The organism is Flavobacterium anseongense (genome assembly GCF_021608185.1).
GTDB lineage: Bacteria > Bacteroidota > Bacteroidia > Flavobacteriales > Flavobacteriaceae > Flavobacterium > Flavobacterium anseongense.
Genome location: NZ_JAKIHN010000003.1, coordinates 1 through 55,966 on the forward strand (window position 1 = coordinate 1; position 55,966 = coordinate 55,966).

Here is a 55,966-nt window from a genome sequence, read left to right on the forward strand (position 1 = left end):
AAGGAAATGGTGTGCTTCGTCCAACGCACCATCTGGCTCCTTCACTAAAACAGTCCACCGGACTGTTTCTTTACGTTTCGGTCCTACTCAAATCGGATAGATTTTGACGGGGTGATTTTGGTAATAATAAAAGATGGAATGAGTAATACCAACAAACAGATTACTATCGTTCCTATGTTGAGTAACAAAATATAGAATAGGTTAATATCGACCGGCGCTACGTTGACGTAGTAACTTTCGGGGTTGAGTTTGATGATTCCGAAATATTTTTGGAGTAACAGCAATCCGATTCCGATTAGATTTCCCCATAGCAATCCACGACCAATTAAGTAGGCTGCGTTGTAGAGAAATATTTTTCGGACAGACCAATTGTTGGCTCCAAGAGATTTTAGAATTCCAATCATTTGTGTTCTTTCGAGAATTAGAACCAAAAGTGCGACTACCATATTAATAGTAGAAACGGCAATCATGACAATCAGGATGACGATGATATTAAAGTCGAAAAGTTTTAGCCATTCGAAGATATAATAGAACTTCTCTACAATGGTTTGCGAATCGAGTGTTGATGCTATTTCCTCGTAGACTTGTTCTCCTTTGTTCTCTATTTGGGTGAAATCATCAACAAAAACCTCGAAAGATCCTATTTCTTCTGTACTCCATTTATTGATTCTTTGCACATGACGAATATCGCCAATCACATAACTGGCATCGAACTCCTGAAAACCCGAATTGTAAATTCCGACTATTTTAAAATTGCGCAGGTTGTAGCCTTCGCTGTCTTCTTTCATAAAGTAGGTCACGAATTTGTCTCCGAGTTTTAACCCTAAACGATTACACAAATACTGTGAAATTAAAACTTCTTCATTGAGATTGGCTTTAAAATTGGGTAATCTGCCTTCAGTTAAGTATTCATTCAAATTATCGGTTTGGTAATCTTTACCGACGCCTTTGAAAATAATGCCTTCGAAAGCCGATTCGGTTCTGATGATTCCGGCTTTGCTGGCAACTGCCTGAACATGAGTTATACCTTCTACGTTTTTGAAGTTTGGATAAAAGTTTTGATGAATAGAAATCGGTTTTGTGCTGACATCTGAATTGTTGTCGTTATAGCCCGAAATAATAATGTGTCCGTTGAAAGCTGAAACCTTTTGGCGTATTTTTTGTTGCAGCCCAATTCCGGTTGCGATGGAAACAATCATCATAATCATTCCAAGTGCAATCGCAGTGATGGCAATTTTTATTATTGGCGCAGATATACTACTTTTATGGTCTTTAGCAGTAATAAGTCTTTTTGCTATAAAATATTCTAATTTCAATGGTATGATTTCAAATTTGGTGTTCAAAAATACAGTTTTATTCTCGGTTTTACTAATGCTTGCGTGCAGTAGTCAAAAGGGACAAGGGATAAGGGATAAGGCAGAAGTTGGAATGCAGAATAAAGAAAGTAGAACGCAGAATTCGGAAATAAAAACCGGCGCTGATAATTCTACCACTTATTTACCTTTATTGAAAGACAAAAAAGTTGGCATTGTGACCAATCAAACCGGAATCCTTTCTAATAAAACTCATGTTGTCGATTTCCTTTTAGACAAAAAAATAAACCTTATAAAAATCTTCGCTCCGGAACACGGCTTTCGTGGCACAGCCGATGCCGGTGAGCATGTAGTTGATGGAAAAGACTCCAAGACCGGGTTGCCGATTATTTCACTTTATGGCGATAACAAAAAACCGAAGCCTGAACAATTAGCCGGACTTGACGTTTTGCTTTTTGATTTGCAGGATGTTGGAGCGCGATTCTACACTTATATTTCGTCGCTTCATTATATCATGGAAGCCTGTGCCGAAAATAATATTCGGCTTATTGTTTTAGACCGACCAAATCCGAATGGCGGCATTGTTGACGGACCAATTTTGGAAAAAGAATTTATCAGTTTTGTGGGAATGCATCAAATTCCGTTATTGCACGGCTTGACGATTGGTGAATATGGCAAAATGATTAATGGAGAAAAATGGCTGAAAAACGGAGTGCAATGTAACTTAACTGTAATTCCGTGTTTGAACTACAAACGTGAAATGTTTTATGGCTTACCTGTAAAACCTTCGCCAAACTTACCAAATGACCAAGCTATTAATTTATATGCAAGCTTGTGTTTATTTGAAGGAACGAATGTAAGCGTTGGTCGTGGCACCGAAAAGCAATTCCAAATTTACGGTTCGCCGTTTCTGCCAAAAAGTGATTTTAGTTTTACGCCAATTCCCAATTTTGGGTCAAAAGAACCAATGCATAAAAACCAATTGTGTTACGGAGAAGATTTGACTCAAGCTCCAAAAGTGCATCAACTTGAATTGAAATGGTTAATCAAGGCTTATAATTCAACCTCAGATAAATCGAAATTCTTTATTCCGTTTTTTACCAAATTGGCCGGAACCAAAAAGCTACAACAGCAAATTGAAGCCGGAACATCGGAAACTGAAATTAGAAAATCCTGGGAAAAGGGATTAAAGGATTTTAAGGAAATGCGTAAAAAGTACCTTATCTATTAAGAAGACCTTTAACCGAAATAAACAACAAGTAAAACAAAAGGCTGATAACTGCTAAGATTCCAAACAAAAAAAGAGACAACATAAAAACCTCAAACATTTGATAGGCAAATGAGTTGATCGTAGTATCTGAATCAATCAAAAACCCAAAAACAGCCAATGCAAGAGCAACTATGTAAACGTATATTAAAAATCGAAAGTTCTTCATAATCTTCTTTTAGTAATAACGCAAAATAGAAAACTTTATTATACTTTGACTTCTATATCAGGGTTGATTGCAAGCAAATCATTGAGAAAGTTTTGCCTTTCTTTTGGCGAAATATAAATTTCATCAAACTTATTAAACTTAATCGCTATCCTATCTAAAGACAAGGCCGGAGAACTTAGAATAGAATTGGTTTTTTCTATTTTTCTGATTTTTGATATCTCGATTTTATCGTTTACAATAAACATGCATTTAACAATCAGTTGATTTTCTGCTATGATATATCGGGTAGATTTTGAGATAAAAACAATAAAAAGTGTACAAAGTATAATTCCAAGATAACCAATCCATTCTCCCTCAATAATACTCACTACACTTCTAAATATTGGATAAAGTAAAACTAATCCAAGCCACCAATCTATTTTTGATTTATATATTTTCATTATAACGGTAATTTTTTCTTCATTTCTTCTACAATATTATATGCTGCCGGACAAATAGCAACATTCTTCAAAGTCAAATCAGATATTTGTTGAAACTTCTTTCTGTCGGTATGTGGAAACTCGCGACAGGCTTTCGGACGCACATCATAAATCATGCAGTAATTTTCAGCATCCAAAAACGTACACGGAACACTTTGCAACACATAATCATTGTCTTCATCAATGCGAAGATATTGGTCGATGAATTGTTGTGGTTTTTGCTTTAAGTGTTTTGAAATCCGTTCAATATCAGCTGAAGTAAATAACGGACCAGTAGTTTTACAGCAATTCGCGCATTTCAAACAATCCGTTCGTTTGAACTCGGCATCGTGCAATTCCTGCATCACATAATCCAAATTTTTGGGTGTTTTCTTTTTAAGCTTATCAAAATATTTTTTGTTTTCGATATGCTTATCTTTGGCTAACTTTTGAATCTCGTTTAAGGAAGGTTTCAAACTCATGGTGCAAAATTACATAAAACGAATAACCGAATAACCAAATAACCGAATAAACTCATATGAAAGACCTTTTCGGCAAAGCCATACTCGATTTTCAAACTAACAATTCGCCCCAAGATTTGGTGACCGAAACCAACATTTCAGAAGCCGATGAAATGAGTGTAGATTATCTTTTCAGAAGTTATAACGAAATGCCAAAGCTCGAAAAGAAAGCATTGCAACTTTGCAAAGGAAAAATCCTCGATGTTGGCTGCGGTGCCGGAAGCCATAGTTTGTATTTGCAGGAAAAAGGATTTGAGGTAATTTCAATTGATATTTCGGCAAACGCTATCAAAGCTTGTGAGTTACGCGGATTGAAAAATGTCCGAGTTCAGAATGTATTAGACATTGATGAAAAGTTCGACACCATCTTATTGTTAATGAACGGTACCGGAATTTTCGGCACGCTTTCGGAAACTTCGAAATTTCTGCAAAAACTGAAATCGCTTTTAAATCCGAATGGTCAGATTTTAATTGACAGTTCTGACATCATTTATATGTTTGATGAAGCCGATGACGGAAGCTATTTAGTTCCGGCTGACGGTTATTATGGCGAACTGACTTTTACCATTAACTACAAAAACGAAACCGAAGAACCTTTTCCTTGGCTTTATATGGATTATAACACCTTACAAAATGCCGCTCATGCCAACGGTTTGCAATGCGAATTGGTTCAGGAAGGCAAACACTTTGATTATTTAGCAAAACTCACAATTTAGTTATGAAAAATATTGAACTCGAAAAACTGCGTTATCCGATTGGAATATTTGAAGCTCCAAAAGTATATACTTCCGAGCTATTGGCGAAAGCCATACAAACTATTGAAGCATTCCCTCAAAAATTAAAAGCCGAAGTTCAGCACTTATCAAAACAACAATTAGAAACTCCGTATCGACCTGAGGGTTGGACGATTCGCCAAGTCGTGCATCATTGCGCCGACAGCCATATGAATTGTTTTATCCGTCTAAAATGGACGATGACTGAAAACAATCCGACTATAAAATTCTATTATGAAAATCTTTGGGGAGAAGGCATTGACAACAAAACCATGCCGATTGAGCCAAGCCTGCTATTTTTAGAAGGATTGCATTATCGATTGGCATTTGTAATGAAAAGCCTGTCCGAATTAGATTTGGAAATGGCTTATATACACCCTGAACACAACAAGGAATTCCAGCTTCGTGAAATGATTTGTCTTTATGAATGGCATTGCAACCATCATTTGGCGCATATTACTGAACTTAAGAAAAGAAAAAACTGGAAGTAGAATAAGGAGCTATTTCCAGCTATCCGCTCTATCTTTTGTTTTGTGCTTCGACAAGCTCAGCATGACAAAACAAAAGGATGCCACTTCCATCTGGGCTAGGAATCTACACTTGAATCAAATCCGTTGTTTTAATGATATCTTCCAAAGCACGATACAAAATGTCTAAATCTTCCTGAGAATTATAAGCATTGATTGAAAATCGGATATAAATTTTATCATTCAAAGGCATCACCGGAACCTGGATTTTATATTTTGAAAACAATACTTCTTTTAGTTCCGTTGGCTTGTTAGTATTGACCGGAATGCTTGCCATTTGACCTAAAAATGCTGAAGTAATCGGAGCAAGCGGTTTGGTATTTAATAAATCACAAAAGCGTTGGTAGTTATTCAAAACAATTTCTTTACAGGATTTTGAGACTTCCTTCCAATTATTTTGCTCCAAAAATTCAACCACTTTTGGTGTACACAAAAAAGCCGATACATCACGAGTTCCCTGCAATTCGTGATAATCCAAGAATTGGCTTTCGCCCGGCGCCACACTTTCGTAACCCCAACTGACAACCAAAGGTTCTAAATCGTTTTGCAGCTCGGGTTTCACATATAAGAACGAACTCCCCTTAGGCGCCAACATCCATTTATGTAAAGTCCCGGTATAATAATCCGGATTTAATTCAGAAATATCTAAATCAATATGCGCCGGAACATGCGCTCCGTCAACAATCGTAATCAAACCCAATTCTTTAGCTCTGTCGCAAATCTCCTTTACCGGAAAAATCAAAGCCGTGGCACTCGACATTTGGTTCAGGAAAATTACTTTGGTGTTTTGATTATAGCCTTTCCAGAATTCTTCTATGACTTGTTCTTTGGACACAACCGGTAAGCTTATGTTTTGTCGAATGTACTTGACTCCTGATTTTTTGCAATAGAAATTCCACGTTCTGTCCATGGCGCCATATTCGTGATTGGTGGCTAAAATTTCATCTCCCGGATTTAGTTTTATGCTCCGCATAATAACATTAATCGCATACGTTGGATTGGAAGTAAAGAACAAATCTCCGGCTTGGCAGCCCACAAATTTGGCTAAACTTTCACGTGCAATTTTTAAATACTTAGGCTGCTTTTTGACTATAAACTCAACCGGATCAGATTCAATTTCTCTTTGAAAGCGTTGGTATTCATCAAAAATAGGTTTTGGGCAAGAACCAAAAGAGCCGTGATTTAAGAACGTGATATTTTGGTCTAATAGGAATTGTGATTGCATAGCATTTTTTGGTAAAAATAAAAAATCCCATCTCGTTCTAAAAAACGAGATGGGATTATGCTTTAAGGGATATTCAAATATTTATGAGTTTGTAGCGACACTCTCCACTTTGGATTGTTCATTACATAATCGACAATTAGCGGTGTCATTTCTTCTTTTTTACTCCATTCAGGCTGCAGGAAAAGAATAGCATTTGGGTTTACTTTGGCAGCTTGTTCTTCAGCAAAAATAAAATCGTGCTTGTTGTAAACTATCACTTTTAACTCATTGGCAATAGCATAAGCATCGGCAACGGGCAATTTATTTTTCTTTGGCGAAAGACAAAACCAATCCCAAGTTCCTGTTACAGGATAAGCTCCCGAAGTCTCGATATGCACTTTTAGATTCTTGTCTTTCAATTTTTGGGTAAGCAAAGTCATATCCCAAGTCAAAGGTTCTCCACCGGTTACTACAACCGTATCTGCATATTGCTTTGCATTGGTAACAATAATATCCGTTGCTGTTGGCGGATGCAGTTCGGCATTCCAACTTTCTTTTACATCACACCAATGACAGCCTACATCGCAACCACCAATTCGAATAAAATAGGCGGCTGTTCCCGTATGAAATCCTTCGCCCTGAATCGTATAAAACTCTTCCATAAGTGGAAGCATTTCTCCTTTTTCAACGGCCAATTGTGTTTCTTTTGATAACATTTTGTTTAATCTAGTGGGCAAAGATAAGTCCTTTTAAACAAAAAACCGCCCCGATTTTGTATCGAGACGGTTTTTAAAAATGCTATTCTTTTTTACTTTAATAATTTCATTGCTTCAAGCGCATACGAATTAGCTGGGTCAAGTGCTAAGGTTTTGTTTAGCATATCTTTTGCTTTTGTTTTATCAGTATTAGCTAAAGCTGATGCTATATTGTTGTATGACTCAATAAACTTAGCTTTATTTTTAGCAACTTCTTCTTCACCTTTTGCAGTTACTACGTCAATATATTGTTGGTAGTAAGTCGCCATCATTTCGTCATTTTCCAATAATCTATTAGCTCTTGCTCTGAAAAGATACGCATCTTGTGTTGTTGGAGAAGCTGTAATTACATTTCCAAAAGCAGCATCTGCCTTTTGCAACGCAATTGGATCCGGTTTTACAATGTCTTTTCTTGTATTGTCATAATAAATTGAGTTCCCAAGATAGAAATTGTCAATCAAATAATTTTTTGAATTTGGATTGGTAACCGCTAATTCAAATACTGCCGCAGCTGCACCGAATGCTTTTTGGTCGTATAGTTTTTTCCCAATTTCATTCAATTCATTTACTGCTAACGGCTCCATTTCAATTGCTTTTTTCAAATCTGCAATTCCGGATGCTAACTGTATTGGGTCTATTGTTTTTCCATCGGCACTTGCACCTTTTTTGATTTTGGCCTGACCTAAATACAAATAATCACGCGGAATTATTTTGTTAGTCGGATTAGCAGTATAATTTTGCAAAGCTTCGAGAGCCGAGTCAACATTTCCATTTTCATAGGCTGAATATCCTAAGTAACGTAAAATTCTTGGATTTACTCCATCCAACTTTTTCATCTCGTTTGCTTCCAATTCCAGCGCTTTATAATCTTTTGCCAAGATTAAAAAGTCAGCATGACGCATACGTGAAGTGATTGAATAGTCTGTTAAAGTCATGTATTTTTCATAAAAGCTTAATGCTTTTTGAATATTTTCTGTATAGGTTTTTGGAATATTGTTTCCCCATAAATAATGAGTTTCCGCTAATTCACGATAAACCGGACCATAATTTGGGTTGATAGCAATTACTTCGTTGTATGCTTTAACAGCTTCTGTGTATGCTTTAGCGCCTTTTAACAAAACACCCAATTGCATTTTGGCTCTAATCAATGTATTATCAAATTGATAAGCATTTCTATAGGCTACATAAGAATCATTTTGATTTTTATCTCCATAATACGCATCACCTAATGCTAATTGTACCTGAGCATCGTTTGGATTTGCTGTTGCAGCTTTTGTCAAAATGGCAATGGCACTTTTATAATCAGGTTTATCAGCATTCATAAAAGCACGGGCAATATAAACATATTCTTCAGTGTCTTTCTTTTTCAAATCTTTGATAACTAAATCAAATTTAGCTTGTGCTGCAGCTTTGTTATTGGCATCCAAATCTAATTGACCTAAACCAATATTATTTAATCTTGCACCTTCACTTGCTGCTAATCCTTTTTGAAAATAGATTGAAGCGGAATCGGAAATATTTTGTCTTAGGTAAATATTACCTAAAAGAAATGCGGCTCTACCGTTTGACGGTTTTGCTTGTATAACTGATTTTAACAACGATTTTGCTTTTTCAAATTGTTCAGCATCAATAGCTTTCTTCGCTGGCTCCAAATCTTGTGCTTTCGCAATGGTTGTTGCTACTAACGCTAAGCTGAAAATTTTAAACTTGTTCATCTTCTTGTATTTAATTTTTATCTTTTGTAATTGTGTTTCTAATTCTGATTTTTCTAGTTGGAATTTGCTCAGGAACTAGACCTGATTTTAAAATGATACGTTGTCCTCTTTCTCCTGTAAGGAAGGAACCAAATCCCATTCCAAGTCCGGAATATCCCTGACAGTTGACGATATACAAACGGCGTGCCAAAGGATATTTCCCTTGTGCCAGATTATCCTGCGTTGGAAAAAAATATTCCGATTCGTTTATCCCTTTAACGCCTAGCACATTTACATTATCTACGGTTTCCTGTAAATCTAATGGCGGTTGAAAAATCCAATTCATTCCAATAACGCCAACCATTCCATTATTTTTGGCAACATATTTTAAAACTTCTTCATTGGTTTTGAATGAAAAAACGTTTTTCTGATTATTAACAGACACTCCTGAAATTTCAGAAATATACCTTGCTGTACTCGAATTCGCATTGTCGAAAACCAATCCTTTGATATTTGGAACAGCTTTTCCGTTAACAAAATCAACAACGTCTTGTAAAGCTATTAGAGTATCGTTGGTTGTTTTGCTTTTGATAAAAGCAACAGCATCGGTTGCAAAAGGAGTAATTCTTGGGGTGATTTTTTTGCTTTTATAAGCTTTTAATTCTTTAGCCGTAAGTGTTCGTGTTAAGATTACAATTTTTGCTTTATCATTAAACAAATCATTAATTACTTCATTTTCTGATTTTGAAACTAATTCTAACTTGGCATTATATTCTGTTTCAAATACGGCTGTCTCATCTTCTACTATTGGCAATATTGACTCATCAACATATACCGTAGCTTTTCCTTCCAGTATTGTATCTTCTGCTTTACTGTTATTCTTCTGACAGGAAAAAACAAAAAGCAAGGTTAATAAAGCAAAGCCTACAAGTGTCTTGGTTAATTTATTCATTTCAAAATTTATTCTTCTTTATTAAAGAAACGCAAAAATCGTAAAAAAGAATATACAATCAGTAAAATTCCAAAAACAATTCTGTATTTATATTCTAATGTTAAAGGTAGTGACTTCCAAAATATGATTAGTAAGCCTAATGTTAAATAAATCAAAAAAAACAAAATGCCTATAACGAGAAGAAACCGCTCTTTGAGCGATTTCTTCTGAAAGTTTTCGATGAATTTTGAAATCATTTATTCTGCTGATTGAATTGAAATCGGTAAAGAATACAGTACTCTCACTTTCTTTCCGTTTTGCTCACCAGGATTCCATTTTGGACAAGATTTTAAAACTCTGATAGCTTCTTTTCCTGTTCCGTAACCGATATCTCTAAGTACTTTAATATCTGTAAGCGAACCGTCTTTTTCAACTACAAACGTTACAAATACTTTTCCTTTTAATCCTTCTTCTTCCGGAACTTGGAAATTCTTACCAACGAATTTGTAGAATTTATCCAATCCTCCTGGAAAATCCGGTTTTACTTCGATACCTGCAGTGCTGTAGATATTGTTATCTTCTTCAACCACACTAGGTCCTGTTCCAACTGGCTCAACTGATAATGGTGCATCCGGATCACCTTTGATTGTTTCATCGCCTAGCTTTTTATCTTTGATTTCTTCCACTTTTGGTGGTTCTTCAGTAATCTCTTCTGTTTTAGCCACTACTGGCTTAACAAATTTCACCTGATCCACTTTTGGCGGAGGTGGCGGAGGTGGCGGAAGATCTTTTGGCTGCTCCTTTGGAGGCAGCTTAATTGTCACAATTTTTTGATCCAGAGCAGCATCATCATTTGACATATCCGGAATTAAGCTAATAATAAGCGGTGCGCTTACTGCAAGGCTAAAAACAAATGCGCCAATTAAAAGGGCACGAAACGTTGTTTTTGAATCGTCTTTACGCAACTCATACGCTCCATACGCTTTGTTACGCCCTTCAAAAACGATGTCTATCCACTGTCTTTTAAATAAGTCTAATTTCATTTTTTAGTATATTTTTGATTAACACTGGATTATTTATTCATTTCATCAACTAACTTCATCTCGTCTGGTGTAATGTCATTTACAATGGCATAGGTCGGAACTTTACAAATTGCCATTTCATCCAAAACATCAACCAAATTTCTATAAGTTGATTTCTTACTAGGCTTGATAATTACAATCAGACCTTTATCCTTATTGCCTGTTACTTGTGGTACCGAAACTACTCTCTTTAAAATTTCTTTACGAAGACCATTTCTTCCATACACAGCATCAGTTGGTTTACCATTAGGCTCTGGAGATTCCAAAAGTCCATGAAACCATTTAATTTTATCATTATCGCCCATGATAATTGTCATGGTTCTTCTTTGGTCAACTTTAACGTCTTTTTGTGGTTCGTCTTTGTCATCCTTATCAGGCAAACCCAAATCCATAGATTGAGGTTTTGATAAAGATGTAGTCAACATAAAAAACGTAATCAATAAGAATGCTAAATCCACCATGGCAGTTAAATCTACCTTTGCATTGGATTTCTTACTTCTTACCTTACCACTGCCTTTTTTGCCGCCACCTTCGCCGGTATTTAATTCAGCCATTTTATAATATTATTAAATATATTAATAGTCTTTTCCTCTTAAACCAGTAACTAAATTAAAGCTATTGATTTTTTGATCCTGTAAAATATCCATCACTCTTTTAATCTGTGGATATTCTTCTTTAGCATCGCCTTTGATTGCAAATTGAAGTTCTTTCGTTCCTCCATTTTCAATATTTGCTTTTCTGGCGCCTTGTATCCAATCTTGTAATTGATTGTTTATAGAGTCGCAAGGCATTCCCGGCTGTACTCCTTTTTTAGCTCTGTCTGAACCTTTCATTGCCAGTAATTGCTTCAGTCCCTCAACAGGAACACCAAACTCATCCATAAGTTCGAATTCGGTCTTTTCTTTATCTGTGAAGTCAACTTTATATTTACTGGACATATATTCAAGTGCTCCTGATCGTATTGCTCTATCCTTCATTCCAAAAAACACTTGCTCTTTTCCTTCGCTTTTCCCTACCGTAATAGTTACCAAACCAGTTTCCGGCAATTTTGTCTGCACGGTTGAGGAAGGTGTATCTACTGGTAGTGGCTCAGGTACTTTAGCCGTTGCCGTTAAGATAAAGAATGTAAGCAAAAGGAACGCTACGTCACACATCGCCGTCATGTCGATGGATGTTGACTTTTTGGACATTTTTACTTTACCCATTATTTATTTGTTTTATAACAATTAACAAAAATTAATTGCATTATGATTTTAAGCTTCCTCTGAATTTTCTGTATGTGTTCACAATAGTTGAACCCGCCTCATCAATTGAGTAAGTCAAAGTATCTATTTTAGAAGTAAAGAAGTTGTAAGTTACAATTGCTAAAGCAGAAGTAGAAATTCCAGTCGCCGTATTGATAAGTGCTTCAGAAATACCATTTGCCAAGGCTGCCTGGTCAGGAGTTCCTGTTGAAGCTAACGCACCAAACGCTTTAATCATCCCGGTTACTGTTCCTAATAATCCTGCAAGAGTTCCAAGAGAAACTAATGTTGAAATGATAGTCAGGTTTTTCTCTAACATTGGCATTTCAAGAGCTGTTGCTTCTTCGATTTCTTTGTGGATAGTTTCAGATGCTTCTTCACTTGTAAATCCTTCTTTTTTAACTTCTTGGTATTTTACTAAAGCCGATTTCACTGCATTAGCTACTGACCCTTGTTGTTTGTCACAAGCATTAATAGCCTCATCAATTTTCCCTTGTTTAATATCTCCTTGGATTGTTTTCATAAAGACATCCAAATTTCCTTTTCCGGCTGCTTTTGAAATAACTGCAAAACGCTCAAATGAAAACACAACTACCATTAATAACAATCCCATCAAAACAGGTACAATTGGTCCTCCTTTGTATACCATCGCTAAATAATTCCCCGGAAGTGGATGACCTGTGTTTACTCCACCTTCAAAGTTAGCACCATTACCCATGATAAACTGCCAGATAATCCAACCCACGAAAATACATAATAAGATAATGATTCCTGAAACCATTCCTACTCCTTTTGAACTGCCTTCTTTTTTAACGTTTGCCATTTTTTTAAATTTTTAATTTTTAAATAATTTTTATAAGTTTTAGTTGTTAATAAACTTGATTAGGAGCAAATTTAATTTTTTACTTCAAATAAAAAAACTTTTTTTAATTTTAATACTACATCGATTTAAATCGCAATTCACGACCAATTCAGTCATTGCAAACAATCATTAAATATTACATAAAAATTGTCGTGATTTTTAGAGTTTTACTGCTTATTTATTATGTATAACGCCAAAAGCGTTGAAATTGTATTTTTTAAACAAACTTTTTTTGAACAATAAAATTAAGCGTTTTTTATTCCGATTCGAAAACAATTAACATTTCCTTGCTTTTGGAAAAATACATTACTTTGCAATATCTTTATAATCTAAAAAATAACAAATGGCCACAGCATCAGATTTTAGTAAACATATTAATGAAGGCTACGCTTCAAAAGGAGAAAGTATCATACTTGGCGGTGCCATTTTAAATGGAGAAGCAGTTGCCGACACTTTTGTAAAAGTGCCTCTAAAAACATTAAACCGTCACGGATTAATTGCCGGTGCTACCGGAACTGGAAAAACAAAAACCATTCAGGTTTTGTCTGAACAGTTATCTTCCTTCGGGATTCCTGTTTTGATGATGGATATCAAAGGTGATTTTTCGGGCATTGCCAAAGAAGGAGAAGAAAAACCTTTTATCACTGAACGTCATGCTAAAATCAACATACCCTATTCTACCGCTTCGTTTCCTGTTGAATTAATGTCGCTTTCGCAACAAAATGGCGTTCGACTCAGAGCAACCGTTTCCGAATTTGGTCCGGTTTTATTTTCCCGAATTTTAGATTTGAATGATACGCAGGCCGGAGTTGTTTCGGTTATTTTCAAATATTGCGATGACCAGAAAATGCCTTTACTGGATTTGAAAGACATCAAAAAAGTACTGAATTATATCACCGAAGAAGGCAAAGACGAAATCGAAGAAAACTACGGAAAAATTTCAACGGCAACCACCGGAATTATTCTGCGCAAGATTATCGAATTAGAACAACAAGGCGGCGATATTTTCTTTGGTGAAAAGTCATTTGAGATTGATGATTTGATGCGCATTGACGAAAACGGAAAAGGTTACGTAAACATCATCCGCTTGACGGACATTCAGGATAAACCAAAGTTATTCTCGACTTTTATGTTGAGTTTGTTAGCCGAAATCTATCAGCAAATGCCCGAAAAAGGCGATGCGGAACAACCAGAATTAGTCATCTTTATTGACGAAGCGCATCTGATTTTTAACGAAGCCAGTAAAGCGTTGTTAGACCAAATCGAAACTATCATCAAATTAATTCGTTCGAAAGGCATTGGCGTTTATTTTGTAACCCAAAATCCAATGGATGTTCCTGCGAGTGTTTTGGCACAATTGGGATTAAAAATTCAACATGCATTACGTGCTTTCACAGCCAACGACCGACAAGCCATCAAACAAACTTCTGATAATTATCCAACTTCTATTTACTATAAAACCGATGAAGTATTAACGAGTTTAGGAATTGGCGAAGCCTTTGTAACGGCCTTAAACGAAAAAGGAATTCCAACACCATTAGCCGCAACCATGATGCGCGCACCAATGAGCCGAATGGACGTTTTGACCGATGCTGAAATTACAGAAATCAACGGCAAATCGAAATTGGTTAGAAAATATTCAGAAGAAATTGACCGTGAAAGCGCCTATGAAATTCTGACTAAAAAAATTGAAAGCGCCATTCAACAAGCCGAAGAACAAGCTCAGGCACAAGAAGAATCTAAACCCGAAAGCAATGAACCAAGCACCGCTTCGGTAATCGGAAAATCAGTTGTGAAGGTGGTGACAAGCGCAACATTTATTCGTGGCGTTTTTGGCGTTTTGGGTAAACTGTTCCGAAAATAATGAAAAGCTACATTACCATTGGTTTACTTATACTATCGAATGTTTTTATGACATTGGCTTGGTATGGACACCTAAAATTCAAAGAACTCAAATGGTTTGAAAACGCCGGATTGATAACTGTTGTTTTAATAAGCTGGGGATTGGCATTGTTTGAATACTGCTTTCAGGTTCCGGCCAACAAAATTGGTTACGAAGGTAATGGCGGACCTTTTTCTTTGATGCAGCTCAAGGTTATTCAGGAAGTAATTACCTTAGTTGTATTTGTCATTTTCTCGCTGATTTTCTTTAAAAACGAAAGCTTCCGATGGAATCATGCTATTGGATTTTGTTTTTTAGTATTGGCAGTTTATTTCATTTTTAAAAAATAAGAATATGAAAAAATTACTATTATGTTTGTTGACGCTTTTACTCATTTGTTGTAACAAAAAAACTGAAACCCCCGAAGCGTTGAAAGCTGAAGTGGCTAAAGCCGAAGACGATTTCAAAAATCTTTCCCAATCTAAGGGAATAGCCGAAGCTTTTTACGCTTACGCAGATGAGAATGCGGTCATAAAAAGGGAAAACGACTCCTTAATTCAAGGAAAAGAAAACATCAAAAACTATTATTCAAACCCGAAATTTCTAAAAGCAACGGTAACCTGGGAACCCGATTTTGTGGATGTTTCTGCTGATGGAACTTTGGGTTATACTTACGGAAAATATGTTTGGACTGTGATTGATTCCTTGGGTGCAAAAAAAGATTTTAAAGGCCGTTTCCATACCGTTTGGAAAAGACAAAAAGACGGAAGCTGGAAATATGTTTGGGATTAAAAATAGCTAACCAATGAAAAAGTATTTTATACAGAAAGAACCATTCGTTGTGCCAACAACCGATGGAAAACTAATTGAAGAACATCACGGAATTCCAACTACAGGAAATTCAGAAATCTCGATTGCGCATATGATTGCGCCACCAAAATGGAGCGAGCCTTTTCAAACGCCTGAATTTGACGAATACACTTATATAATTTCGGGGAAAAAGCAATTTATTATTGATGGAGAAACAGTAGTTCTAGAAACAGGTCAATCCATAAAAATTGAAAAAAATACCAGAGTGCAATATTCCAATCCGTTTGATGAACCTTGTGAATATATTGCCATTTGCAAACCTGCTTTCGATTTTAATAAGGTGCATCGGGAATGAAATTCCAAATCTGAAATTCCAAAATCCAAATAAATTACAAATAAAAAACTCCAAATCTCAAACTTTGAAAATTGAAATTTGGAGTTTATTTGTTATTTGTCTTTTATTATTTGGAATTTAACAACGCTATGATTTTTTGCTCAACCTCTTCACTATTCCACTTTTCTTCAATGTTTTGCATTTGCATCACTTCTTCCATAATTTTATTTTGGAAATCGCCAATGGCCAAAGCTTCGGAATAAGGTTGCAGACTAAAAGTTACTCTGCTGTACAACGGCATCCATTTATCAGGATGCTTATCCGAAAACCATTTTTCTATTTTCTTTTGCAATAAAAATTTCTCATCGGCTGTTTTAGAACTCATTTCCACGAAATTTCGAAATGACAATTCAGCAATCGCATCGGCATTTGGCTTTCTTGAGGTTTCGTATTCCTTAAAAACAGTTTCCCAATCATCGCCATACTTCGAAATCATTTCACTTAAGATAGTAATGTCCTCAAAACCAGCATTCATTCCATGACCATAAAACGGAACAATCGCATGCGCCGAATCGCCAATCAGGGCAACTTTATCGGTATGTGTCCACGGAAAACATTTCATCATCACCAAATAACTGGTTGGATTTTTGAAAAAATCTTCGACTAAATCAGGAATCACTTCCTTTGTATCCGGAAAATAAGTAGCAAAGAAATCAACCAAAGTGGCTTCATCTTTTAAAAGCTCAAACGAATTTTCGCCTTCGAAAGGCATGAACAAAGTGCAAGTAAAAGTTCCATCCAAATTTGGCAAAGCCATCAGCATGAAATTCCCTCTTGGCCAAATGTGAAGCGAGTTTTTATCAATCTTATGCGTGCCGTCGGCATTGGCCGGAATATGTAATTCCTTGTAACCCATTTTCATGAATTCCTGCGAGTAATCAAACATACTCTGACGCTGCATTCGGTGTCGAATTCTGGAAAAAGCACCATCGGCACCAAAACATTTGTCGTATTTTAATTCCGTCCACTCGCCTCTTTCGGAATCTCCAATATGCAAAGTCGCATCAGACAAAGTAATATCCCAAATTTTATGATTAAAAAAGAACTCAACGCCTTCGGCTTCCGCCAAATCAATCATTCTTCGGTTTAAAACACCACGCGACAACGAAAAAATAGCTTCGCCATCTTTGCCATAATATTGATAATTGAGTTTACCGTCTTTCAAATGAATCGCACGCTTATCTACCGGAATTCCAATTTTCCGAATCTCATCATCCAAACCAACATCTTCCATCGCTTTCCAGCCGCGGTTTGACATCACTAAATTAATAGAACGACCCGAAAATTCTACAGTTCGTATATCCGGACTTCTGTCATAAACGTGTACCGTGTGACCTTGTTTCTTGAGATAGATTGCCAATAAAGTTCCGACAAGACCAGAACCTACAACAGCAATTTTTTGTGGAGTTTGCATTTATTTTTACTAAACGGTTTTGCAAATTTAAGTATTGCCACGAATACTCGATTGCTTTTTTAAAATTTATTCGTGCATTCTTAGCTTTTATTCTTTCGGGCGGAAAACCAACTTAGTTGATGTTTTAGCAATTTCCGCTTTATTGAGTTTCATTTTTCTGAATTTCCCATTGACAAATAAATCGGTTTGATCATCGTAATGTTTACTCATCGGATTGCCTGATTGTCCGGTCGGCAAAACGCTCCAACTGTTTTCGATATCCGAAAAATCAATAATGCGTCTGGTTGAAGGCCCGCCTTTTACCGGAATCTGAGCATCATCTGTATAAATAAAAAGCTGGTTGTTGATAACTTCATTCGTTCCTGCAATACCAAATGTTCCCACATTGAAAAACTTGCTGAACAATTTCACTTTCCCAATCGGATGCTGAAATTCAACCTGATGCACTTTTTCCCATTGCCACTGATTTACATCGGAACCTAATTGATTTTCTAATGAAGCGATGGCTTCTTTAAAAGATTGTATCAAGATTTCGGATTGGGTTTCCTTTTTATCTTTTGTATTGATATTATCCCACCAAGGCGAAGCACTATTTTTGCTTTGATTTTCAATTACCTGCTTGATGATATGTGTACTCAACAACAATTTGAAATTCTCCTCTCCATATTCATCTTCGAAAGTATCTTTCAAATAAAAATAAATCCATTTGTTGTATATGCTTGGCGCGATGTCACTCAGATTATGCGTTGCTTTCCATTCTTTCAATACAGCTAAAGCTTTCTTTTCATTTTCAGAAAATTTTGAACCGTTTAATGGTTTTGTCATATTCGCCACAATGGTTTCGGCTGTTGCCGATGTATTATCGGTAATCATTTTACCCACATCTTCTTTAGTCCAATTATTTTTTGGAGCCAACAAACCGTCAATTCGCATCGCTCTGTCTTTTGGAAGATAATAACCCGGATACAAATAACCGTCAATAGCTTCGGGTTGGTTGTTAGCTGAATAAACATAATTCCAAGATGGATTTATAGCCGCCGGATTTTTATCAAATGGAAGAAACTCCTTTTTATCATCAATTCCATTGGCTCCATTCAGAATGAAATTAGTGTTGACCGATTTATCTACTTCATATAATTTTCCCGAAGTTATCCAGGCAATGTTTCCTTTGGCATCGCCATACATAATATTCAATCCCGGTGCTTTGATAAGTTCTATGCTTTTGTGAAAGCTTTCCAGGTTTTTAGCATGAGACAATTGATAAACAGCATCGAGAATTTGATTCTTTTGTTGCGTATAAATCCATGACATGGCAACCGGTTTATCCGATTGTAATCCATCTAACAAACCTGTAATGATTGGTCCGTGTTGGGAAGTTTTTACATTCAACTTTACATCAGCACTGTCTTTTACCTTGATAATTTTTTGCTGATAAGTATAGTTTTTAAATCCATCAGGAGTTTTATATTGATGGTCATCATTTGGATTATCTTCTTCCTGAAAGAAATCGACATCATCATTTTCAAACATAGTCAAGCCATAAGCATAATCATGATTGTGTCCCAAAAGTGGAAACGGTGTTCCTGCAATATAGTAGCCATAAATTTCATAATCCGGACAAACTATATGCGCTTCGTACCAAGTTCCGGGTTGCGAATGCATGATGTGCGGATCGTTGGCCAAAATTACTTTTCCGTTTTTGGTTTTGGCTCCGCCAATTACCCAACTGTTGCTTCCGATAAACGCCGGAATTGGCGATGTTTCTAACAAACCCGCAACCGATTTTGATATTTCAGCATATTTTTTATAATCGCCTTTATAGGATTTAAGTTGTTTGATTCCGAATTCGCCTTGAATGCCAAAATCCTGCAGATAATTCATTCCAAAACGGTCGCGAATATCTGTTAATAAAGGATCTGTTTTTTGAGCCATCGCAAAACTGAAAGACATAAATCCGAAGATATTATAAACATCTTTCAACGTAAACTTTTCCTGCTTGATGCCAAGTAATCGAATTTCAACCGGAGTTATTCCTTCTTCTATATATTGATTGATTCCATCCAAATAAGCATTTGCCAAAATATAGGTTTGTGAATTGGTATCAAGATTGGCAACCGCTTGTTTCGAGTTTTCATCGATACCAATTCCGGCAAAGAACTTATCCGTTTTTAAAACCGGTGTTCCAAAGATTTCCGAAAGTCTGCCCGGAGCAATCCGCCGCATCAGTTCCATTTGCCATAATCGGTCTTGCGCATGAACATAACCCAAGGTTGTCATCGCATCTTTTTGTGTATCGGCATAAATATGCGGAACGCCATATTCGTCAAAGTAAACATTTGTTGGCTTGGAAATGTTAGCTAAGTTTTCTTCGCCTTCGTATTTAGGTTTTGTGGTTTGAAGATAGACAAATGAGGCAAGAGCAATAAGGATAATAAGGCTTACAAGGACCAGAACTATTTTCTTCATTATTTTCATGGCGGGAATTTTTGGTAAACAAATATAATGATTTGGTTATTCGGTTATTAGGTTATTTGATGTAATTGACAAATAATAGAAATTTGTATTTTAGCTATAATAATTATAATACTAAATGAAAAGCACAGAAGAAATCGCAAGTCGGTTCAGGGAAATTATATTTAACGGAACTTGGGTTGCCAATACTAATTACAAACATCAATTGGATGATTTGGATTGGGAAACTGCCACAAAACAAGTCGGTTCTTTAAATACGATTGCCGTTTTGGCGCAGCACATTCACTATTACATCAATGGCATAAATACTGTTTTTAAAGGTGGAAGTTTGGACATACGCGATAAGTACAGCTTTGATTTTCCCGCCATTCAGTCTCAAAAGGATTGGGACGTTTTTTTGACCAGATTTTGGAATGACTCCGAAGAATTTGCTTCTTTGATTGAGCAGATGCCTGATGAGAAATTAGATGCTGTATTTGTTGATGCCAAATACGGAACCTATCGCCGGAATATTGATGCGATGATTGAACACAGCTATTACCACTTAGGGCAGATTGTACTACTAAAAAAATTAAACTGCAATGGCAAAAATTAAAACTACAGCAACCGAAGTAAATGTTACCGAATTTATCCAAAAAGTAGTTAATGACGTTAAGCGGAAAGATAGTTTTCAGTTGGTCGAAATTTTTAAAAACATTACCGGTTGTGACCCAAAAATGTGGGGACCAACCATCATTGGTTTTGGTAACTATCATTATAAATATGAAAGCGGTCACGAAGGCGATATGCCTGTCGCTGCTTTTTCTCCAAGAAAGGAAGCTATCGTATTTTATTTTGCAGAATTTGAAAACAGAACCGAATTATTAGAACAATTGGGAAAACATAAATCGGGTAAAGCCTGTGTTTATGTAAAGAAACTCGAAGACATAAACTTGTCTGTTTTGGAAGAGTTGACTAGAGCTTCCATAAATTATATTACGGCAAAATATCCCAACAAATAAAAAAAGGCTCGATATAAACCGAGCCTTTTTAACTAATATACAGGGTGCAAATTATTTTTTCTTATCATCTATAATGGCTCCTGTTCCTGCACCTACTGCAGCTCCGGCCAAACCACCAATTAGGGCACCTTCGCCTTTTTTCTCGCTGACAACAGCTCCTGTTACCGCTCCAACTCCGGCTCCGATTACGGCTCCTTTAGCTGCTCCACTCCATTTTTTTCTTTGTGGAGTCGCTGCTGCTGGTGCCTGATTATTTACAACTACAACTTCTTTTTCCTTTTGAGCATTTGCATTTACCATTTTCATTGAATCGATGATACGTTGTTTTTCGGCAACTTGTTTCATTGAATCAATGGTTGCTTGTTGTACTTCATCAGCAATTACTGCTTGCTTGTCTGTGTTCTTGCATGAGCTTAAACTTAAAACTCCAACTGTTGCTATAATCATGACTAGATTTTTCATAATATAAAAATTTAAGGTTATGGTACAAAGTAACAGCAAAATGCAAACACACGATTTACATTATTTAAATCAAAACTTATATTATTTCAAGTATTAATTTAAAAAATTTTCTTACTTTTATTTTTATTTTTGATGTTATGAATTGGACTGCCAAACTTATTAAACACAAAGGCGAAGACAGAATAGCAGTTTTTTTTGAAAGAGATGCCGAGTTGATTGCTCGAATAAAAAAACTCGATGGTTCGCTATGGAGTCAGACTTTAAAGGTTTGGCATTTGCCCGACACTTATGATTATCGTAAACAATTTGGTATTATGTCACCCGAAGAAAGCGTGCCTTCAGCTGAAGGAATTGATGGCATAGCACAATTTAAGCGTTATATGAAATCAAAGCGTTATAGCGAAAACACTATTAAAGTGTATAGTGAGGCGCTGAAATCGTTTTTAGTTTTTTACAGAACTAAACCTATCCGAGAAATTGACAATGATGATGTTATACGATATAATAATGATTATATATTGCGGAAAGATTTGTCGGCTTCATACCAGAATCAAATCGTAAATGCCATTAAGTTATTTTTCTTGGTAATAAAAGACACTAAGGTAGATATCGAAAGAATACATAGACCAAAGCGTGCAAAAGTATTGCCTAATGTATTGAGTAAGGAAGAAGTAAAGTTGATTCTTGACGCTCACAGCAATATAAAACACCGAATGATGTTATGTATGATTTATAGTTGTGGATTACGATGTGGCGAGCTACTTGCTTTGCAACCCATTCATATAGATTCGAAACGGAATATAGTTTTACTCAAAAACGCCAAAGGCAAAAAGGACAGGATTGCACCACTCAGTCTAAAAGTCTTGGCTATGCTGCGCGATTATTACACTTTTTATAAACCCACCACCTACTTGTTTGAAGGGCATAAACCGGGTAAACCTTATGATGCAAGAACTTTGCAGCAGGTTTTAAAACTGGCTTTAGAAAAAACGGGGATTACCAAACCCGTAACACTTCATTGGCTTCGTCACAGTTATGCCACACATTTGTTAGAAAGCGGCACCGATTTGAGATACATACAGGAGTTATTAGGACACAACAGTAGCAAGACCACCGAGATTTATACACACGTTAGCACGAAAAGCATACAACAAATTAAGAGTCCGTTTGATGATTTATAAAAAACAATTATCTTTGATAGACAATTCTGTATATACCTTCGCCAAGCCACCCAAATTTGGGTGCATAAACGCTACTTCGTAGCGGGTATATACAAGTTATAACCAATTTGCCAACACCACTTTGCAGAAGAAAAGTAGAAATATTATAATCGCTATTCTAGCATTACTTTCATTAAAAAGTTATGCTCAAATTGATCAATTTAAATTAGCAGATTCTTTATTAATAAAGCGAAACCCGAAAATCATAATCCTAAACCAAAACGAAAAGTTTGTCGTATTAACAACTCGAAAATTATACATTGAACAATGTAAAGATATGAATAATGCGGCTGGCCCTTTTGATGAACTTTTAGAGTATATTCAAAAAAACAAATCCTCAAGTTTAGATATAAGTATTAAAGAGGATTTTGAGGGATTAAATAATGAAGCTTTTCAAAGTCTACTTTTAAGAGGTAAATGTCTTGTATATAATAAATTATCCAAGAAATTGGAAAAAAAAGTGTTTGAGAATTATTATAAGCCGAATGATTTAAGTTTAGAATACAAAACGGAAAGTGGTTTTATAGTTTTAATCAAAATTGAATATGAACGATAAGCAAACTGGTTATAACAGCCGTTTGTCGCAATGGCTGGTATCGATTTTCCAAAAATGGAAAATCGAAAGCCGGAAATTTACATATCTTTACACCTAACTGTTAAGCTTGCCGCCACTGACGACAAGCGGCGGAACGTTATGAGCAATATCACAAACTATATTTTGAAAAAGACAATTTTCTTAACTTTTTTAATTATTGGATTGAACAGTTTTTCACAAGAAAACATTCAATTAAAAAAACTCTTATCAGAAAGATTTCCTGTTAAAGAATCTTTTGTTGCAGACGGTATTTGGATATATTATCCGAAAGATAATGAACCAAGAAAACTCAAGAAACCAATTATTGAAAAAGGGCTGACTGGATATGAGCTTTACACTGTAGATATTGTAAATTTTCTCGACCAACATATCTTAGATTCTGATTGTTTAATTCTATTCAACAAATCTCAAAATAAGATAATTTTTGGGCCTCCGATTTGGTACAGTGGTTTAGAAAAAGAGTTCTATAAAAGTTTTATTGGTTTTAAGTTTGAAGACAAAACTGAAATAGAAGCATTTGTCAAAGAATTTCAAAGCTTAATACTCAATGGCGCAAATGAAACAATAGACAATACAAAAATTGATGATACAAGTGCTACATTCGATATGTTCCGCGTTGTTGAAAATGGAGCTTATAGAAGAATTAAACTTGTATTTGAAAAAATGGTTTTAATAAAAATTGAAGATTTAAATCCAAATACATTAGAAGTTGATGATGTAATAGAATAAATACTGCTCATAACAGCGGTTTCACGCAATGCCTGGTTCCGATTTTCCTCAGCCGGAAAATCGAAAAGGAAATTTACATATATTTACAACTAATCACTAAAGGCGTCGCCACTGCGTGAAGCCGCGGAACGTTACCAGCAAGTTTACCTAACCGAAAAAGGATAACAAATCACAATGGAAGAATCGAAATCAAAAAAAGGCTTTAACTCTGCAATGATTGCTTTATTATTATTTGTGTTAGCTTTCATTGTAAACTTTTTTGGAGCTTCCTCTAATTCAGAAACCTTGAATTTAGGAATTGGAATGCTTGAGATAGTGGCAATACTTGTTGGAGTATTTGGCTTAATAAATTCTATTCGAGGACTGAAAGAACCGAATTCCATGGAGCAAATTGTTGGTATAACAGTAAACGGAGTTTTAACTGTTGTGTTGATTTGGGTTATTGGTGAAGTAATAGCGCGATTGAATTAAGAAACGTGGCAAAACCAGCTGGTAACAGCCGTTTGGCGAAACAGCTAGTTTTGTGCATTTTGGAAAATCCGCTGGATTTTCCAATTTAGATTTTCTATCATATTTTTTCTTAAATTGCCGCTGCTTCGCCAAGCGGCGGAACGTTGTGAGACATTCTAGAAAAACCTTTTATAATAGATGAATTCAGAAGAAAAAAAAGAGAAAGAATTTTGGAAAAGAGTTGATAAAAAAAATAAAATTTATCAATCTAGTAAAGCTTTCTTCGCCGGAGGTTTTTTTATAATTTTTTTTTCAACCAAGTTTGTAGAAATATATCAAAGTTATTCAAGTTATGCGGAATTTAAAACGGCAATACGAACAGTTGAAAAAGTTCGCTCATTAGGTTTTTTATTAGCCATTGCTGTAGGCATATATTTTATTTGGTTGGGAATTAAAATTAGAAAAAGTCCAGTAAGTGAAAAACCAAGAGATTTGCCATAGTATAAGAACGTCTCACAACAGCCGTTTGGCGTCATAGCTGGTTTTGTGCATCTTGGAAAATCCGCTGGATTTTCCAATTTGGCTTTCTTTTATATTTTTTCTTAAATTGCCGCTACAACGCCAAGCGGCGAAACGTTATACGCCAAATTTCACACAAAATTGCTAATATGAAAAAACAGGACATTACTATTTTATCGATTGGAGTTTTACTAATATTCATTTCTCTTTATTTGTTCACAAGACCTGCATTTCTCTCATCATTTGATTTTTCAAGTACTGGTCAAGTTGGCGATACAATTGGCGGAATAAGTGCGCCGATATTGAATTTGATTGGTGCATATTTAGTTTATATTTCTTTCCAAGCACAATTAGAAGCTAACAGAATTCAGGCGAAAGCTCTAAATGACGAAAAAGAAAGAGCAAGAACAGAAGGAATATATCAAAAATATATTTCTCAATTTGAAGACATAAAAAAAACTTTAAGAGAATTAGAATTTGTGGTAAGATTTTGGGCTGATTATAGTGCAGAAACTGTCTCTCCTAATCCACCAATAGTTTATAAAGGAATAAATGCTTTAAACGAATATACAGCTAGACTTGTAGCTCGAAAAGCGGGAAGCACAAAATATGATAGACAAAATTATGAACTATATAGCATGTATTTAAATTATGAATTTATGTTACTTTCATTACATGACTTAATTATAAATGTCGAAACTAGAATTGAAGATTCAACGGACCAAGAATATTTATTGAGTAACATTAAATTGTTTTACAATAGTTTCTTAAAAGTCTTTGGAGAAAAAATTATTGACAGTTATGGCGCAGAGCAGCCAGAAATGTTAGAAATAGTAAAAATAAGAGACTTCATGCTATCAAAATTCGGCGTATAACAGCGGTTTTGCGCCATAGCTGGTTTTATCTTTCTTGGAAAATACTCTGAACTTCAGAATTTCTTATTACATTTATTCTTAACTTGCCGCTACGGCGCAAAGCCGCGGAACGTTAGCACCAATTATTCAGGACGTAACCAAACAAAGCAAATCATATGAAAGTCGAAAAACTACTCGGAAGCTTTTTGTTTATGATGACATTATCTTTAAGCTATGGACAAAAAGAAAAAATAAATTCCGACACTAGAGAGTTTATAGCCAATGCAGAAATGACTCAGATTAATAGAAACTGGGATGTTAACGCAGATTTTAAATCTGGAATTGGAGAAATTGTCTATTTTTTTCCTATCGAAGTAATTGATTTAAAATCAAATCAAAAAGTAAAGTCATTGCAAATGGACATGTCTGTACTTGCAGAAAATAATCGCAATTACTTCAAGTCTTCTTGGATAGATTTAAGTGAAGTTGATGAGTTTATATATTTCATTGAACAATATGTAATACCAAATCTCAAAAACAAAACCGAAGTAAATCAATCAGTAACTTATATTTTCAATTCTAAAGAAATTACTCTTAGTTTCCTAATAGAAAAAAGCAGAAAAAGAATATCTATTTATTTAAAAGATAATGGAATTACTGATTATCAACATTATTTTTGGACAGAAACTCAGGTAAATAAAATTCCAGATTTATTAGCTGTTCTCAAACAAATAAAATAACTGGTGCTAACAGCCGTTTGGCGTTATAGCTGGTTTTGTGCATCTTGGAAAATCCGCTGGATTTTCCAATTTGGCTTTCTTATTATATTTTTTCTTAAATTGCCGCTACAACGCCAAGCGGCGGCACGTTATAAGTAATAAGCGCACGAAACTTTAGAACCATTGGAAAATATTACAGAAATACTTAATTCATTCAGCGAAGAGCATGACTTGTGGAATTTGACAAAGAAATCTGCTTTGGAATGCATTAAAAATTACGCAGAAGAAGAAGATAATAATGAAATAGTATTCGAAGAAATTAGTTTGAAATCACAAAAGCAGGAATTAGTTTTCTGGGAATATGGAAATAAAACTTTCATTCTAAGAACGACTTATTCTTTACATAAAAACAATGATTTCACTATTCCGATTGGAGATTACGCAATGGACGTAGACAGTAGAGGTGAAATTATTGATGATTGGTTGGTAATCTATTAAGTGTTACCAAGTTTGAAGCGCTTACTACTTATAACAGCGGTTTTGCGCAATAGCTGGTTCCGATTTTCCGGCGCCGGAAAATCGAAAAGGAAATTTACATATCTTTACAACTAATCCGTTCCACGTCGCCGCCACTGGCGCAAAGCCGCGGAACGTTACCAGCAATTATGAAGAACTATATCTTAATTATCACGTTTTCTTTATTTAGCTTGATTTGCGAAGCTCAAATTAACTCTATAGAATCTAATCAATTTATAAGAGTCAAACCAATCAAGCCAGACTTTGAAGTTAAAAAATGCTTGAGTTCAAAAACATTTGGAATTGTAATAGGTTTTGAAGTCATAGATAGCTCTGACAAGTCATTGTACGGAGAAAAGTTTTATGGAATATTTCCTTGCTTACAATATCCAGGAAATGTGATATTCAACGGCGAAATTTATGATTTGGAATTTACTGAAATAATGCCAAAATATAAACATGAATATCCAATCATAAATAAAGAATTGTTACAGAAAAACATTAATGGAAAAGAGTTTTGGATAATTGAAATAGGTACTAAAAAAAGCTGTGTTAATGGAACTATAAGTAAATAACTGCTGGTAACAGCCGTTTGGCGAAACAGCTAGTTCTGTGCGTTTTGGAAAATCCGCTGGATTTTCCAATTTAGATTTCCTATCATATTTTTTCTTAAATTGCCGCTGCTTCGCCAAGCGGCGGAACGTTATAGGCAATATTCCGGACATACTATGATGAGAACAATATACTTCATATTTACATTTTTTCTATTTCAGAATTTGAATCTATTCAATACAGGAAAATATTCATATTCCGCATCTCACTTTTATGAAAGCATAGAATTAAAAAATGACGATACATTTATCTACAGTTGTCACTTAAACTTCTCAGAATATCTTGTAGAAGGAAAGTATAACATTTTGAATGACAGTTTAATTTTAAATAGTTATCCTCAGAAAGAAAGATTGATAGTCGTAGAAAGTAAAAAAGGAAATTCTAAAAACTTAACTTTTGAAATTAGTACAAACCAAAACAACAAATTTTCTTATGACTTACACGTTCTAATGAATGACAACACTGAAATGGAATTTAAAAATGAGTGGGAGAAAACTAAACTAAAAAAACATGACATTAAAGGTTTTTACATAATTGATAAAAATGGTTTAAAGTCTCCGAAATATTTAGTTAGAGATTCATCAAATAATTATTTTAAAATTAAAGTTAATCCTTCAAGAGCATTTGAAAGTGAAAGTTGGCCATTTATAGAAAATAAAATTAAGCCGAGAAATTTCAATGGAGATTTCCAAAATTATTATTTAGAAATAAGGTAAGTCATACTGCCTATAACAGCCGTTTGGCGAAACAGCTAGTTTTCTGCGTTTTGGAAAATCCGCTGGATTTCCCAATATGGATTTTCTAACATAATTTTTCTTAAATTGCCGCTGCTTCGCCAAGCGGCGGAACGTTGGCGGTAATTGAAACGAACTTACTACTAAAAGAGAAAATATGGAAAAGTTAATGTTTGCAAGTTTTTTAGTTCTGATTTTATCATGTCAAAATATTGAAAATAAAAACGAAACGTTTCGCGGATTTGGAAATCTAAAAACAGGAACAACATTCAGTGAAAATCCAGATTTCAAATTATTCCGGAAACTCGAAGCAGACTATTTTAGCGCTAAAGAATTTCATTTGTCCAAAGAAATTGGTTATGTCAAAGATCTATATGTAAGAACAAAAAATGGCAAAATTTTTCTAGTTCAATTTGATCGTGTCGAGACAACAAATATTCAGCCAATACAAGAGATTATCAAGGAATTAAAAGATGTGACGACTCGAGAAGACACGATTCCTGCAAATAGGTTGTCTTATACACGAAGATATCTAACAGCAAACAATAACTTAAGTTTTTCAACGGTAACCTTTACCAAAAATCTTAAAAATAATAAACCTGAAATTTTCTTTATGTATTTCGATAATGAGTTAATGGATGAAGTATTAAAGGATAAAGGGATGAAGTAAATATTAGTCAACTACCGCCAACAGCGGTTTGAAGCAATAACTAGTTTAGTTGTAAAAGGAAATTCTTTCTTCACGAAAAATAATTATCTTTAACAGAAATTAATCCGTTCGCTGGCTTCGTTACTGCTTCAAGCCGCGGCACGTTATAGGCAAGGGCTTCCTACTTTACAACTATGAAATTAAAATTCACATATTTGCTTTCTTTCTTAATTGCTTGTGGAATTACTAGCTGTAAAAAAGATGCAGAAAAGCCAACTCCGAAAGTTGAATATATAATTTCAAAAGAAGATTCAATTCAGGAAGCTTGGATGAAAGCAAACAAAGTGCCTTCTCCATTAATTCCAGAAGACATGAAATGCTATCTTGATATCGTTTTCATTTTAGATTCTAAAAAAGTTTATATCTACCAAACAGAACGGAATTATAATTCTAACGGAAAAGAAACAAAATATGGTTTTCCAAATTACATTGGACTAAAACCGGAATATTTTGTAGCCATTGAAAATGAAAATTTCGTATCATTTTTGAAAGACAACAATTCTCTGTTCGGAGTGTTTCCGGAAGAAAACATTAGAGGTTCATTTTGTATAGCAAGCGAAACAGACACCCTAAAAAGCAAAGCTTTTGACAATTTAGTAGAAGAACTTAGAAAAACTAAAAGTGAAGCATTTTACAGAGTTAGAAAGACAACTGAAGAAGAAAATGTTGTGCTCAAATACAAAAGAAGTAAACAAGAGTTTTTGCCAGAGAAAATCAATTGGTCGAAGAAATTCCTAAATGGCAACGTAAAGCCATTTTCAAAAGATTATTATGAATTTGAGTCCAAATTGGATGTTGTTAGAAAAGCAAAAGAAACTTATAAAAAGAAAGAGAAAAGAATCTATATGTAACTCAAGCCCCAGCCTATAACAGCCGTTTGGCGCAATAGCTCGGCTGCTTATGCCGGTTACGGATTTTCCGCTGGAAAATCCTATCTTAGCAGAAACAAATCAATCACGCACGCCGCTACTACGCCAAGCGGCGAAACGTTAGCGGTAATGCTCAAAAACATACGCAGAAAATATGCAGAAATTTTCAATTTACAAAAAACCTAATAAATTTTACTGGAGCGCAGAAATCATAACATATTCAATTATATTCTTTTGTTTCGGAGTAATGCTTTTTAAACAAAAAGTTCTCAATATTGAAGAAAATTTAATTGATAAAGTCTTTATGTGGTTGGTGCTTAGTACATTTATGTTTGGTGTAATTTTAAAATTCTACAACATTGGTAGATATGAACCAATTCGCGGAAAATTTGAAGGCTATTTAATATTTGAAAAAGAAAAGATTACCGTTTGTGAAGAAATTTATCCGATTGAAAAAATTAGAACGATTAAAATCTCCAATGATGACTATAGTGGAAAATTAGTAAATACATCTAAAGGGAATCTTGGTCCAGCACTTTCAAATGGAACTAGAAATTTTATAGTAATCTTTTTTGAATCAGGCGAATCAAAAAGATATCAATTTGAGCAAATAAACGGTAATGATTTTCAGAAAGTACGACAAGAATTAATTAGCTACTATCTTAATGGAAAGATAGAATTTGACGAAGTAGCAAATGTTCTTGGAGAAAAAAGCCGAAGCGAAGTTGCAGAGTTTAAAACCGAGATAGAAAAAGAACGCACTACCGCTAACAGCCGTTTGGCGTAATAGCTGGTTTGTCTTTCTTGGAAAATACTCTGAACTTCAGCATTTCTTATTATATTTTTCTTTAACTTGCCGCTACTACGCCAAGCGGCGGAACGTTGGCAGTAAGTGTCAGAAACCAAACCTTAAAGAATGACTAAACCAGAGTTCGAACCTATATTCCCTCCAGGATTTCATACGATTGATTTGAATCAATTAGATGAATTATTCGTAACAAATTTTGAAGATAATTCAAAAAGACAAACATTGGTAAATCAATTAAGAAACTTCCTAAACGAGTTATCTAAAATTAATACTAACTTTGAAATTTGGTTGGATGGCTCTTTTACAACATTAAAAATAGAACCTGAAGATATTGATATTTTGGTTGTTTACAATGCGAATAAGTTAAACTTATTACCTAACGACCAGAAAGTTATAGTTAACAGTCTGTTAGGCAATAGAACGGCGACCAAGATAAGATACAATATTGACGTTTTAATATGTGCTGATGATGATGTAAACAATAGAAGCTACTGGCGTGGCTGGTTCGGATATTCAAGAAGTGAACAACCTAAAGGTATAGCAAAATTTACTTATGGCGACAGTTAATAACTTAAGAGATAATATAGCTTATCTTCAATCTCAAATTGAAGAGCTTAATTTGGTGCTTTTAAGTGAGCCAGAGAATTTTGCAATAAAAATTCAAATCGAAAATTACAAATCAGAAATTGAAAACTTACAAGGCTACATTTATCATGAAAATTTAAAACGTAATAAAGAAATTATTGCCTTAAGACTAATCGGAAATATTGCTAAAGACGGTACTTTCCCATTAGGTTCTGTAGGTGGAATTACTGACTCATTTTCAAATGCGATTTATAAGACTTCTCAATTCTTACAATACGGTAAAAAAGGCGGAAAAAAAATAGAATCACTATTGAAGAATAATTTAGATATTCGATTAGAGGGTTTAGGAGTAGGCTCAACAATATTTTATATTTCTGCAAAAACAAGCCCTGATATTTTTGGCAATAGTATAATTCAAAATTCACTTGAAAATACTTTTGAATTATTCTCATCCAATAATGAATCAGAATTGATAGATAATATTGAAAAAGTAGGAACTAGAAGTTCTAAATATTTTTCAGATTTTTTAGAAGAATTAATTCAAGATAATTTAGAAGTAGAAATAAGTTGGGAAAGTCCAACTTATGAAACAAAAAAATGGTTCGGTACAACTGAGAAGATATCTATGTTCTATAATACTTTTAAAAGTATAGAAATTTTAGATCCTGAAACTATGAGTTTCGAGGTAGAAATTATCACTTTAAGTTTGAAAAATAAAATCGAGGTAATCGATACAAGTAATAATCATAGCTTCGGAGTTAAATACCCAAATTCGATTATTGCTGTAATTAAAGAATTGCATGTTGGAGAAATTTGCGATATAATTATTTCAAAAACTACAATAGTGAATACACTTTCACAAAAAGAAAAATTTGAATATAATTTAGTCGAAATTACTAAAAAATAAACACCTACTGCCAACAGCGGTTTTGCACCATAGCTGGTTTTATCTTTCTTGGAAAATACTCTGAACATCACAATTTCTTATTACATTTATTCTTAACTTGCCGCTACGGCGCAAAGCCGCGGAACGTTATGAGCAATAATAAAATCCTGCAAATGAGAAAATTCATCTTTTTAATTACTTTCTTTAGCTTGTTAGCTTGTAAAAAAGAAACGGAAAAAACAGAAATTAAAAAGGTTTCTAATACAAATTTAGCCAAAGAGCTTTCCTACGATGAACAAATAAAAATCATGAAAGACACTATGCCCAAAAATTCTGTATTGTCAAACGATATTCAGTTTATAAATGATTCTATTCTTAAAGGCAAATTCAAGTTAGACATCTCTATGTATGAAGGTCAAAAAGATTATAAAGGAGGTGATTGCTATCCAGAAATTGAAAAAAAGAAAAAAGTCTATGAACGCTATGCAGACTTCGGGTTTAAGGATTTGGGGGATTTGAATGGAGACGAAAAAAACGATTCTGTTTTCATTTTATACCCGTTAAATTGGTGCGAAGAAAATCATGGAAAATCATATTATTTTACAAACAATAACATTCCGAGAATAGAATCAGATTCCTTTTGCTGTGAACTTGAATATCTGTTCAATATTGGAGATATTGATGAAGATGGTGGTAATGAACTAGCAGAATACAAAACGTCTTGTACAAGTCGTTATAAAGCAGTAAGGTTTTGGACATTTAAGAACGGAAAATGGAAAGAAATTAACACTTTCACACATATGGTTGAAAATGGAAAATATGACATTTTCAAAGACTTTGACAAACTATATAAGAAAACTGGTAAAAGCAAATTTAAATTTTTGGAAATATCAGACGTATTTGCAAATGGAAAGTTAGTAATGGAATGGAAATCAGTTACGATGAAATAATTACTGCTCATAACAGCCGTTTCTCGCAATTGCGAATTTTGTGGTAAGTTCATGTTTACGTTTCGCAAGAATTTTTATCTTTAACAGAAAATAATTCGTTCCGAAGTTCGCAACTGACGAGAAGCGGCGGAACGTTAGGCGGCATAATTCGACCTCGTATAATGAAGAACTTAAGCATAAAAATATTAGCAATTCTTTTATTTACAACAATAGCAAGTTGTTATTCTCAGCAGAAACTAAAAACTGTTGCGTTTGAAATTTACGCAGAGAAAAATCAACCAATGCCTGGCGCAAATATTGCAGTAAAAAATTCAAATCCGACAATAGAAACTCAAACAGATTTCGATGGAAAAGCAAATTTGAAGTTGGAAAACTTAAATGTTGAAATTGGTTTGAGTATTCTTGGGCCAAGTATAACTTTTAAGTTATTTGAAAATATCGATTTAGTAAAAGTTGACATCAAAAAACAGAAAGTAGAATATTATTCGAAAAACAGAATTTTGAAAAAAGATAAGTTGAAAGTCAAAGGTTACTGAGAATTACGCCGCCTAACAGCGGTTTCGCGCAATTGTTGGTTTCATTTTTATGAGTTCACGAAAAACGTTTATCTTTAACAGAAAATAATTAGTTCGCTGGCTTCACAACTGTCGCGAAGCCGCGGAACGTTAGCGGTCAGTTGCTCGCCAGAAACGAGAAAGTTCACGTTTAAAAAACAAAAGCATGACAAATATATTTAGTGGAGAATTTATCGAAGCAATGAACATTCGAAATTTATTAGAAAATGAAAATATTGAAGTGTTTGCGGTTAATGAATATATGTCAGGCATTGAGCCTTGGGTTGTAAGTCCTGGAGGTTTCAAACCGCTGATTTTGCAAGTCAATGATGAAGATTTTGAAAAGGCAAAAAAAGTTGTGGAAGATTATGGAAATGGAAAATTAGAAGTCGGAAAATAATACTGACAAGTGTTAATACGCAACCGAACCGCTAACAGCCGTTTCTCGCAATTGCGAATTTTGTGGTAAGTTCACGTTTACGTTTCGCAAGAATTTTTATCTTTAACAGAAAATAATTCGTTCCGAAGTTCGCAACTGACGAGAAGCGGCGGAACGTTAGCGGCAAGACAACCACACAACCTTAAAAAATGGGATTAGATATTTTTCATATTAAATTAGACATAAAAAGCGATGTAAATATTGATTATTTAGAAGTTGAAGATTTTAAAGACAATCCGGAATTTTTAAAAAAATATGGTCATCTTATCGTTGACGGGAAAATATACTATTCTGAAAATGGATATTTAAGAAAACGGATGAACGAAGATTTTATAAAAGCTTTTGAAAATGATAAACTTTATTTCTCAATAGATGATGTTAAAAAAGCAAAGTCATATTTGAATGCCAGAGAAGATGAAAGTCAGGCTGAGTTGGAAATAAATTTTCAGAAAAACTTTGTAGACAATTTTGTGGAAGGAGAAAGCATCTTTGTGATTAACTGGTAAACTGTCCAGCCGCTAACAGCCGTTTCTCGCAATTGCGAATTTAGTGGTAAGTTCACGTTTACGTTTCGCAAGAATTTTTATCTTTAACAGAAAATAATTCGTTCAGAAGTTCGCAACTGACGAGAAGCGGCGGAACGTTACCTGCTATTTAACCCAAACTCACGTAAAATGACTAATCATTATATTTGTCCAAATTGTGAAAAAGAAGAATATTTCTTTGACGGAGAAAAATTGAAATGTCCAAATTGTGACCAAATGGCATTTGAAAAAGCTTTATATTTAAGTGAAGGTAATTATCAATTTCAAAGTTTAGCAAAATTAAATGTTCCATTTTTTCGCTTAGATTGTGGAGAAATTTTTACTTGTATAGCAGAAAAAGATAACAGAACTGAAAATACTTCAATCATTCCAATAGCTTACGCTGAAGATTCGAATAAATTATTCTTTGCTTTTGAAGCTGAAAAGCTTACCAAAGAAATGCCGAAAATGCTTAATGAAATAATGACAAAAACCTTTTCCGAGCTTTTCACTCTAAAAATAAATTTTGACTTTCATGATGATATTGGCTACATGGTAGTTATTGGAGCAAGTCAAGAAGATAATTCGATAATCGAATATAATGGATATGTATTTAAAAATTTCAGTAAAATAAACAGCAGGTAACAGCCGTTTGGCGTAATAGCTGGTTTGTCTTTCTTGGAAAATCCTCCGGATTTTCCAATCTGGATTTCATAACATTATTTTTCTTAACTTGCCGCTACTACGCCAAGCGGCGGAACGTTAGCAGAAATTTTTATAACCACACTGGAAAATGATATTCACAATAAATGATAAATCCAACTATTTCGATGATAACGTTTTGGAAAGCCCGATAGAACGCTTCTTTCTTGAGGAAATTGTAAAATATCTTGAAATTGGAACCGAGATAGAGCCGCAGAGAGAGTATAAAACCAAGATTGGAAATTTTAGGGTTGACTTCCTAATTAGAAAAGGAAATATTGAATATGTCATAGAGCTTGATGGAAAAGCTTATCATAATCAACAAAACGATATTTGGAGAGACAGTTTTTTACTTGGAGAAAGTAAAGTAAAAACAATCATCAGAATAAAAGGAAAAGACGTTACCCATAATTTGAACGAGTGTATATATTTTCTCAGCCAAATGTTTCCAGCAACATTTTCCGAAAGAGGAAAAATAAATTTATCAACTTTGCTCGAATCCGAAAACAAAAAGGCAATCGACGAAAATTTGGAAGAAAACATTTTTAAATGTGTTGACAAATTTTATCTACCAAAAATAGTAATTGAAGATGACGAAAGAAAGTCTTTCCCATCAATCGAAATTAATTGCAGAACTCAAAAAGATTTTAAATACTGGCGAAAATATTATGACTTTGCAATTAGCAATGGAATTTTTAGCGTTGAAGAATTAAACAAAAAGTATTTTAGGAAATAAAAACTTCTGCTAACAGCCGTTTGGCGTAATAGCTCGTTTGTCTTTCTTGGAAAATACTCTGAACTTCAGCATTTCTTATTATATTTTTCTTTAACTTGCCGCTACTACGCCAAGCGGCGGAACGTTAGTGGTAATTTTAATAGACGAATCGAATAAAAAGAAAATACTAAATAATAATGACAACATATATTGTAACATTTGAAATTAACGACCCTACTCGGAGAGCACAAGTAAAAGAAAAGCTAAAAGAATTTAATTTATATTGTCCAATTCATGACAATGCTTGGGCAATAAAATCAGACAAAAAAGCAACAGAAGTGAGAGATTTCATTTCACCTTTATTGACAGCTGCAGATAGAATATTTGTTATTAGAACTGGGACTGTAGCAGCATGGAAAAACACATATGCTACAGAAAACTCAGACTGGCTAAAAAAACACTTATAAAATGGGGAAGAACACTAACTCAGAAAAATCCTTTAGGGTAAAAAGAGGCAGAGTGGACTCTGTCAATCTTTATGAAGTGAAAGAAAACGAATTAGACATTTTAGAAAATGGAGAAACAACAAGTTTACAGTTGAATTTTGCTATCTTTTTGTTGTCTATTGCATTTTCTGGTATTTCTACATTATCAACTTGTACATTTGGCACACCGCTTTTACAAAACATATACTTATTTGTTACAATAATTGGCACCTTGTTAGGAGTATATATGATACTTATGTGGCGTAAAGGAAGAAAATCCATTAAATCCGTAATTAAAACTATAAAAGATAGAATTCCTCCTGATTTTGTTGATGAAGGGGAGGAAGAAATTGAAGCTGTCACTGAAAATATAGTTCCGTCTACAACAACAGAAACGACAAAACCGGAAGGTTAAAACTACCACTAACAGCGGTTTCGCGCAATTGCTTCATTTCCTCTGGAAATGAAGCAATTATTTTCTATCTTCGTTCTTCGTGGTGGAAAGCAAAGCTTTCCTCAAGTCGCAACTGACGCGAAGCCGCGGAACGTTATATGCAATGCTATGAGAAACTGCATCTTTATAATTATAATATTAATTTCAGGATGTAAATCTTCTGAGACTTATGATTATAAAATCAAATTGAATAAGTATTCGACAACATATGAATTTAAGAATTCAAAATCAGTAGTTTTCAGTGATAGTATAACAAAAGAATGGATGGTTGGCAGAAGCAAAAAAATTCCCATTTCACCAAGTGTCACTGAAATTATAGCGGTAAATAAAAAACTTGAAAAAGATTATGTGAAATTTATTAGAGAAGGTCAAAAGATGCTTAATTATGATTCTCTAAAAAACCCAGAATATTATCGAAAAGAAGATAAAGAAATTATTAAATATGTAAAAAGCATTCAATCACAAATGAGAAGGCTTAATAAACAATTTGCATGTTATATTGATAGTTTAGGTCAGAAAATAATTGTGGTAAAAATAATTGCTCCCGAAGAGAAACCGCATGACCTTGAAAAGTTTTGGGTTGGAGAAATGTACAGTGTAAAATTTAATGTGAAGGATTCGGAATTTGTTCGTGAATAGCACTGCATATAACAGCGGTTTGTCACAATTGCTTCAATCCTGCGGATTGGACGCAATTTTTTTCTATCTTAGTTTTTCCTTAGCGGAAAAACTGGCTTTCGTCAGTCGCAACTGACGACAAGCCGCAAAACGTTATGCACAATGCCAAACACACTATCATGAAAAAAGCACTAATCCTGATTCTAATATTTTTTTCTTCAAAAGCTCTGTCTCAAAATAATTCACTCTCAGAATATCAAAAGGCGACAATTCTTCTTCAGACGAATAATATTGATTCTGCATATTTTAAATTCAAAAGTTTAGAAAGAAACCTTCCAAAAAATGACACTTTATATTCTTACTCTCTTTTTTATTATACAGTCACTGCTACCGAACTTGAAAAAGAAAATCGTTTAAAGGAAAAATTTGATAAGTCTTTAGCCTTCGGGTTAGAAGCATTTGAAGCCATTGAAAAAGGTTTGCAGTATTTTGATTCCGAGTTTAAGAAAAGAAAATACTTTATGATGAAGAATATTGTCATTTCCAATTTTGGTTTGGAAAATTTCTCAGAAGCTAAAAAATGGAAAGAAAAATTATATACTGCAAAAATAAACAATGAACTTCCAGAAGGAATAGATCAATATTTCAATTTCGACTACTTCACTTTCGAAAAGAAAAACATTTGGGGTTATGAATGGTTTCATGAATTACCAAAAGATCGATTTGGAAGTAGCTTTTCTAAAGTTGTTTACTATGTTTACAGTACAGACGAAAATGGAAATGATAAAGACCAGTTGTATAGGTTTCAAGTTTTAATGTTTCATGCAAGTAATAGCAGCTTTGATTATGTGTTGACAAAAAGACTTGAAACTGCAAAAAACGAAGTAAGTGGAACCTTGTATGCATATACGTATAAAGAAGACATTGACTTTGGACAACTTCAATTAGACATTAAAGAAATTTTAAAAGGAAATATTAATCCTGAAAAAAGAAAAGCATTTGTAGCGAAAAAGTAAGCACTGTGCATAACAGCCGTTTGGCGTAATAGCTGGTTTTGTCTTTCTTGGAAAATACTCTGAACTTCAGTATTTCTTATTACATTTTTCTTTAACTTGCCGCTACTACGCCAAGCGGCGGAACGTTACCAGTAATAGCACGAAACCCTAACTCAATGAAGAATCTTTGCCTTACCTTTTTAATATCCACCATTATTTTGTCCTGCACAGAGAAAAAGAAATCAGCCCAAAGTAATGAACTTAAAAAATTACCTGAGATTAATTTCGAATTTCCTGATACTATTCATAAAAACATATCTTATAAAGGAAAAATTTATTACTCTGGAATCTTTGATACGATTACAAAGAATGTTATGGAGAAAAAGAATGGAATTGATAGATATATTATTTTCAGCCTTACCAAAAGTTCTCATCCAAATGAAAATATAGCTGCATTGCGAAAAATGAAACTTGATACTTTCGGTGCGATTGACAACAATGCAATTCTCTTGGATAATATTATTTTTAAAGAACTTGGAGTCTTTTATATTAATGGAATTTTAAATGATCATGTTACGATTGATACAAAACGATCAGATAAAAAAATAAGATACATTGAAAAAGAATATATTCTCAATCATAAAATTGTAGTTATTCAATAAGCTACTACTGGTAACAGCCGTTTGGCGCAATAGCTAGTAAGAGTTGCGCCGGAATCCTAACGGATTCCGAAAACCTGTGCTTCCGCATAATATTTTTTCTTAAATTGCCGCTACTGACGCCAAGCGGCGAAACGTTGTGTGCAATTTTATAGAACTATATCATTAACATTGATGACTGAGATAATCCTAATAGCAACGGTTCATCGTCCAAAAGGTAACTGTAATCCAATTGAACTTTACAGAATTATTGAAGAAATAAATCCTGATGTGATATTTGAAGAACAATCACCGCAAAATCACACATTAATTTATTTAGGACAACGGAATGACACTATTGAGACACTATGTATAAAACGTTTTTCACAAGGGAAACAAATTGAACATTTACCAGTAGATTTGGAGAGGAAGATGAGTAGTGAGTTACAGAATAAATTCGCAAAAGTCTTTGATCCATTTCAAAGTAACACTGAATATCAAAATATTAATTTTCAAAGAGAAATTCTTTCGCAGCGATATGGTTTTCGTTTCTTGAATAGCGATGAATGTTCAATTTTCGGCGATAAATTAAAATCAATCGAAAATATAATTATTTCCTCGAGTAATGATTTTGAGGCTGTAGAAACTTACAGAAAATGGACTGAAATGAATGACTTGCGTGAGACTGAGATGTTAAAAAACATTTATAAAATTTGTGAGGATAAAAAGTATATAAAAGGTTTGTTTCTTGTTGGAGCTGAACATAGAAAACCCATAATTGAAAAAATCTTACAGAAATACTCCAACAATAAATCAATAAATTGGAATTTTCAATATTTAGCTTAAAAACTGCACACAACAGCGGTTTCGCGCAATTGCTTCATTTCCTGTGGAAATAAAGCAATTATTTTCTATCTTCGTTCTTCGTGGTGGAAAGCAAAGCTTTCCTTAAGTCGCAACTGACGCGAAGCCGCGGAACGTTAGTGGCAAGCTATCAGAACGTAAGTTAGAAACAATGAACAAAATCCTAATCACATTTCTCTTAAGCATAATTTGGACAAGTCAATTCTTTGGACAAAATGATATACTTACTGATTCTATTTCCGAAAAAGGGAAACTAATTCAGAAGATTGTTAAGAGTTCAGTTTCCGGAATTAAAATACGGAACACGAATAAAGCCAAGGAATATATTGCTTATAAATTATGTGAACATCAATATGTTGATGTGCAAAAATTGGAAACCATCATTAGTGATAACGAAATTGAACAATTACAAAGTTCACCGAATGGAACTCTAAAATGTGTTGGCTTTATTTTGTTTGCTAAGAGAAACAACAAGAAAGAATTGGTCATGAGTGAGCTAAATAAGATTTTAAAGCAAGAATATACAATAATGACTCAAAGTTGCTCTGATGCAATTTCAACCGAAAGTTTACCTCAATATTGTTATCATTTAATTACCGATAAAAACTTCTTCTTCAAACCAAGTTTTAAGCTTAAGAAAAGAGAGCGGAAAGATTATAGTTTAAAGATGATGGTTTTTGAAATGAAAAAATAGCCAGCCACTAACAGCGGTTTCGCGCAATTGCTGGTTTTTGTTTTTACGTGTTCACGAAAAACGTTTATCTTTAACAGAAAATAATCCGTTCGCTGGCATCGCAACTGTCGCGAAGCCGCGGAACGTTATAGGCAATAACCAGACACTACAATTGATGAAGAAATTTTGGAAAGATGGCTTTGAAATAGACTTTGAAAATAAAAATATAAATCCTTGGACATCACTACTTGTTTTACCGGTGATTGTTTTCTTGCTTTATAATTATGGAAATATGTCAAACGAATTTTTACAAAATAAAGAATGGTTAAAACGCAAAACAGAAACCAATATTGAAGGAGTTGTGTTGAAACATGGAGTAGACAGTTCTAATCGAAACACGCCATTTATTAAATTAAAAGGCAAGGAGCTTTATTCTGAAGATTTAGAAATTTGGAAACAAATTGAAGTCGGTGATTCGTTAAGTTCCAAGACTAATTCTCCAATTTTAAATATTTATAAAAAAGATACAGTCATCAAAGTTGATTATAGAGAAATTTATAAAGCTCGTGATAGTGGAATGAGAGCTAATTAAGATAAGTTACTGCCTATAACAGCCGTTTGGCGAAACAGCTAGTTTTGTGCGTTTTGGAAAATCCGCTGGATTTTCCAATTTAGATTTTCTATCATATTTTTTCTTAAATTGCCGCTGCTTCGCCAAGCGGCGGAACGTTACCAGTAATATTTTCAACCATGCATAAAGTACACGAATTTCTTTCCGAATTGAACGAAACCGAATTAGCATATTTTGCCAAATTCAAGTTGAAAACTTATATGCCGGAAACTCAAAGAGAAATAGAGAAGTATATTGAGAGAAAAGGTATGGGCGCAGAGAAAATTGAAAAACTCATCGCAGAAAATAATGGAATAAGTGAAATCTCTAAAAATGAAACTTGTCCAAGATGCGGAAGCCAAAAATTACTCAAAAGAAAAGTCGAGTGGACAAACACAATAGACAAACCTTTTAATGGCGACGATGAAGTTGCTGCACTTGATGGTTTTTCGGGACAAGCTACAATTAAGGATGAAATAAGTTGTAATGTTTGTGGATTTTGGATTGAAGATCCAAACCGTGAAAATCCAACAAATTTTACGCAGAAAATAAAAGGAAGTGTTATTGGATTTATTGATGGAATATTGGGAAGTTCTTAAAAAAAATACTACTGGTAACAGCCGTTTGGCGCAATAGCTTGTTTGTCGTTCTTGGAAAATACTCTGAACTTCAGCATTTCTTATTACATTTTTCTTTAACTTGCCGCTACTACGCCAAGCGGCGAAACGTTAGCAGCAAGTTTCGACAACCTTATCTTAAAAAAGATGAAAATATATTACTTCTTATTATTTGTTTTGATTGCATCTTGTCAAAAAGGACAATCTCCTGAATTGAATAAAGAAAAGAATTTAGAAGTAAATGTATCTGGAAATGCAAAAACAGAATTAAGATTCCGAAATGCTAAACAAAATGAGACTGTTAAAGATGATAGCTTAACCACACATTTTAAATTTGATAAACTTAAAGAATTGCAATGCAAAACTAAATTCTTATCTGAAAATGATTTTGAAAATGAAGAATCATTCATTCGCGAATATGAGATTAAAATATCTGACACATTACTGATAAACGTTCTACGAGAACAAAGAAAAGGTAACGTTTATGATTACGTATATTTTTATAAAGGAAAGAATTTTAATGTCATAAATTATTATGGCAAAATGTTTTCCAGAAAATCCGAGTTATATTTTGACTTTGAATCCCGGCAAGCGTATAAAATTTCAAACGATAAACTCTTGCTTCGCGAACAACCATCAACTTGGTGCGGTTTGGCTAACCAAATGGACTTTTTTCAAATCGTTGATTTAAAGAATATGGAAATCTCTCAGTTTGTGGATTATGATACTATAGTAAAATAAAAACCTGCTGCTAACAGCCGTTTGGCGCAATAGCTAGTTTGTCTTTCTTGGAAAATACTCTGAACTTCAGTATTTCTTATTACATTTTTCTTTAACTTGCCGCTACTACGCCAAGCGGCGGAACGTTAGCTGCCATTTTATGACACGAATCATTTTTTTAGCACTTTTAATTTCATTCTCTTCATTCGCCCAATTGCGAAAAGAACTTCCATTTACAAAAGATAGTGATACAACTTATTGGATGAAATACAGAAATAAAACTTATGAAGCAGTTAACGAAAATGACATTTTCTTTAGATTACAAACTCCATGTGTTTCAATTGAGGTTTCAAAAACGAAAGGCAATATAAAAGGAACAGTTGAGTTTTTCGCCAGAGAGATAGATGAATTCAAAGATTCAACAAGCGTATTTAAGAGAAAATTTAATTTCGACAGTGATACAACTTTAAGAATTTTTAAGCTCATCGATAGTCTAAAAATAAACTCCATTCCGAGTGACAAATATATTCCTAGGTGGCAACAAGGATTTGATGGAATAACATATATCATCGAATATAAAGACTCTATTCAGCATTCTTTCAAAAACTATTGGACACCGAAAGCACAAGACAATTTGGAAGAAGCAGTGAGAATCCAAAACTTTGTGAATAGAATTTATACACTCGTCAACTCTGAAAAGTTAAGCGCAATTTTCCAAAATGAAATTCCGTTTCGTTGCTGGACCTGTAATCTTACATGCATCTGCCGAGGAATGACAAGAGAACAGTACAAAGAGTATAAAAAGATGAAGCGTAAATTCAGGAAACAAAACGGCAGCTAACAGCGGTTTTGCGCCATAGCTAGTTTATCTTTCTTGGAAAATACACTGAACATCAGAATTTCTTATTACATTTATCCTTAACTTGCCGCTACGGCGCAAAGCCGCGGAACGTTATGTGCAATATTAAATCACGTTTTTCTTAAATAGAAACAATGAAAATAAAGATTATTATACTCCTATTATTTTTTGCGAATTCATGTACACAGAATTCTAAACAGAAAGATCAATTTAAATCGTCAGATGTTCCAAAAGAATATCAAGACTTATTGATTAAAGTTGAGACTATTAGGATAGGCATGATTAATTATATGAAAGAAGTGAATCCAGACTATACAGAAAAAGATGTAAATCAATGCGTAACGATTTTACATAACTATATATTAGAACTCGCAAAGAGTAATTCAAAAGCCGATGGAATGGAAATTGTCAAGTCGAAAATCCAAGAGTTAAATGAACTCAATAAAAATTGCGGTGAACAACTCATTGAAACTGGCGAAAGGGAACAAATAGCAGAAGTAATCATTTTAGCAGGCAATAAAAAAGGTTATAACTCAAAGGACGAAGATATAACTGAAGCGTGGCGAGAATGGTAATACTGCACATAACAGCGGTTTCGCGCAATTGCTGGTTTTTATTTTTATGTGTTCACGAAAAACATTTATCTTTAACAGAAAATAATCAGTTCGCTGGCATCGCAACTGTCGCGAAGCCGCGGAACGTTATGCACAATTATTATGACGAAACTGCAAATTATAACACTTTTTATCTCGGTAACTTGTTTTTCTCAAGGGATAAAATATAACTTATATCTGAAAGATCAATGTTCTGGAAATGTTGAGACTTCACTTTTTTATACATTAGAAAAAGACGGAAAGAAATATAATTCCTTCGACGAAAATCCTATTACATTACCGACAGCTGGAATTTACAAACTTACAGCTACAGAAATTGGCGAGGAATATGAAATCGTTATTAAACAAAATAGAAATTCAGACACTTTAAATTTACCATCAATCAAAACATTTGTTGAGCAAACAAACGCCTCATTTACAAAAAAGACAAGTGATTCCGAGAAACAAAAAATCCGAATGTCAATGTCAGAGCGTTATCTAGATTGTGGAATAGTTTGTAATGGTTATAAAGTTGGAAAATATTCAAATGGAAAAGTAAAGTTTGAGGGAACGTTTGAGAATGGATTTCCAATTGGAGAATTTAAAATGTTTTATCAAAACGGAAAAATTAAAGAAGTTTCCTTTTATGAAAAATACGCTTTACTCAAATCGAGAAAAGAATATGATATAAATGGGAATTTAATTGCTCAATAACTGTGCATAACAGCGGTTTCGCGCTATAGCTAGTTTTATTTTTCTTGGAAAATACTCAGTTCACTCCTATTTCGACTTTCTACCAAATTTTTCATTAACTTGCCGCTACAGCGCGAAGCCGCGGAACGTTAGTGGCAACCTTCACAGAAATCGCTTAAAAAAGACATTATGCATAGAGTTTTTGAATACATAATGGAAATTATTGGATGGCTTCAAATTGTTGCTTCGCCGCTTTTAATTGGTTTAGGAATTGCAGCTTTTATATATTTTCCAAATCCAACCGAAATAAGACTGATTATTGCGATTATTGTTGCTTTATTGGGCTTATTTATCGGAATAGTTTGGGCAAACAGAATATGGAAGACTAAAGGAACGATGTGGTTTGTTTCTCAAGTTAGCGCAACACCAGACTTGGACAATTTGACTGGAAAAGAAACTGGAAAAGAAACTGGAAAAGAAACTGGAAAAGAAACTGGAAAAGAAACTGGAAAAGAAACTGGAAAAGAAACTGGAAAAGAAACTGGAAGAGAAACTGGAAAAAAATAAAGGCAGCCACTAACAGCCGTTTCTCGCAATTGCGAAATTTACGGTAAGTTCAAGTTCAGTTTCCGCAATAATTTTTATCTTAGCAGAAAGTACGCAGTTCCGCAATTCGCAACTGACGAGAAGCGGCGGAACGTTAGCACCAATTTGCCGAACCGACATTCATAAGATGAAAACAATTTTATCAATATTATTTTTCTTTTCTATTTCCAATGTGAAAGCGCAAAATATAGACGCGATAAAACTATCGAAAGTAAAAGAGAGTGTTATTTGCTTTTATTGCGTAAATGAAAATTCAAAAGTAGTAACTGAAGTTTCCAAACTAATCAAAGCCAAAAAATACGAAGAAATTCAAAAGTTGATGTTGTCAAAAAATCCAGCAGAAAAATATCTTGCAGCCGTAACTTTTGAGAAGTTGATTGCTTTGAAAAAAGTAACTGGAAATGATGCTGAAAAGAAATTAATCAAAGAAGTTTACAATTCAAAAGATACGCTTTACACTTACTCCAACGACACTTACATTCAAGCAAAACCAATTAAAGATTATATTTACTCAAAAGAAGACAACCTAATTTGGAGCCAAACAGAAAAGTGGTTGGAGAAAATTTTGAAGTAAGCAAACTGGTGCTAACAGCCGTTTGGCGAAACAGCTAGTTCTGTGCGCTTTGGAAAATCCGCTGGATTTTCCAATTTGGATTTTCTAACATAATTTTTCTTAAATTGCCGCTGCTTCGCCAAGCGGCGGAACGTTATGAGCAATATCACAAACTATATTTTGAAAAAGACAATTTTCTTAACTTTTTTAATTATTGGATTGAACAGTTTTTCACAAGAAAACATTCAATTAAAAAAACTCTTATCAGAAAGATTTCCTGTTAAAGAATCTTTTGTTGCAGACGGTATTTGGATATATTATCCGAAAGATAATGAACCAAGAAAACTCAAGAAACCAATTATTGAAAAAGGGCTGACTGGATATGAGCTTTACACTGTAGATATTGTAAATTTTCTCGACCAACATATCTTAGATTCTGATTGTTTAATTCTATTCAACAAATCTCAAAATAAGATAATTTTTGGGCCTCCGATTTGGTACAGTGGTTTAGAAAAAGAGTTCTATAAAAGTTTTATTGGTTTTAAGTTTGAAGACAAAACTGAAATAGAAGCATTTGTCAAAGAATTTCAAAGCTTAATACTCAATGGCGCAAATGAAACAATAGACAATACAAAAATTGATGATACAAGTGCTACATTCGATATGTTCCGCGTTGTTGAAAATGGAGCTTATAGAAGAATTAAACTTGTATTTGAAAAAATGGTTTTAATAAAAATTGAAGATTTAAATCCAAATACATTAGAAGTTGATGATGTAATAGAATAAATACTGCTCATAACAGCGGTTTCACGCAATGCCTGGTTCCGATTTTCCTCAGCCGGAAAATCGAAAAGGAAATTTACATATATTTACAACTAATCACTAAAGGCGTCGCCACTGCGTGAAGCCGCGGAACGTTATAAGCAAGCTTTCCCAACGAGACACTAAATGGAAATACTAGGACGAATTCTTGACAGAGAAATAAAATTCGAAGTGTATGACACTTCCAAAAATTGGATTGCAGATTTTCCAAAAGGAAATTGGTGTTTAGTCATTATTGCAGAAGAAGAAAACAGAAATTATTTTGATGAGATAATCCGGAAAGCAATTGACAGAAACGTTGGCTATATTCATAGTGTTGGCAAACAGCATGATTTGATTCATGATTTAGCTGACGAAGAAATTGTAATTCGTGAAGTTGAAAATCTTTATTTGCCAAAACATGTTATTATGACAACTGGAGATGAAGATTTTGAAAATGGAATTTGGTTTGGAACTTATGTAACGCATAATGAAGAAACAGAAATTACACAAGTGGTAATTCTTGATGTTAGCAGAAACGCTCGTGAAAAAACAATCGAATTGATAAAGAAATTTGAATCAGGTTACTTGCCAGAAGATTAACAAAGCCTGCTTATAACAGCGGTTTCGCGCAATTGTTGGTTCTTGTTTTTACGTGTTCACGAAAAACGTTTATCTTTAACAGAAAATAATCCGTTCGCTGGCTTCACAACTGACGCGAAGCCGCGGAACGTTATGCGTCAGTTTTCCCCTAACCTAGAACTACTGTTGTCGAATTGACGAAAACAGAAAACTATCAGAAGAATATCATTAGATGTTTGAAGAATATTAACTTCCATCAGAAGATTATTAAATACCAACAGAAGAATACTGAGTATAATCAGAAGAATATCGAGTATGATTGAAAGAATATTGAATACCAACAGAAGAATATTGAGTACAATCAGAAGAATATTGAGTATGATTGGAAGAATATTGAATACTAACACAAGAATATTTACATCCAACAGAGAAATATATGTTGACGTCAAAAGAAACCGGCAAAGTAATGCGTGAAAAAATGTTGTGGAGAAAGAAAACCGAACGCATAACAGCCGTTTGGCGTAATAGCTCGTTTGTCTTTCTTGGAAAATACTCTGAACTTCAGCATTTCTTATCATATTTTTCTTTAACTTGCCGCTACTACGCCAAGCGGCGGAACGTTACCAGTAATTTATAAACACGTATGAATTTAAACGAGACAATTGAAAAATATAAGTATTTGACAGAAGTCTGTGCTGGAACAGATTACTCAGACAAAAGTTCCGTCAAGAAGCATAATCAATCCGTAAAAAAGATGTACGAAATAGTAAATAGTTTGCTGGAAAAGTTTGGCGGAAATGGATTAGTCGAATTTGAAAAGTTATTGTTGGTAAAAGAAAACAAAACCAATGTTTGGGCTTCAGTTCATTTACTTGAAAAACTAAATCTCGAAAAGGAAGCTGAAAAAGAAGCCCTGAAAATAATTAGAGAAATTTCAAAAGGAAATGATACAGATGCATTGGGTTTCCAATATTGGTTGAAAAATTGGGAAGCTAAAGAAAAATAAACTACTGGTAACAGCCGTTTGTCGCAATGGCTGGTATCGATTTTCCAAAAATGGAAAATCGAGCGCCGGAAATTTTCATATCTTTACCACTAACCGTTTAGCTTGTCGCCACTGACGACAAGCGGCGGAACGTTGTGCGCAATATTCACCACTATTGTTTAATATGAGACAAAATGAAAGCTGGTTTGAAAATTTAACAGAATCTCAAGTGAGATATCGAATCCTTTTTGTGCTTCTTGCTATTGGCATTTTCATTTTTGTATTTCAAAAAAATATCGTGAAGGAATTCAATTGGTATGAACAGAATAAGGAATGGCGAAAGAACGAATTTGAGGAAAAGTATTTTGGAATTGTTGTAAACAAAGGCAGAGATAACCGCAACAATACTTTCATAATCCTTAAAGATTCAAAAAATAAAATATTTCAAAACGAAGAAAAAATTTGGAAAAAAATATACGTTGGTGATTCGGTAGTAAAACAAGCTAAATCCAAATCACTTTATGTAATACGTGGAAAAAAAACTATGATTATAGACTTAGATGATGCTTATAAATATCGTGATAGTTTAATAAGAGCCGGAAAGTATTAAATACTGCGCACAACAGCCGTTTGGCGAAACAGCTAGTTTTGTGCGTTTTGGAAAATCCGCTGGATTTCCCAATATGGATTTTCTAACATAATTTTTCTTAAATTGCCGCTGCTTCGCCAAGCGGCGGAACGTTAGCAGTAATTGTTTACCAACATCTCACAAAAATGGACGTTATGAAAAAAGAATATTACGTAACAATATATTCTACAAGTAGATTTTGTATTGCTGGCGCTATACTTCTATGCTCATTTACGATTTTATTTAAAGACAACTTTCCAAAACAAGAGGGTTTCTTTTCATTTTTATTATTTATTGGAATGTTAATACCATCACTCCTATTAGCAAGACTTGTTTCAATTGCAACAGTGAAGGTTGTTTTCACCCAAGAAGCCTTTTTTCATATTTGGAAAAGGAGATTTGTGTTAAGTTGGGAAAAGGATATAGAAATTCCATGGAATATTGTCGACAAATGCCATTTCGAAAGTTTCAGAACTCTTGATAGTATAGTTGTAAGTCTTAAAAATAAAACTAAGTATAAAATTAGTAGACAGAATTTTTTTCCTGACGATGATGATTTTGGAAAATTAGCAGAAGATTTCCCGAAGTTTATAAAAGTATTAGTGGAAAATAATAGTGAAAAAGAGATAACAACTACTGCTAACAGCCGTTTGGCGTAATAGCTTGTTTGTCTTTCTTGGAAAATACTCTGAACTTCAGTATTTCTTATTACATTTTTCTTTAACTTGCCGCTACTACGCCAAGCGGCGGAACGTTATAGCTAATTGCCTCTCCAAGTTTACTCAGAAATATAGCGGTTGAAAAGATGCTTTGGAATAGAAGGTTACAGGTTTGAATCCAGTCGAGGTCACTTAATAAGCCTATTTTTAAAAGCTCAACAATTTAAGAAGATTAAAAATTATATTAAATAAAAATAATTAACATATATTTAGACATTTAACTTTCAATAATACATTCTATTTTTTGTTCGTATTAACAAATAATATTCAATCTTATAAAAAACATTAATTATGAAGAATTTATTTTTTTTATTAATAGTTATCTTAATCCTTAGTTGTTCCTCAAACAGCGATAACTCAAATTCTACAGAATCAATAGCACCAAGTAATTTAACTGGTAATACAATTTCCACAACACAAATAAATTTAACTTGGATAAATAATTCCAATAATAATGCTGCATTTGACATTTATAGAAAATCACCAACTAATAGTTATACAATAGTTGGCAATGTAAGTTCCGGAATTACTACATTCAGTGATATCAGTTTAATGCCTAACACTTTATATACTTATAAAGTATCTTTAAGTGGGGACAATTTTTTCACTAACGAAATATCAATTTCTACAAGTAATATAACTTACCTAAATGGAACTGGTGTGAATGATTTATGTGGTAATTCATATCCAAGTATAATAATAAATAATAAAGAATGGATGAAAAAAAATTTAAGTACATGCCAATATAGAAACGGAGATATTATACCGCAAGTACAAGATCAAACACAATGGTCAAATTTAACCACAGGAGCTTGGTGCTATTATTTAAATAATTCAGCTAACGAAACTGTTTATGGTAAATTATATAATTGGTATGCTGTAAATGACCCAAGAGGTTTAGCGCCTCAAGGCTGGCATATTCCAAGTGATATTGAATGGCAGTCTTTGTCAAATTATTTAGGAGGTGATAATTTTGCTGGAGGCAAAATGAAAGGAGGAAATTTGTGGCGAACCCCAAATAATGGTTCCTTGAATGAAAGTGGATTTACAGCTCTTCCAGCAGGTCTTAGATTTGGTGATGGAACCTATACAACAGATACCAACGACACAACCAATTTTTGGAGTTCAACACAAAATGATAATATATCAGCAAAATATCGTGGTTTATATTATGGTTTTACTAATCTCTCGTTTGGAACATATGGCAAAAAATCTGGATGGTCTGTAAGATGTATTAAAGATTGATCAAAAATAACTTGAAAAGTTTGCGTTGAAATCTTTCTCAGAAAAATAGGCTGAAAAAAAGCAAGCTGAAATGCTACGGAATTTGGAATCTGAAAAAGAAACTGGCAAAGTTTGCGTGCTCAAGTTGACGTGAGGCAACTAGCTATAACAGCCGTTTCTCGCAATTGCGAATTTTGTGGTAAGTTCACGTTTACGTTTCGCAAGAATTTTTATCTTTAACAGAAAATAATTCGTTCCGAACTTCGCAACTGACGAGAAGCGGCGGCACGTTGTACGCAAGCTTTTAGAACTTTATCTTTAAAAACGCAATATGGAAATAATCTTATCAATAATCGGTGGTTTTTTAATTGGTTACTTTACTTCATATTTCAATGAGAAAGGAAAAAATAAAGCTGCAATTGAAGACACGCAACAATTAACAGAAGAAAGAGAAAAAGTTACTTCCAAATACAACTTAGATAGTACTCGACGTAAAATTCAATACGAAACAAAAAGTAGTGCTTATATGAAATACTTCAATCTTTTAGATGAGCAATCTCAAATTGGAAATATAGAAGCGCAAGAAGAATTTCTTCCAATTATTGCAAAATTTAATACTGATTATTTATCTAACATTGGTAACACAAAGAAAGAAGCGAGTGCCGCAGCAGAATTTTCAAACTCAACTCAAAAATTGATGCTAAAATCTCAAGAAAGATATCATAAATTTAAAAATGAAACCAACGCATTAAAATTAATTGCTGGTGAAAGTGTTTTGTATTACCTTAATGAAATGGACAGAGTTTCTCAATTATCATTTGATGTTTCAGCACAAATGATGAAAGATATGGGGAAAAACATAATTGCTAAAGACTTGTCAGCTCTAAATACTCAAAAAGATTATCTTGAAGATTTAGCTAAACAGACAAATGAGCTAAAAGAGAAACTTGTTAACGAAATTAGACAGGAATTATCAGAGATATAGGTAAGCCTGCGTACAACAGCCGTTTGTCGCAATGGCTGGTACCGATTTTCCGTAAACGGAAAATCGAGCGCCGGAAAATTTACATATCTTTACACCTAACCGTTAAGCTTGCCGCCACTGACGACAAGCGGCGGAACGTTAGCAGTAATTCCCAAAAACGCCTTCAATGAAAAGATTCGCCCAAATTATCTCGACTATATTTTTGATATTAATTTTAAGCTCTTGTAACAAAAAAGAAAATATTCCAGCAGAAAAAAAAGCAATTATGGAGTATCAAAAGCATAGGAAGTTTATCTCTGATTATCATACTAATTTCTTAAAAAAGTTGAGATTGAAAACAAATCGTATAGAAGTTTGCTCTTATAAATTGAGTGGAAAAACTACGCAGGACACAACAAAAGTTTTAACAACAACAAATTTAGTCACTTTAGATAAGTTAAAGACTTTTAATACTTTTTTTGACTCGTTAAAAAACCATGGTTACTGTTGTTGTCTAAAAACTCATTATACCATGAAGCTATTTAATAAAAATAAAATGCTTAAAAGGTATAATGTAGACACTATACAGCGGAAAGGAAAAGCACTTATATTCGACACAGATTATCAAACTTCTTATGTTATAACTTTAAAAGATTGGCATAATTTAATCGAATAAGGAACTACTGCTAACAGCCGTTTGTCGCAATGGCTGGTATCGATTTTCCAAAAATGGAAAATCGAGCGCCGGAAATTTTCATACCTTTACCACTAAACGTTAAGCTTGCCGCCACTGACGACAAGCGGCGGAACGTTATGTGATACTTATAAACCCTGCAAAATAGAATTTATGGCTGAAACAAAAAAAACAAACTGGAAAACTACAGATAAAAGATTTGTAGCATTTTTAGATATTCTTGGATTTAAGGATAGTGTAATGAGAAATAGCCATGAAGACATATATTCAAAATTAACTTCAATTAATAAAATAAAAAAAACAATTGAAAATAGTAATAATAATGTAAGTCTTGCAGAGTATTATTTTGATTCTGAAGTCTATATAGTAAACTTTTCAGATTCAATTGTAATATTTTCAAAAAATGATGATTTGCATAATTTTGAGTATTTTTTGGTAACAGTTCGTTATTTATTTGGGAAATGTATTGGAAATGGCATACCTATAAAAGGAGGAATTGCTTATGGAGATGTTAGTGTTAACAAATCTGAACAAATTTATTTTGGGCAACCTATAATAGATGCATATTTATTAGAAGAAGATTTAAACCACTTTGGAATTGTTTTACATAATTCTGTAGATAAATATATTCTTGAAAACAATAAAGATTTATTAAGTTTAAAATACTTTGAAAAATGTCTTTTCAACTACAAAGTTCCTTTAAAATATGGAAAAATACATCATTCAAACATTAATTGGTTCAAGCTTTTAATTGACACAACAGATTCAGATGATTTTGATTTGAAGAAAAATGAAATTTTAAATAAACTCAATGCTTTTTATGTAACTTGTTCAGGTAGTCCAAGAAAATATGTAGATAATTCAATAGATCTATTTGAAGAGTTAATAAATAAGTCGATAATAAACTTAGACAAAAAAAGCATCACATAACAGGCGTTTGGCAAGATTGCGAATTTTGTAGTAAATTCACGTTTACATTTCGCAAGAAATTTTATCTTTGATAGAAAATAATAGGTTCCGAAGTTCGCAACCTCGCCAAGCGCCGGAACGTTACCGGCAAGCGAAAATCACGTTTATCTTAAAAAGAAACTATGGAAATCGGAAAACAATTTAATAGCCTGAGTTTTGAAGAATATCAATTCTATATTGAAAACCATAAAAGCTATACAGATTTCAATACTTTAGGACTATACCGTTCTCTTTCTGAGAATGAAAATTTAAGCATTGAGGAAAAAATAAAGGTTAGAGATTTAGCCAATACTATATTTCAGAAAACGTTTGACTTCCTTCAAGTAAAAGATCCTTGGACTTATATAAAAGTAGAAACTTTAGGATTAGAAATTACAAATGGAGATAAAGAAGAAATGTGGCGGAAAATAAGAAAGAATCAAGAGAAAATATTGCGTGAAAAAAGAATCAGACATCAAAATTTTGGAGAATATTCAAAACATAATTGCGGTTACGAAACTTGTCCAATGAACGGCATAATGATTAAACAAGGGTCATGGCTTGCGGAATATGGAATGTGTCTTGGGAATATCAATAAGTATGTTCAAAAGCAAAAGTCTGAAAGAAGAAAATTAGACAGAAAAAATGAAACTCAAATCATAAAAAAAGAGTTGGACTTAGAATAACTCGCCAGCCGGTAACAGCGGTTTAGGGTAACGTTCCAAAGTTAGTGACAACTCAACATTCAACACATAACCAATTAAAAATCAGCAATAATTCAAAAAAACTTAACAAAAAGACGGGCAGTATAGCTCGTCTTTTTATGTTTGACAAAGTCTTAAAACAAACAAAATGATAAAAAATGACACCTCGTGTTTCAAAGTTAGTGATACCGGAATATGCCCCAATTGCAAATCAAAAAAAATCATCAAAAATGGATTTACTAAAAACCGAAAACAGCAATATTATTGCAATTGTTGTTACAAACGCTTTATCGACTTTTATACTAATAATTCCTATAGAGTAGACGATAAAATTATAATTCAATTAACTAAAGAAGGATTAGGAATCAGAAGTTCAGCAAGAGTCTTGCAAATATCTCCAACAACATTATTAAAGCGAATCATTGCAATTGCAAAACGAATACCCAACCAACCTATTTATATGGGTAAGACTTATGAGGTCGATGAGATGAGATGCTTTGTCAGAAACAAAAAAAAACAAATTTGGATAGTCTACGCTTTGGAAAGAACTACCAAAAAAATAGTAAGTTTTGCCATCGGAAGAAGAACAAAAAAAACATTGCAAAACGTAATTAACACTCTTTTGCTTTCTCAACCAAAAACCATTTATACAGATGGACTAAGGCACTATAAATCACTAATTGGCACAAGCATTCACAAAGTAAAACGGTTCCGTACTAATCATATTGAACGTTGCAATCTAACTTTGCGGACTCACCTCAAAAGATTGAACAGGAAAACAATTTGTTTTTCAAGAAACTTTAGTGTCCTGCAATGCATACTTCGAATTTATTTTTGGGCTTAGTCACAATTTTCGGGATGACTCATAAAAGCCTGAGAACTCAAGAATTTGTAAATCAAATCATTATATTTGTTTTAAAATCAACTCTATGCATTTACGTTTACTCCTATTTCTGTTTATTATTCTGTTTCCTTTATCCAACGCAAAGTCTCAGGATAAAAAGAAGATTGACAGTCTTACCCAAAAATTACATAAGACAAAAGACCCTAATGTAAAATTCAAACTTTATCAGCAATTAGCTATTTTAGAAGAACCGAAAAGTAAGTACATCAACCGAATGCTTCTCAATGCTGAGCTAAGCGGAGACAACGAACTACAATTACGCACTTATTTTTTCTTACCAAATCTATCACAAGACTCCGCACAATATTATTTTGACAAAATGTATGCCTTGGCTAAAGAGAAAAAAAACAAGGAATACCAAGGATGGTATTATTTAGGTAGTGGTGCCGTTCAACATTATTTAAAAAACAATACAGTTAAAGCCCTGGAATTGGCGCGAGAAGCAAATGAAATAGCAATGGAAAATGATCTCGATTCGCTTGCTTTTGAAGTAAACGGTTTCATTGGCAGTGTTCATGCCGAAAAAGGTGAAAGATTACTGGAATACAAATCATGCATGTTACAGCTTTCATTAGCAGAAAAAATAAAAGATGGTAGGGCAGCTTTACGCACTTATTGGCAGCTGTTTTGGTTTTATAACAATTTAAAACAATATCCAAAGGCAAAGGAAAATGCCTTGAAAATATTAGAAACCGGAAAGAAGAAAAATTGGCCAGACTGGATTGAAGGCGGTTACCACCTTCTGACTCACTATTATACTAATGTTAAGGAATTTGAAACGGCCAAGCACTATTATAATGAAACTAATAAGATTCGGAAGAAAAATCACTCTCTAGTAAAAGAAGATGACGACCTATTGGACATATACACCAATGCTAAAGATTTTAAAAAAGTGTTACGGCTTTTACAAA

At 33.7% G+C, this 55,966-nt stretch carries 72 protein-coding genes (1 of these 72 cut by a window edge); 57 read left to right on the top strand and 15 right to left on the bottom strand.

Annotated elements, in window-relative coordinates; genetic code table 11:
* Positions 1–83: 83 nt before the first annotated feature.
* A complete protein-coding gene (locus L1S35_RS05040; protein WP_236398334.1) occupies positions 84–1,316 on the bottom strand; it encodes an ABC transporter permease in 1,233 nt (410 codons plus the stop codon).
* A 4-nt stretch (positions 1,317–1,320) separates the two neighbouring features.
* Here L1S35_RS05040 and L1S35_RS05045 point away from each other — a divergent pair, with 4 nt between their 5' ends.
* Positions 1,321–2,544, top strand: a complete 1,224-nt coding sequence (locus L1S35_RS05045; RefSeq protein WP_236397321.1) for an exo-beta-N-acetylmuramidase NamZ family protein — start codon at positions 1,321–1,323, stop codon at positions 2,542–2,544.
* Between the two features lie 243 nt (positions 2,545–2,787).
* Here L1S35_RS05045 and L1S35_RS05050 read toward each other — a convergent pair whose 3' ends face one another.
* Complete coding sequence (locus tag L1S35_RS05050) at positions 2,788–3,189, bottom strand: PH domain-containing protein (protein WP_236397324.1); 402 nt, start codon at positions 3,187–3,189, stop codon at positions 2,788–2,790.
* Complete coding sequence (locus L1S35_RS05055) at positions 3,189–3,689, bottom strand: YkgJ family cysteine cluster protein (RefSeq protein ID WP_370641056.1); 501 nt, start codon at positions 3,687–3,689, stop codon at positions 3,189–3,191. The genes L1S35_RS05050 and L1S35_RS05055 overlap by 1 nt, the downstream gene beginning before the upstream one ends.
* Before the next feature lie 56 nt (positions 3,690–3,745).
* Between L1S35_RS05055 and L1S35_RS05060 the strand changes: the two genes are divergently transcribed.
* Together L1S35_RS05060 and L1S35_RS05065 are read left to right on the top strand one after the other, a co-directional pair.
* Positions 3,746–4,444: a class I SAM-dependent methyltransferase gene (locus tag L1S35_RS05060; protein WP_236397327.1), complete on the top strand. Its 699-nt coding sequence runs from the start codon at positions 3,746–3,748 to the stop codon at positions 4,442–4,444.
* 2 nt (positions 4,445–4,446) lie between these two features.
* Positions 4,447–4,992, top strand: coding sequence for a YfiT family bacillithiol transferase (locus L1S35_RS05065; RefSeq protein WP_236397329.1), 546 nt, complete (start codon positions 4,447–4,449; stop codon positions 4,990–4,992).
* 103 nt (positions 4,993–5,095) lie between these two features.
* On the opposite strand, the gene L1S35_RS05070 is transcribed toward L1S35_RS05065, so the two are convergent.
* The 8 genes from L1S35_RS05070 to L1S35_RS05110 form a co-directional block, all read right to left on the bottom strand.
* The gene (locus tag L1S35_RS05070) at positions 5,096–6,253 is read right to left on the bottom strand and encodes an aminotransferase class V-fold PLP-dependent enzyme (protein ID WP_236397332.1); all 1,158 of its coding nucleotides are present in this window, start codon (positions 6,251–6,253) and stop codon (positions 5,096–5,098) included.
* A 62-nt stretch (positions 6,254–6,315) separates the two neighbouring features.
* The gene (locus tag L1S35_RS05075) at positions 6,316–6,948 is read right to left on the bottom strand and encodes a 7-carboxy-7-deazaguanine synthase QueE (RefSeq protein ID WP_236397335.1); all 633 of its coding nucleotides are present in this window, start codon (positions 6,946–6,948) and stop codon (positions 6,316–6,318) included.
* Positions 6,949–7,040: 92 nt separating this feature from the next.
* Entirely contained in the window at positions 7,041–8,702 is a 1,662-nt protein-coding gene (locus L1S35_RS05080) for a tetratricopeptide repeat protein (protein WP_236397338.1), read from the bottom strand.
* 10 nt (positions 8,703–8,712) lie between these two features.
* Positions 8,713–9,633, bottom strand: coding sequence for a PstS family phosphate ABC transporter substrate-binding protein (locus L1S35_RS05085; protein ID WP_236397340.1), 921 nt, complete (start codon positions 9,631–9,633; stop codon positions 8,713–8,715).
* A 236-nt stretch (positions 9,634–9,869) separates the two neighbouring features.
* Positions 9,870–10,655, bottom strand: a complete 786-nt coding sequence (locus L1S35_RS05095; protein ID WP_236397344.1) for an energy transducer TonB — start codon at positions 10,653–10,655, stop codon at positions 9,870–9,872.
* Between the two features lie 29 nt (positions 10,656–10,684).
* A complete protein-coding gene (locus L1S35_RS05100) occupies positions 10,685–11,248 on the bottom strand; it encodes an ExbD/TolR family protein (RefSeq protein ID WP_236397348.1) in 564 nt (187 codons plus the stop codon).
* 21 nt (positions 11,249–11,269) lie between these two features.
* Positions 11,270–11,899, bottom strand: a complete 630-nt coding sequence (locus L1S35_RS05105; protein ID WP_236397350.1) for an ExbD/TolR family protein — start codon at positions 11,897–11,899, stop codon at positions 11,270–11,272.
* 40 nt (positions 11,900–11,939) lie between these two features.
* Positions 11,940–12,761, bottom strand: coding sequence for a MotA/TolQ/ExbB proton channel family protein (locus L1S35_RS05110; protein ID WP_236397354.1), 822 nt, complete (start codon positions 12,759–12,761; stop codon positions 11,940–11,942).
* Between the two features lie 382 nt (positions 12,762–13,143).
* Between L1S35_RS05110 and L1S35_RS05115 the strand changes: the two genes are divergently transcribed.
* From L1S35_RS05115 to L1S35_RS05130, 4 genes are read left to right on the top strand one after another with little or no spacing between them, the layout of a single operon-like run.
* The gene (locus L1S35_RS05115) at positions 13,144–14,664 is read left to right on the top strand and encodes a helicase HerA-like domain-containing protein (RefSeq protein WP_236397357.1); all 1,521 of its coding nucleotides are present in this window, start codon (positions 13,144–13,146) and stop codon (positions 14,662–14,664) included.
* Positions 14,664–15,032: a DMT family protein gene (locus L1S35_RS05120; RefSeq protein ID WP_236397360.1), complete on the top strand. Its 369-nt coding sequence runs from the start codon at positions 14,664–14,666 to the stop codon at positions 15,030–15,032. Before L1S35_RS05115 ends, L1S35_RS05120 begins: the two co-directional genes overlap by 1 nt.
* Before the next feature lie 4 nt (positions 15,033–15,036).
* Entirely contained in the window at positions 15,037–15,474 is a 438-nt protein-coding gene (locus L1S35_RS05125) for a YybH family protein (RefSeq protein WP_236397363.1), read from the top strand.
* Between the two features lie 13 nt (positions 15,475–15,487).
* Positions 15,488–15,847, top strand: a complete 360-nt coding sequence (locus tag L1S35_RS05130; RefSeq protein WP_236397365.1) for a cupin domain-containing protein — start codon at positions 15,488–15,490, stop codon at positions 15,845–15,847.
* Positions 15,848–15,953: 106 nt separating this feature from the next.
* On the opposite strand, the gene L1S35_RS05135 is transcribed toward L1S35_RS05130, so the two are convergent.
* Both L1S35_RS05135 and L1S35_RS05140 read right to left on the bottom strand, forming a co-directional pair.
* Positions 15,954–17,300, bottom strand: coding sequence for an FAD-dependent oxidoreductase (locus L1S35_RS05135; protein ID WP_236397368.1), 1,347 nt, complete (start codon positions 17,298–17,300; stop codon positions 15,954–15,956).
* Between the two features lie 87 nt (positions 17,301–17,387).
* Positions 17,388–19,775: a penicillin acylase family protein gene (locus tag L1S35_RS05140; RefSeq protein ID WP_236397371.1), complete on the bottom strand. Its 2,388-nt coding sequence runs from the start codon at positions 19,773–19,775 to the stop codon at positions 17,388–17,390.
* 115 nt (positions 19,776–19,890) lie between these two features.
* On the opposite strand from L1S35_RS05140, the gene L1S35_RS05145 reads away from it, so the two are divergent.
* Both L1S35_RS05145 and L1S35_RS05150 read left to right on the top strand, forming a co-directional pair.
* Positions 19,891–20,367 carry a DinB family protein gene (locus tag L1S35_RS05145; RefSeq protein ID WP_236397374.1) on the top strand — a complete coding sequence of 159 codons (477 nt, stop codon included), beginning with the start codon at positions 19,891–19,893 and terminating at the stop codon, positions 20,365–20,367.
* Positions 20,354–20,773, top strand: coding sequence for a DUF1801 domain-containing protein (locus tag L1S35_RS05150; protein ID WP_236397377.1), 420 nt, complete (start codon positions 20,354–20,356; stop codon positions 20,771–20,773). The genes L1S35_RS05145 and L1S35_RS05150 overlap by 14 nt, the downstream gene beginning before the upstream one ends.
* Before the next feature lie 51 nt (positions 20,774–20,824).
* Here the strand turns inward: L1S35_RS05150 and L1S35_RS05155 are convergent, their stop codons facing one another.
* On the bottom strand, positions 20,825–21,235 hold the full coding sequence (locus tag L1S35_RS05155) for a YMGG-like glycine zipper-containing protein (protein WP_236397380.1): 411 nt from the start codon (positions 21,233–21,235) through the stop codon (positions 20,825–20,827).
* A gap of 137 nt (positions 21,236–21,372) precedes the next feature.
* On the opposite strand from L1S35_RS05155, the gene L1S35_RS05160 reads away from it, so the two are divergent.
* The 38 genes from L1S35_RS05160 (at position 21,373) to L1S35_RS05345 (ending at position 47,306) form a co-directional block, all read left to right on the top strand.
* Positions 21,373–22,416, top strand: coding sequence for a tyrosine-type recombinase/integrase (locus L1S35_RS05160; protein ID WP_236397382.1), 1,044 nt, complete (start codon positions 21,373–21,375; stop codon positions 22,414–22,416).
* Positions 22,417–22,537: 121 nt separating this feature from the next.
* Positions 22,538–23,011 carry a hypothetical protein gene (locus L1S35_RS05165; RefSeq protein ID WP_236397385.1) on the top strand — a complete coding sequence of 158 codons (474 nt, stop codon included), beginning with the start codon at positions 22,538–22,540 and terminating at the stop codon, positions 23,009–23,011.
* Between the two features lie 30 nt (positions 23,012–23,041).
* Entirely contained in the window at positions 23,042–23,779 is a 738-nt protein-coding gene (locus L1S35_RS05170; RefSeq protein ID WP_236397388.1) for a hypothetical protein, read from the top strand.
* A gap of 174 nt (positions 23,780–23,953) precedes the next feature.
* Positions 23,954–24,250, top strand: a complete 297-nt coding sequence (locus L1S35_RS05175; RefSeq protein WP_236397391.1) for a hypothetical protein — start codon at positions 23,954–23,956, stop codon at positions 24,248–24,250.
* A 177-nt stretch (positions 24,251–24,427) separates the two neighbouring features.
* A complete protein-coding gene (locus L1S35_RS05180) occupies positions 24,428–24,730 on the top strand; it encodes a hypothetical protein (RefSeq protein ID WP_236397394.1) in 303 nt (100 codons plus the stop codon).
* Between the two features lie 167 nt (positions 24,731–24,897).
* Entirely contained in the window at positions 24,898–25,623 is a 726-nt protein-coding gene (locus L1S35_RS05185) for a hypothetical protein (protein WP_236397397.1), read from the top strand.
* 155 nt (positions 25,624–25,778) lie between these two features.
* Complete coding sequence (locus tag L1S35_RS05190; RefSeq protein WP_236397400.1) at positions 25,779–26,342, top strand: hypothetical protein; 564 nt, start codon at positions 25,779–25,781, stop codon at positions 26,340–26,342.
* A 162-nt stretch (positions 26,343–26,504) separates the two neighbouring features.
* The gene (locus L1S35_RS05195) at positions 26,505–26,819 is read left to right on the top strand and encodes a hypothetical protein (RefSeq protein ID WP_236397402.1); all 315 of its coding nucleotides are present in this window, start codon (positions 26,505–26,507) and stop codon (positions 26,817–26,819) included.
* A 167-nt stretch (positions 26,820–26,986) separates the two neighbouring features.
* Complete coding sequence (locus L1S35_RS05200; protein ID WP_236397405.1) at positions 26,987–27,412, top strand: hypothetical protein; 426 nt, start codon at positions 26,987–26,989, stop codon at positions 27,410–27,412.
* Positions 27,413–27,565: 153 nt separating this feature from the next.
* Entirely contained in the window at positions 27,566–28,165 is a 600-nt protein-coding gene (locus L1S35_RS05205) for a hypothetical protein (RefSeq protein WP_236397408.1), read from the top strand.
* 175 nt (positions 28,166–28,340) lie between these two features.
* Complete coding sequence (locus L1S35_RS05210) at positions 28,341–28,853, top strand: hypothetical protein (RefSeq protein ID WP_236397411.1); 513 nt, start codon at positions 28,341–28,343, stop codon at positions 28,851–28,853.
* A gap of 173 nt (positions 28,854–29,026) precedes the next feature.
* Positions 29,027–29,743, top strand: coding sequence for a hypothetical protein (locus L1S35_RS05215; protein WP_236397414.1), 717 nt, complete (start codon positions 29,027–29,029; stop codon positions 29,741–29,743).
* Between the two features lie 172 nt (positions 29,744–29,915).
* On the top strand, positions 29,916–30,548 hold the full coding sequence (locus tag L1S35_RS05220) for a hypothetical protein (protein WP_236397418.1): 633 nt from the start codon (positions 29,916–29,918) through the stop codon (positions 30,546–30,548).
* 129 nt (positions 30,549–30,677) lie between these two features.
* Entirely contained in the window at positions 30,678–31,136 is a 459-nt protein-coding gene (locus L1S35_RS05225; protein WP_236397421.1) for a DUF6932 family protein, read from the top strand.
* Positions 31,123–32,061 (top strand): hypothetical protein, encoded by a 939-nt coding sequence (locus L1S35_RS05230; RefSeq protein WP_236397424.1) that lies wholly within the window; start codon positions 31,123–31,125, stop codon positions 32,059–32,061. The genes L1S35_RS05225 and L1S35_RS05230 overlap by 14 nt, the downstream gene beginning before the upstream one ends.
* Positions 32,062–32,213: 152 nt before the next feature.
* Entirely contained in the window at positions 32,214–32,990 is a 777-nt protein-coding gene (locus L1S35_RS05235; RefSeq protein ID WP_236397427.1) for a hypothetical protein, read from the top strand.
* A gap of 161 nt (positions 32,991–33,151) precedes the next feature.
* Complete coding sequence (locus L1S35_RS05240) at positions 33,152–33,526, top strand: hypothetical protein (protein ID WP_236397430.1); 375 nt, start codon at positions 33,152–33,154, stop codon at positions 33,524–33,526.
* A 184-nt stretch (positions 33,527–33,710) separates the two neighbouring features.
* Positions 33,711–33,944 carry a putative signal transducing protein gene (locus L1S35_RS05245; RefSeq protein ID WP_236397432.1) on the top strand — a complete coding sequence of 78 codons (234 nt, stop codon included), beginning with the start codon at positions 33,711–33,713 and terminating at the stop codon, positions 33,942–33,944.
* A gap of 188 nt (positions 33,945–34,132) precedes the next feature.
* A complete protein-coding gene (locus L1S35_RS05250) occupies positions 34,133–34,489 on the top strand; it encodes a hypothetical protein (RefSeq protein WP_236397435.1) in 357 nt (118 codons plus the stop codon).
* Between the two features lie 168 nt (positions 34,490–34,657).
* Positions 34,658–35,152, top strand: a complete 495-nt coding sequence (locus tag L1S35_RS05255) for a hypothetical protein (protein ID WP_236397438.1) — start codon at positions 34,658–34,660, stop codon at positions 35,150–35,152.
* 148 nt (positions 35,153–35,300) lie between these two features.
* Complete coding sequence (locus L1S35_RS05260; protein WP_236397440.1) at positions 35,301–35,945, top strand: putative endonuclease domain-containing protein; 645 nt, start codon at positions 35,301–35,303, stop codon at positions 35,943–35,945.
* A 176-nt stretch (positions 35,946–36,121) separates the two neighbouring features.
* Entirely contained in the window at positions 36,122–36,391 is a 270-nt protein-coding gene (locus L1S35_RS05265) for a hypothetical protein (RefSeq protein ID WP_236397442.1), read from the top strand.
* Between the two features lies 1 nt (position 36,392).
* The gene (locus tag L1S35_RS05270; RefSeq protein ID WP_236397444.1) at positions 36,393–36,824 is read left to right on the top strand and encodes a hypothetical protein; all 432 of its coding nucleotides are present in this window, start codon (positions 36,393–36,395) and stop codon (positions 36,822–36,824) included.
* A 147-nt stretch (positions 36,825–36,971) separates the two neighbouring features.
* Positions 36,972–37,502 carry a hypothetical protein gene (locus L1S35_RS05275; protein ID WP_236397446.1) on the top strand — a complete coding sequence of 177 codons (531 nt, stop codon included), beginning with the start codon at positions 36,972–36,974 and terminating at the stop codon, positions 37,500–37,502.
* A gap of 158 nt (positions 37,503–37,660) precedes the next feature.
* Positions 37,661–38,497 carry a hypothetical protein gene (locus L1S35_RS05280; protein WP_236397449.1) on the top strand — a complete coding sequence of 279 codons (837 nt, stop codon included), beginning with the start codon at positions 37,661–37,663 and terminating at the stop codon, positions 38,495–38,497.
* 155 nt (positions 38,498–38,652) lie between these two features.
* Positions 38,653–39,138: a hypothetical protein gene (locus L1S35_RS05285; RefSeq protein ID WP_236397451.1), complete on the top strand. Its 486-nt coding sequence runs from the start codon at positions 38,653–38,655 to the stop codon at positions 39,136–39,138.
* 171 nt (positions 39,139–39,309) lie between these two features.
* Positions 39,310–39,960 carry a hypothetical protein gene (locus L1S35_RS05290; protein ID WP_236397454.1) on the top strand — a complete coding sequence of 217 codons (651 nt, stop codon included), beginning with the start codon at positions 39,310–39,312 and terminating at the stop codon, positions 39,958–39,960.
* A gap of 169 nt (positions 39,961–40,129) precedes the next feature.
* On the top strand, positions 40,130–40,672 hold the full coding sequence (locus L1S35_RS05295; protein WP_236397456.1) for a hypothetical protein: 543 nt from the start codon (positions 40,130–40,132) through the stop codon (positions 40,670–40,672).
* A gap of 154 nt (positions 40,673–40,826) precedes the next feature.
* On the top strand, positions 40,827–41,243 hold the full coding sequence (locus tag L1S35_RS05300) for a hypothetical protein (RefSeq protein ID WP_236397458.1): 417 nt from the start codon (positions 40,827–40,829) through the stop codon (positions 41,241–41,243).
* A 158-nt stretch (positions 41,244–41,401) separates the two neighbouring features.
* Complete coding sequence (locus tag L1S35_RS05305; RefSeq protein ID WP_236397462.1) at positions 41,402–41,860, top strand: hypothetical protein; 459 nt, start codon at positions 41,402–41,404, stop codon at positions 41,858–41,860.
* Between the two features lie 165 nt (positions 41,861–42,025).
* On the top strand, positions 42,026–42,619 hold the full coding sequence (locus L1S35_RS05310; protein WP_236397465.1) for a hypothetical protein: 594 nt from the start codon (positions 42,026–42,028) through the stop codon (positions 42,617–42,619).
* 139 nt (positions 42,620–42,758) lie between these two features.
* Positions 42,759–43,439: a hypothetical protein gene (locus L1S35_RS05315; protein ID WP_236397468.1), complete on the top strand. Its 681-nt coding sequence runs from the start codon at positions 42,759–42,761 to the stop codon at positions 43,437–43,439.
* A gap of 152 nt (positions 43,440–43,591) precedes the next feature.
* The gene (locus tag L1S35_RS05320; protein ID WP_236397470.1) at positions 43,592–44,032 is read left to right on the top strand and encodes a hypothetical protein; all 441 of its coding nucleotides are present in this window, start codon (positions 43,592–43,594) and stop codon (positions 44,030–44,032) included.
* Positions 44,033–44,173: 141 nt separating this feature from the next.
* Positions 44,174–44,764, top strand: coding sequence for a toxin-antitoxin system YwqK family antitoxin (locus L1S35_RS05325; protein WP_236397473.1), 591 nt, complete (start codon positions 44,174–44,176; stop codon positions 44,762–44,764).
* A gap of 168 nt (positions 44,765–44,932) precedes the next feature.
* Positions 44,933–45,310: a hypothetical protein gene (locus L1S35_RS05330; protein ID WP_236397476.1), complete on the top strand. Its 378-nt coding sequence runs from the start codon at positions 44,933–44,935 to the stop codon at positions 45,308–45,310.
* Between the two features lie 166 nt (positions 45,311–45,476).
* Positions 45,477–45,923 carry a hypothetical protein gene (locus tag L1S35_RS05335; protein ID WP_236397478.1) on the top strand — a complete coding sequence of 149 codons (447 nt, stop codon included), beginning with the start codon at positions 45,477–45,479 and terminating at the stop codon, positions 45,921–45,923.
* 159 nt (positions 45,924–46,082) lie between these two features.
* Positions 46,083–46,688, top strand: a complete 606-nt coding sequence (locus L1S35_RS05340) for a hypothetical protein (protein ID WP_236397481.1) — start codon at positions 46,083–46,085, stop codon at positions 46,686–46,688.
* A 162-nt stretch (positions 46,689–46,850) separates the two neighbouring features.
* Entirely contained in the window at positions 46,851–47,306 is a 456-nt protein-coding gene (locus L1S35_RS05345) for a DUF7684 family protein (protein ID WP_236397484.1), read from the top strand.
* Between the two features lie 246 nt (positions 47,307–47,552).
* Here the strand turns inward: L1S35_RS05345 and L1S35_RS05350 are convergent, their stop codons facing one another.
* Positions 47,553–47,792, bottom strand: coding sequence for a hypothetical protein (locus L1S35_RS05350; RefSeq protein WP_236397487.1), 240 nt, complete (start codon positions 47,790–47,792; stop codon positions 47,553–47,555).
* Positions 47,793–48,039: 247 nt separating this feature from the next.
* Here L1S35_RS05350 and L1S35_RS05355 point away from each other — a divergent pair, with 247 nt between their 5' ends.
* The 10 genes from L1S35_RS05355 to L1S35_RS05400 all read left to right on the top strand — a co-directional run.
* Entirely contained in the window at positions 48,040–48,291 is a 252-nt protein-coding gene (locus L1S35_RS05355; RefSeq protein WP_236397490.1) for a hypothetical protein, read from the top strand.
* A gap of 163 nt (positions 48,292–48,454) precedes the next feature.
* Entirely contained in the window at positions 48,455–48,880 is a 426-nt protein-coding gene (locus tag L1S35_RS05360) for a hypothetical protein (protein WP_236397492.1), read from the top strand.
* Positions 48,881–49,053: 173 nt separating this feature from the next.
* Positions 49,054–49,557, top strand: coding sequence for a hypothetical protein (locus L1S35_RS05365; protein WP_236397495.1), 504 nt, complete (start codon positions 49,054–49,056; stop codon positions 49,555–49,557).
* A gap of 351 nt (positions 49,558–49,908) precedes the next feature.
* Positions 49,909–50,862, top strand: coding sequence for a fibrobacter succinogenes major paralogous domain-containing protein (locus L1S35_RS05370; protein WP_236397498.1), 954 nt, complete (start codon positions 49,909–49,911; stop codon positions 50,860–50,862).
* Between the two features lie 310 nt (positions 50,863–51,172).
* Positions 51,173–51,826, top strand: coding sequence for a hypothetical protein (locus L1S35_RS05375; protein WP_236397501.1), 654 nt, complete (start codon positions 51,173–51,175; stop codon positions 51,824–51,826).
* Positions 51,827–51,992: 166 nt separating this feature from the next.
* Complete coding sequence (locus L1S35_RS05380; RefSeq protein WP_236397504.1) at positions 51,993–52,481, top strand: hypothetical protein; 489 nt, start codon at positions 51,993–51,995, stop codon at positions 52,479–52,481.
* Between the two features lie 171 nt (positions 52,482–52,652).
* A complete protein-coding gene (locus L1S35_RS05385; RefSeq protein WP_236397507.1) occupies positions 52,653–53,429 on the top strand; it encodes a hypothetical protein in 777 nt (258 codons plus the stop codon).
* Between the two features lie 161 nt (positions 53,430–53,590).
* Positions 53,591–54,133, top strand: a complete 543-nt coding sequence (locus tag L1S35_RS05390; protein WP_236397509.1) for a hypothetical protein — start codon at positions 53,591–53,593, stop codon at positions 54,131–54,133.
* A 166-nt stretch (positions 54,134–54,299) separates the two neighbouring features.
* Positions 54,300–54,995: an IS1 family transposase gene (locus tag L1S35_RS05395; protein WP_236397512.1), complete on the top strand. Its 696-nt coding sequence runs from the start codon at positions 54,300–54,302 to the stop codon at positions 54,993–54,995.
* A gap of 85 nt (positions 54,996–55,080) precedes the next feature.
* On the top strand, positions 55,081–55,966 hold the 5' portion of the coding sequence (locus L1S35_RS05400; RefSeq protein ID WP_236397515.1) for a hypothetical protein. The gene runs 830 nt beyond the window's last position; only the first 886 of its 1,716 coding nucleotides appear in the window; it begins with the start codon at positions 55,081–55,083; its stop codon lies beyond the right edge, outside the window.

Excerpts from the sequence above, each read along its gene's own strand:
- L1S35_RS05045 (WP_236397321.1), top strand. The coding sequence starts at position 1,321 with ATGATTTCAAATTTGGTGTTCAAAAATACAGTTTTATTCTCGGTTTTA.
- L1S35_RS05050 (WP_236397324.1), bottom strand. The coding sequence starts at position 3,189 with ATGAAAATATATAAATCAAAAATAGATTGGTGGCTTGGATTAGTTTTA.
- L1S35_RS05055 (WP_370641056.1), bottom strand. The coding sequence starts at position 3,689 with ATGAGTTTGAAACCTTCCTTAAACGAGATTCAAAAGTTAGCCAAAGAT.
- L1S35_RS05060 (WP_236397327.1), top strand. The coding sequence starts at position 3,746 with ATGAAAGACCTTTTCGGCAAAGCCATACTCGATTTTCAAACTAACAAT.
- L1S35_RS05065 (WP_236397329.1), top strand. The coding sequence starts at position 4,447 with ATGAAAAATATTGAACTCGAAAAACTGCGTTATCCGATTGGAATATTT.
- L1S35_RS05070 (WP_236397332.1), bottom strand. The coding sequence starts at position 6,253 with ATGCAATCACAATTCCTATTAGACCAAAATATCACGTTCTTAAATCAC.
- L1S35_RS05075 (WP_236397335.1), bottom strand. The coding sequence starts at position 6,948 with ATGTTATCAAAAGAAACACAATTGGCCGTTGAAAAAGGAGAAATGCTT.
- L1S35_RS05080 (WP_236397338.1), bottom strand. The coding sequence starts at position 8,702 with ATGAACAAGTTTAAAATTTTCAGCTTAGCGTTAGTAGCAACAACCATT.
- L1S35_RS05085 (WP_236397340.1), bottom strand. The coding sequence starts at position 9,633 with ATGAATAAATTAACCAAGACACTTGTAGGCTTTGCTTTATTAACCTTG.
- L1S35_RS05095 (WP_236397344.1), bottom strand. The coding sequence starts at position 10,655 with ATGAAATTAGACTTATTTAAAAGACAGTGGATAGACATCGTTTTTGAA.
- L1S35_RS05100 (WP_236397348.1), bottom strand. The coding sequence starts at position 11,248 with ATGGCTGAATTAAATACCGGCGAAGGTGGCGGCAAAAAAGGCAGTGGT.
- L1S35_RS05105 (WP_236397350.1), bottom strand. The coding sequence starts at position 11,899 with ATGGGTAAAGTAAAAATGTCCAAAAAGTCAACATCCATCGACATGACG.
- L1S35_RS05110 (WP_236397354.1), bottom strand. The coding sequence starts at position 12,761 with ATGGCAAACGTTAAAAAAGAAGGCAGTTCAAAAGGAGTAGGAATGGTT.
- L1S35_RS05115 (WP_236397357.1), top strand. The coding sequence starts at position 13,144 with ATGGCCACAGCATCAGATTTTAGTAAACATATTAATGAAGGCTACGCT.
- L1S35_RS05120 (WP_236397360.1), top strand. The coding sequence starts at position 14,664 with ATGAAAAGCTACATTACCATTGGTTTACTTATACTATCGAATGTTTTT.
- L1S35_RS05125 (WP_236397363.1), top strand. The coding sequence starts at position 15,037 with ATGAAAAAATTACTATTATGTTTGTTGACGCTTTTACTCATTTGTTGT.
- L1S35_RS05130 (WP_236397365.1), top strand. The coding sequence starts at position 15,488 with ATGAAAAAGTATTTTATACAGAAAGAACCATTCGTTGTGCCAACAACC.
- L1S35_RS05135 (WP_236397368.1), bottom strand. The coding sequence starts at position 17,300 with ATGCAAACTCCACAAAAAATTGCTGTTGTAGGTTCTGGTCTTGTCGGA.
- L1S35_RS05140 (WP_236397371.1), bottom strand. The coding sequence starts at position 19,775 with ATGAAAATAATGAAGAAAATAGTTCTGGTCCTTGTAAGCCTTATTATC.
- L1S35_RS05145 (WP_236397374.1), top strand. The coding sequence starts at position 19,891 with ATGAAAAGCACAGAAGAAATCGCAAGTCGGTTCAGGGAAATTATATTT.
- L1S35_RS05150 (WP_236397377.1), top strand. The coding sequence starts at position 20,354 with ATGGCAAAAATTAAAACTACAGCAACCGAAGTAAATGTTACCGAATTT.
- L1S35_RS05155 (WP_236397380.1), bottom strand. The coding sequence starts at position 21,235 with ATGAAAAATCTAGTCATGATTATAGCAACAGTTGGAGTTTTAAGTTTA.
- L1S35_RS05160 (WP_236397382.1), top strand. The coding sequence starts at position 21,373 with ATGAATTGGACTGCCAAACTTATTAAACACAAAGGCGAAGACAGAATA.
- L1S35_RS05170 (WP_236397388.1), top strand. The coding sequence starts at position 23,042 with ATGGCTGGTATCGATTTTCCAAAAATGGAAAATCGAAAGCCGGAAATT.
- L1S35_RS05175 (WP_236397391.1), top strand. The coding sequence starts at position 23,954 with ATGGAAGAATCGAAATCAAAAAAAGGCTTTAACTCTGCAATGATTGCT.
- L1S35_RS05180 (WP_236397394.1), top strand. The coding sequence starts at position 24,428 with ATGAATTCAGAAGAAAAAAAAGAGAAAGAATTTTGGAAAAGAGTTGAT.
- L1S35_RS05185 (WP_236397397.1), top strand. The coding sequence starts at position 24,898 with ATGAAAAAACAGGACATTACTATTTTATCGATTGGAGTTTTACTAATA.
- L1S35_RS05190 (WP_236397400.1), top strand. The coding sequence starts at position 25,779 with ATGAAAGTCGAAAAACTACTCGGAAGCTTTTTGTTTATGATGACATTA.
- L1S35_RS05200 (WP_236397405.1), top strand. The coding sequence starts at position 26,987 with ATGAAGAACTATATCTTAATTATCACGTTTTCTTTATTTAGCTTGATT.
- L1S35_RS05205 (WP_236397408.1), top strand. The coding sequence starts at position 27,566 with ATGATGAGAACAATATACTTCATATTTACATTTTTTCTATTTCAGAAT.
- L1S35_RS05210 (WP_236397411.1), top strand. The coding sequence starts at position 28,341 with ATGGAAAAGTTAATGTTTGCAAGTTTTTTAGTTCTGATTTTATCATGT.
- L1S35_RS05215 (WP_236397414.1), top strand. The coding sequence starts at position 29,027 with ATGAAATTAAAATTCACATATTTGCTTTCTTTCTTAATTGCTTGTGGA.
- L1S35_RS05220 (WP_236397418.1), top strand. The coding sequence starts at position 29,916 with ATGCAGAAATTTTCAATTTACAAAAAACCTAATAAATTTTACTGGAGC.
- L1S35_RS05225 (WP_236397421.1), top strand. The coding sequence starts at position 30,678 with ATGACTAAACCAGAGTTCGAACCTATATTCCCTCCAGGATTTCATACG.
- L1S35_RS05230 (WP_236397424.1), top strand. The coding sequence starts at position 31,123 with ATGGCGACAGTTAATAACTTAAGAGATAATATAGCTTATCTTCAATCT.
- L1S35_RS05235 (WP_236397427.1), top strand. The coding sequence starts at position 32,214 with ATGAGAAAATTCATCTTTTTAATTACTTTCTTTAGCTTGTTAGCTTGT.
- L1S35_RS05240 (WP_236397430.1), top strand. The coding sequence starts at position 33,152 with ATGAAGAACTTAAGCATAAAAATATTAGCAATTCTTTTATTTACAACA.
- L1S35_RS05245 (WP_236397432.1), top strand. The coding sequence starts at position 33,711 with ATGACAAATATATTTAGTGGAGAATTTATCGAAGCAATGAACATTCGA.
- L1S35_RS05250 (WP_236397435.1), top strand. The coding sequence starts at position 34,133 with ATGGGATTAGATATTTTTCATATTAAATTAGACATAAAAAGCGATGTA.
- L1S35_RS05255 (WP_236397438.1), top strand. The coding sequence starts at position 34,658 with ATGACTAATCATTATATTTGTCCAAATTGTGAAAAAGAAGAATATTTC.
- L1S35_RS05260 (WP_236397440.1), top strand. The coding sequence starts at position 35,301 with ATGATATTCACAATAAATGATAAATCCAACTATTTCGATGATAACGTT.
- L1S35_RS05265 (WP_236397442.1), top strand. The coding sequence starts at position 36,122 with ATGACAACATATATTGTAACATTTGAAATTAACGACCCTACTCGGAGA.
- L1S35_RS05270 (WP_236397444.1), top strand. The coding sequence starts at position 36,393 with ATGGGGAAGAACACTAACTCAGAAAAATCCTTTAGGGTAAAAAGAGGC.
- L1S35_RS05275 (WP_236397446.1), top strand. The coding sequence starts at position 36,972 with ATGAGAAACTGCATCTTTATAATTATAATATTAATTTCAGGATGTAAA.
- L1S35_RS05280 (WP_236397449.1), top strand. The coding sequence starts at position 37,661 with ATGAAAAAAGCACTAATCCTGATTCTAATATTTTTTTCTTCAAAAGCT.
- L1S35_RS05285 (WP_236397451.1), top strand. The coding sequence starts at position 38,653 with ATGAAGAATCTTTGCCTTACCTTTTTAATATCCACCATTATTTTGTCC.
- L1S35_RS05290 (WP_236397454.1), top strand. The coding sequence starts at position 39,310 with ATGACTGAGATAATCCTAATAGCAACGGTTCATCGTCCAAAAGGTAAC.
- L1S35_RS05295 (WP_236397456.1), top strand. The coding sequence starts at position 40,130 with ATGAACAAAATCCTAATCACATTTCTCTTAAGCATAATTTGGACAAGT.
- L1S35_RS05300 (WP_236397458.1), top strand. The coding sequence starts at position 40,827 with ATGAAGAAATTTTGGAAAGATGGCTTTGAAATAGACTTTGAAAATAAA.
- L1S35_RS05305 (WP_236397462.1), top strand. The coding sequence starts at position 41,402 with ATGCATAAAGTACACGAATTTCTTTCCGAATTGAACGAAACCGAATTA.
- L1S35_RS05310 (WP_236397465.1), top strand. The coding sequence starts at position 42,026 with ATGAAAATATATTACTTCTTATTATTTGTTTTGATTGCATCTTGTCAA.
- L1S35_RS05315 (WP_236397468.1), top strand. The coding sequence starts at position 42,759 with ATGACACGAATCATTTTTTTAGCACTTTTAATTTCATTCTCTTCATTC.
- L1S35_RS05320 (WP_236397470.1), top strand. The coding sequence starts at position 43,592 with ATGAAAATAAAGATTATTATACTCCTATTATTTTTTGCGAATTCATGT.
- L1S35_RS05325 (WP_236397473.1), top strand. The coding sequence starts at position 44,174 with ATGACGAAACTGCAAATTATAACACTTTTTATCTCGGTAACTTGTTTT.
- L1S35_RS05330 (WP_236397476.1), top strand. The coding sequence starts at position 44,933 with ATGCATAGAGTTTTTGAATACATAATGGAAATTATTGGATGGCTTCAA.
- L1S35_RS05335 (WP_236397478.1), top strand. The coding sequence starts at position 45,477 with ATGAAAACAATTTTATCAATATTATTTTTCTTTTCTATTTCCAATGTG.
- L1S35_RS05345 (WP_236397484.1), top strand. The coding sequence starts at position 46,851 with ATGGAAATACTAGGACGAATTCTTGACAGAGAAATAAAATTCGAAGTG.
- L1S35_RS05350 (WP_236397487.1), bottom strand. The coding sequence starts at position 47,792 with ATGCGTTCGGTTTTCTTTCTCCACAACATTTTTTCACGCATTACTTTG.
- L1S35_RS05355 (WP_236397490.1), top strand. The coding sequence starts at position 48,040 with ATGTACGAAATAGTAAATAGTTTGCTGGAAAAGTTTGGCGGAAATGGA.
- L1S35_RS05360 (WP_236397492.1), top strand. The coding sequence starts at position 48,455 with ATGAGACAAAATGAAAGCTGGTTTGAAAATTTAACAGAATCTCAAGTG.
- L1S35_RS05365 (WP_236397495.1), top strand. The coding sequence starts at position 49,054 with ATGAAAAAAGAATATTACGTAACAATATATTCTACAAGTAGATTTTGT.
- L1S35_RS05370 (WP_236397498.1), top strand. The coding sequence starts at position 49,909 with ATGAAGAATTTATTTTTTTTATTAATAGTTATCTTAATCCTTAGTTGT.
- L1S35_RS05375 (WP_236397501.1), top strand. The coding sequence starts at position 51,173 with ATGGAAATAATCTTATCAATAATCGGTGGTTTTTTAATTGGTTACTTT.
- L1S35_RS05380 (WP_236397504.1), top strand. The coding sequence starts at position 51,993 with ATGAAAAGATTCGCCCAAATTATCTCGACTATATTTTTGATATTAATT.
- L1S35_RS05385 (WP_236397507.1), top strand. The coding sequence starts at position 52,653 with ATGGCTGAAACAAAAAAAACAAACTGGAAAACTACAGATAAAAGATTT.
- L1S35_RS05390 (WP_236397509.1), top strand. The coding sequence starts at position 53,591 with ATGGAAATCGGAAAACAATTTAATAGCCTGAGTTTTGAAGAATATCAA.
- L1S35_RS05395 (WP_236397512.1), top strand. The coding sequence starts at position 54,300 with ATGATAAAAAATGACACCTCGTGTTTCAAAGTTAGTGATACCGGAATA.